Below are 56,024 nucleotides of genomic sequence, written 5' to 3'. Positions count from 1 at the left end.
TCGAAGGACACCCGCATCGGCAGCGCCGCGTGGTGGAGCAGTGCCTCATCCATGGTGGTCCAGACCCGGTATCAGGGCGTACGTGGACGACCAGGTGACGAGGCTGGTGCGGACGTCGGTGTAGTAGAGGTAGTGCTGGTGCGTGGGGAGCTTGATGATGCCGCCGCGCCCGTTGGTCATCTCGATGAACGTCTTGTGGGCGTCGTCGAGGTCGACGATCGGGTCGGTGAGCCCGGAGACGTAGCTGACCGGCACGTCGGGGAGCTCGCGCCGCGGCTCCAGGTAGAGCTTCTCCAGCTCCAGGAGGGTGGCCCGCGAGCGCCGGGTCAGCGCTCTCACGGCCAGGTCGTCGTTGTCGATGTAGTGCTGATACTTGACGTTGTCGGTGAAGTCCGCGGACTCCAGGCCCGCGTCCCACAGCTCGGTGCCGTCCTCCGCGGCCAGGGCCGCGCGCTGCTCCTCGGAGAGGGTGGCGTGCAGCTTGCCGAGCCAGGACGAGCAGAAGACCGCCGAGTCGTAGGGGACGTCGAAGTCCGGGTGGTGCATCAGCGCGGCGAGGAACGAGCCGCCGAGGCAGTGCCCGAACAGCTGCAGGGGTGTGTCCTCGCCGATGATGCGGCGCACGGTGGCGAGGGCCGCCGCGTAGTCGCCGATGACGGTGGCGGCGTCGGGGAGGTCCTGGCGCTCGCCGTCGCTGATGCCGCTGCCGCGGCGGTCGAGGACGAAGAACGCGATGTCGTTGTCGGCGTACTGCGGGCCGACCTCCCACAGCCAGCCGGCGTGGCTCTGCAGGCCGTGGAAATAGAAGATCGCGCCCTTGAGGTTCTTGGGGCGCCACAGGTGCAGCGCGAGGTCCGCGCCGTCGCGCCGTACGTACGTGATCTCCTTGCGAGTGTTCTGCGGGGGGCGCTTGAGCTCCAGCATGGCGGTGCCTTCCGGGTCAGTCGCCGACGATGTCGGCCACGAAGTCGATGTCCTGCTGAAAGGGCTTGTACTTGTACTGGGTCGCGTTGCCGGCGGCGCGGCGTCCCTCGACGTACGCGTTGATCGCGTCGTGCGGCACGGTGACGACCTCGATGGGCCGCAGCCGTCCGCTGTCGCGCTTGGACGCGTACTCGATGTTGATGGTCTTGAGGGCCTCGTCGATGCGCCCGGACAGCTCGGCGTCGATGGCCCGGTCGCTGCCGTGGCTCTCGACCAGGGCGACGTAGTGCGGCGGCTCGCCCCACTTGGGACCGCACATGTAGAGGCCCATGTCGAGCCCTTGTTCCGCGACGCCCTGCTCGATGGCCTGCGTCACCTGGGCCTCGGTGATCTTCTCTCCGGTGAAGGAGTGGAAGACGCCGTCGCGCCGCACGAAGTGGATCCACGGCACGCCGCCCGTGCCGCCCTCGATGCGGTCGACGTGGTAGATGTCGCCGGTCCACAGCCGGTAGAGGCCGTTGCCCTGCGACATGATCAGGTGGTAGTCCCGGCCGGCCTCGACCTCGTCGAACAGCAGCGTCTCGACGTGCTCACCGCGCTCCACGAGCTCGCCCAGCGGCACCTCGGCCGGGACGAACTCGTAGAACGCCTGGCTGATCGCCAGCGGCTGGCTGTGCGGGGTGTCGTCCACCGGGATGGTGGTGACGCCCTCGGTGCCGCAGCTCATGAACGGCAGCTTGGCGACGCCGGGGAAGACCGCGTCGAGCTTGCTCTGGTAGAGCCCGGCGGAGGCCGACAGCCAGCAGCTGTAGAGCGTGAGCGAGGGCCAGACGTCCTTCAGGCTGAAGCCCGGCTTCCGGAGCACCGCCGCCAGGTGGTCCGCGGCGGCCGGATCGGGCTCGCCCCACGGCTCGCCCTCGACCGTGCCCTCGCGCAGGTCTCGCACCAGGCTCTTGCCGTGCGCCTCGATGAGGTCGCGCAGCGAGATGAGCGTGCTGGGGTTGATCGACGAGATGTAGTGCAGGTTCTTGCCCAGGAGGTGGCGGATGCGGTGGTACATCCGGCCCTCGTGGGAGGTCGGCGTGGCCGGGCCGAACCACGGGGCCTCGTACCACGGCGGGTTCCAGTCCCGGGTGTTGATCTGCGGGTGCCGGTTGCTGATGGCCTGGTGCTCGACGCCGTGCACGAAGTCGCTGACGTCCTCGCGGACGGTCTGGGTGTCGAGCGTCGCGTAAGGGTGGGCGAGCAGCTCGGGGTGGTGCTCCAGGTAGGTGCCCCACATCGCCATCATCGCCGGGATGCGGTAGGTCAGCAGCCAGTGCAGCGTGTACGGGACGCGCTTGGGGGTTCCGGTCGTGCCGCTGGTCTTGAGCCAGCGCAGCACGGGGCTGCACGTGAGGGTGCCGCCCTTGGTGCGCGTCTCCCGCTCGATGACCTCGGCGAAGTCGTCGTACCGCATGATCGGCAGGACCTTGCGGAACGACGCCTTGTCCGAGGCGAGGACGTCGTAGTTGCGCTCCTTCCAGTGCAGGGAGGCCGCGCTGACGCCGATGATGTCGGCGAGGACGCGGTCCTGCGCGGTCGTGGGGCACTTCAGGTCGGCCATGAGGCGCTCGTGGGCCTGGCGGCACTCCTCGATGAAGCGGCCCCGGCGCGCCTTCCAGTGCTTCTGCCATTCCGTCGTGGAGTCCGTCTTGGAATCCGTCTTGGGCATGTCTGCTTCTCTCCGCATGGGTCGGCTGGGTGAGGGAGTGAGGGAGTGAGAGAGGTGGAGCGGGATGGAGCACGTGCGTACGGGGAGGCGGGGAAACGGCGAGCACCGGCGGAGGGGGAGTCCGCCGGTGCTCGGGTCGGGGGTTCGCCGCCGGGGCCGTCCGGGGGGGAGTGACGGCCGGGGCGGTGTCGTCGATCGCTGTCAGCGGTCGATGAAGGCCATCATCTTCTCGTTGTAGCGGGGGCCGGCGACCTGCGCGGAGGCGACGGTGTCCGCGATCTCGGCGAGCAGTTCGGCGCCGAGCGTCACGTCGGCCGCGGCCAGGTTCTGCTCCAGGTAGGTGCGGCGCTTGGTGCCGGGGATGGGCACGATGTCGTCGCCCTGGTGCAGCACCCAGGCGATGGCGAGCTGGGCGGGGGTGAGGCCCTCGCGGCCCGCGATGTCCTTGATCTTCGCGGCGATCGCCATGTTGTGGTCGTAGTTCTCGCCCTGGAGGCGGGGGTCGTGGCTGCGGAAGTCGTCCTCGGGGTAGTTCTCGGCGCGGTCGACGGCGCCGGTGAGGAAGCCGCGCCCGAGGGGGCAGAAGCCGACGAGGCCGATGCCCAGCTCGCGGAGGGCGGGCAGCACGCCGTCCTCCAGGTTGCGCTCCCACACCGAGTACTCGCTCTGCACGACGGACAGGGGGTGCACGGCGTGGGCGCGGCGGATGGTGTTCTCGCCGGCCTCGCACAGGCCCAGGTAGCGGACCTTGCCCTGCTCCACCAGCTCGGCCATGGTGCCGACGACGTCCTCGATCGGCACGTCGGGGTCGACGCGGTGCTGGTAGAGCACGTCGATGTGGTCCGTGCGCAGCCGGCTGAGCGAGGCCTCCACGACCTCCCGGATGTGCGCGGGGCGGCTGTTGACCTTGGCGGTCGAGCCGTCCTTCAGCTTCATCGGGAAGCCGAACTTGGTGGCGATGACCACCTGGTCGCGCTTGCCCCGGAGCGCCTTGCCGAGCAGCTCCTCGTTGTCGTACGGGCCGTACGCCTCGGCGGTGTCGAGCATGGTGACGCCGAGCTCCAGGGCCCGGTGGATCGTGGCCACCGACTCGGTGTCGTCGGTGGCGCCGTACCACTGGCTCATGCCCATGCAGCCGAGGCCGATCCCGGCGACCTCGAGGCCCTGACGACCGAGCTTGCGGTGTTCCAGCACGTGCTTCTCCGTTCCGGATTAAGGATCTTGGTGAGGGGTGCGTGATGAAGGGAGGTGGGTGCCGCCGGTGAAATACGGGCGGGGGGTGGTGAGTTAAAGGGGACTCGGGGCCCCGGTGCCGACGGGGGTGCGGCGCCGGGGCCCCGGCCGCGGGGTCCGGCCGGGGGTCAGCCGGACCGGTCGGAGTGGCGCGATCCCTGGACCACCGCGGCGAGTTCGTCGAGGTCGTAGGAGGCGCGCCGGGCGGTCCCGTAGCGGGTGATGCGACCGCGGTGGGCCCACTGGCGGATGGTGCCCTCGGTGACGCCGAAGGCGAGGGCGGCGACGTTGGTGGGGACGCGGCGTGCGCGCTGGGCGGGGGTCATGCCGCCGCCACCTCCTTCTTGAACCGGGGGTCCGCGAGGCGGAGCCACATGCTGGGGGGAAGCGAGTGGCCCGCGTCGCAGACCAGTCCGCGCAGCGCCGCTGCGCTGCCGATGGAGGAGATGGAGACCGTGCCGTGGCAGCCGGGCTCGGGGCAGTCGCCGACCGGGGTCGGCTCCACGGGGTCGGGGTCGATCACACGGCGCAGGCTGCCGGTGAGCTGCATGATCTCGTCGGCGGCAGCGCCGGCGGCCGGGTGCCCGGCCAGCCAGCCGAGGTGCGCGCCGAGGAACGATGCGAGCGCCGGGACGGTGCGCGGGGGGAGCGCGGTCAGCCGCCGCTCGTCGGCGACGAGGCCGGCCCACTCCGCGAGCGTGCCGAGGGCGCTCTCGCGGACGTCCGCGGTGCGGGGGTCGATCGGCAGGCGGCGCTTGCGGCTTCCGGAGACGCGCGGTGACATCCAGGTCCGGCCCTCGCCGGCCAGCTCGTGCTCGCTCTCGGCGAAGAGGCCGGGGATCTCGGCGAGTTGGCCGGCCAGCCGCTCCGTGCAGGGACGGCAGAGTCCGGCGCCAGCCCCGGCGGGCCGGGAGTGCGGGCGGGAGTCGCGGCGGGCGGGGGCCGCTTCGCTGCGACGGCACCGGGGCGAAGCGCAGAGGGGGTCGGCCTGTATCGGGGTGGTCACCAGTCCCATCTCCTGTTCATCCACTGTTAAATACCCTCCCGAAGGAATGTTTTTTGCTTGTGGAGATCCCATAGGGAGAGTCGAGGAAATTGAGCGAAGGACGCAATCGGCGTCGGGGTCCAGAAGACACAGTGGCTCGCGAAGAAGCGTGACACAGGTGCCGCGGCGAGCGCAACCCCTGATTTCCGGAGCCTGCCGAAAGCGCCGCTGACGAGACGTCATGCCTAGTCAGCGAGCGTCCGGCCGTACGGACAGGGCGGGTTGGGGGTGCGGGCTGAGCAGGTCGAGGAGCATCGCCCAGTCCTCCTCCAGGGCCGTCAGGCGGTCGTCGAGGGGCGGTGCGCCGGGTGCGAAGGGCGCTCCCCAGGCGACCGCGAGCAGCAGCCGGACGATGCGGTCGGGGGTGTATGAGGGGAGGAGCGTGCCCTCCTCCTGGCCGCGGTGCGCGAGGGCGGCCAGGCAGTCCCGTATCTCCGTGAGGGCCCGCGCCCCCCGGTCCGTGGTCAGGCCGGCGTCGGCGAACAGCCGCAGCGCCGCCCGCATGCGCACGTCCGACTCCAGCCGGCGGGCCAGCCCCAGGGCGGCGGCGAGCAGGCCGGCGGGCGCCGGATCCGCCATGTCGCCCCAAGTGGCCCGCAGTTCGTCCCAGACGTCGGCGAAGTGCTGGAGCAGGGCGTTCGCCAGGTGTTCCTTGGACGGGAAGTGTGCGTAGAGGGCGCCCTTCGTCATCCCGATGCGGGTCGCCACGGTCTGCAGGGCGGTGTTGGCGTACCCGCGCAGGGTGAACTCCTCGGCGGCGGCATTGAGCACCTGCTCCCTGGTGCGTCGGGCGCGTTCCTGGATCACCGGTTCCTCCGTAGTGTTGGTGTGCGGTCCCCCGGCGGTGTGGGGGAAACATACCCCCTGGGAGGAATGTTTTAGCCTGCTCCGGCGTCGAAGGGCAGGCAGGCCGGCATCGGGGGAAACCCGGCCGGCATCGGGCGAAGCCCGGCCGACGCCGAAGGGGGAGCCCACCAAAATGGTCGACTCCCCTCGTGTGCCGCGCTGTTGTGCCCCGCGGGTCACGCCCGCAGGGAGTAGAACAGCAGCTTCCGGGTCTCTTCCCAGCGCTCCGCGATGTCCTTGCGGTGCGAGAGCACGTCGGAGATGTGCTGCACGCCGAAGAACGACGACACCAGCGTCCGCGCCGCCGCCTCCGGGTCGACGCCCTCCCGCAGCTCCCCGCTGTACTTAGCCGTCACCAGGAGCGACTGCAGCAGCTGCGTCCAGTCCACGTACGGGGTCGGCAACTCAGCGTCGATGTGCGGGCGTTCGAGCTGGAGCCGGGCGCCCGCCTGCATCACGGGGTCGTCGCGGAACGCCACCGCGGCGCGCTTGAGGATCTCCTCCGCGGACTCCACGGGGCTCAGTCCCTCCGCCTGCACCTCCTTCACCACCTTGGGCCAGCGCCCGTAGTGCTCCTCGACGATGGCGACGGCGAGGGTCTCCTTCGTGGGGAAGTGGAAGTAGACCGCGCCCTTGGTCATGCCCAGCCGGTCGGCGATGTGCTGCATGGACGTGGCGCGGAAGCCCTGCTGGGCGAAGAGCTGGGCCGCCACGTGCAGGGTCTGTGCCCGCGTGCGGACGGCCCGGTCCTGCTTGAGTTCGGCCGTGGCGCGGACGGATGCCTTGCGCTGCTTGGTCGTCACACTTCTTCTCCTTCGGTGAGGCTGCGGAGCGGGAGGGTCCGGGGTGGGGAAAGCATCAAGCCCCGAGCCTCTTCCTTGCAATATACCTTCCCGCAGGTATATTTTTCGTTCATCAAGCACTGATCGAGCACTGAGCGTCTGTACTTCTGTACACCTGGAATGCCGTGGCCGCCTCACTCGCGCCGGGCGCTCCGTTCAAGGGGGAGTTCAATCGTGCACGTCAAAGCCGTTCCCGTTCCTGATTCCACCGCCGCGCCGCGTCCGGCGGGCGTCGCCGCTGCCACCGCTGCCAGGGCAACCGCCGGCACCGCAGCCGCCGCCACCGTGACCGCCGGCATCGTCGAATTGGCTCTCGGCGCCACCCGCCGCCTGAGCTTCGCACCCACCGTCCCGCGCCGTCTGGTGCACAAGGCCGCGGACAGCCAGGTCCTGCTCACCGACGCGCAGCGGGTGGGCCGTGACCGCTTCCTCGTGGCGGGGGCCTGGGCCCCCGACCACCTGCTGTACTACCCGGGCCCGTCCGGGGCGGGCGACCCCACGCTGCTGGTCGAGTCGATGCGCCAGGCGGCGATCTACCTCTCGCACCGGTTCTACCGGGTGCCCACGGAGGACGTGCACTTCGTGCTGAGCCGGCTGAGCGCCGATTTCGCGCCCGGCGGCCTGCCGTACGACCCGGACGCCGAGCTGCCCGTGGTCATGGACATCACTTGCGCGCGGGCCACCGCCAAGCCGGGGCGCTTCGCGATGCAGCTGTCCGTCTCCCTTTACATACACGGGCGTTGGTGCGGCCGCGCCGACTTCCGCTGGGCGGTGCTCCCGCAGGAGAAGTACGACGTGCTGCGGCGGCGCAACAGCCCGGCGGCGGACGGGACGGCCGGCCCGTCGGCCGGCCCGGTGGGCGATCCGCTGGATGACTCGATGGGCGACTCCTTCGTTCTCCGTCCGGCGGCCGTGGGCCGCCGCCACGACCGGGACGTCCTCCTGGCCGCCGACCCGAGGCTCCCCGCGAACACGTGGCGGCTGCGCCTGGACCGCAGTCACCCGGTCCACTTCGACCACGAGTCCGACCACGTGCCGGGCATGGTGCTGCTGGAGGCCCTGCAGCAGGCCGCATACGCCGGGTACGTACGGGAGTTCGGCCCGCTGGCCCGGCTGGCGCCGTGCGTGCTCTCCTCGCTCGAAACCGGGTTCCACTGCTTCGGCGAGCTCGACCGCCCCGTCGACATCGTGGTCGGCCCGATGCGGGACGCGGGGCGGGCCCGCGCCGGCTTCGAGGTCTCCGCCGTGCAGGGCGGCCGCACCCTGGCCGACGCCCGCTTCGTCAGCGCCGCGCCGTCCTGGTCGCTCTTCTCCGACCGGGAGGCCGTCTCGTGCTGAGCTCCTCGGCTCCGGCCTCCTCGGTTCCGGCCTCCTCGGTTCCGGCCCCCTCGGCTACGGCCTCTTCGGTTCCGGCCTCCTCGTCCTCCCTCGTCCCCGATGTCGTCCTGACGGCCGCCGGTCTCGGTGCCCAACTCTCCGAAGAGCACTGCCGCCTGCCGGGCGAGACGGCCGACGCCGTACGCGACGCGGGCTTCGCCCGGCACTTCGTCCCGCGGTGCTACGGCGGCAGCGAGGGCACGTTCGGCGAGTTCCTCACGGCGACCGCCACGGTCGCCGCGGTCTGCGCCTCCACCGCGTGGTGCGCGGCACTGTTCGCGGCGCACGGACGCCTCGCCTCGTACCTCCCCGAGCGGGCCCGGCAGGAGCTGTGGGGCGCGGGTCCCGACGTGCGGATCGCCGCGTCCGTCATCCCGCCGCAGGGCCGGGCCACCCTTGGTGAGGGCGGCTGGCTGCTCGACGGCCGGTGGTCGTACGCCAGCGGGATCGACCACGCCGAGTGGGTGCTGCTCGCGGGCTTCACCGAGGGTGCCGCCGGCCGGGAGCACCGGATCTTCGCCGTGCCGCGGGCCGAGGTGACGGTGCTCGACACGTGGCGGCCGCTCGGGCTGCGCGGCACGGGCAGCAACTCGGTACGCGTGGAAGACGTCTTCGTGCCGGAGTACCGGACCTTCACCCTGGACCGGCTGCTGCGCCCGCTGCCGGGCGGCGGGCGCTGTCACGGCGTGCCGTTCCCCATGGTGGCGGCGCTGCAGTTCGCCGCGCCGCTGCTCGGCGCGGCGGAGGCCGCGCAGACCCTGTGGACCGCCGCCACGGCGGGCCGCAGGCGGGCCGACGGCCGCGCCGCGGCCCTGACGCCCGCCGCCCGGCACCTGGCGGCGGAGTCCTCGGCGAAGATCAAGGCGGCGCGGCTGCTGCTGGCCGAGGTGGCGCACCGGGCGGACACGGCCGAGGCCACGCCCGCGGTGGTCGCGGAGTGCCGCCGGGACGCCGCCATGGCCGCCGCGCTGTGCGCGGAGGCGGTGGACCGGCTGTTCCACGCGGCGGGCGCGGGCGCCCTCGCCGAGGGCAACCCCCTGCAGCAGAAGTGGCGCGACGTCACGGCCGCCGCCGCACACGCGACGCTGTCGTTCGACACGGCCGCCGCGGCCTACGCCGACGCGGTCTTCCCCGATCCCGACGGGCCTGATTTTGACGGGCCTGATTCCGTACGGGCCTGATCTCGATGGGCCTGGTCCCGTACGGGCTGATCTCGATGGGCCTGGTCCCGACGGGCCTGGTCCCGTACGGAGCTTGGTCCCGACGGCCCTGACCCCAACGGGCCTGATTCCGTACGGTGCTTGGTCCTGACGGGCCCGATTCCGTACGGAGCCCGGTCCCGACGGGCCTGGTCCCGTACGAGCCCGATCCCGACGGGCCCGATTCCGAACGAGCCCAATCCCGAACGAGCCTGATTCCGACGAGCCAGAAAAGGGGGCCGACGGTTCATGACCACGAGGCCGGTGGCGTTCTTCGACGTCGACGAGACGCTGATCAGCGGCAAGAGCATGCTGCTCTTCCGGGACTGGTGGGACGCCCTCCACCCGCGGGGCGAGCGGCCCTGCGCCCTGGAGGGCAAGGACCGGAGCGAGCTGAACCGGGCCTACTACCGGCGCTTCGCGGGCGTTCCCGCGGCGGAGCTCCAGAGCGCGGGCCGCGAGTGGTACGGCGCGTACCGCTCGGACCCGCAGGCCTTCGTCCTCCCCGCCGTCACGGCGCTGCGCCGCCACCGGGCCCTGGGCCACCTGACCGTCCTGGTCTCCGGCTCCCTCTGGGCGGTCCTCGCCCCGCTCGCCGCCGACCTCGGCGCGGACCGGATCCTCTGCGCGTCCCAGCGCGTCGGCGACGACGGCCGCCTCACGGGCGAGATCGTCCGTCCGGTGATCGGCCCGGTGAAGGCGGAGGCCGCGGCGGTCCTCATGGCCTCGGCCGGCGCGTCCCCGGAGGACTGCTTCGCCTACGGCGACCACGAAAGTGACCTGCCGCTGCTGCGGTCGGTCGGCACGCCGGCGGTCGTCGGCGACGACCCGGTGCTGACGCAACACGCGCTACGGGAGGGCTGGTTGCGGCTTCCGACGGAGACGGGGGCGCTGCCGCTGGCGGCGGTGGGATAGAGGCATGCGGCGCCGGGTCTGCCCGGGCGGCAGGGGCTTCCGGGGCGCCGGTCCCTTGTGTCCGCCGCGGCGGTGATCAGCCCCCACGGCGGTGTCCGGCGGTGCCGGAGCGGCTTGAAGGGGTGCCGGCACCGCCGGACCGGTGGTGTGTGGTTGCCCGCCGCCGCGGCGGGAGAGGACGGCGGGCCCTCGGGCGGGGCCGGAGCAGCCCCGCCACGCGCCCCGGCCTCAGTCGTCCACCACCAGCCTGTACCCCCGCTTCGGCACCGTCCGGATCAGGCCCGCGTACGCGCCGAGCGCGCCGCGCAGCCGTCCCACCGCCGCCTCCACGGCGTGCTCGTCCGCCCGGGCCGCCCCCGCCCACACCCGCTGGAGCAGGTCGTTCCGGCTGAGGACCCAGCCCGGGCGGGCGGCCAGGGCGCGCAGGACCGCGGCCGGGACCGGGGGCAGCCAGATGGCTTCCTCGCCGGCGAGGAGGGCGCTTCCCTGGAGGACGAGGGGACGGTCGCCGGCGCGCAGGACCCGGCGGTCGCGGTCCGGGAGGGTGTCCGTGAGGGTGCGGACGAGGGCGCCGAGGCGGCCGCGCTCCGGCCAGGTCGTCGTGACGCCGACGTCCTCCAGGGGGCGGGCGCACAGCGGGCCGACGCAGACCGGCAGGACATCGCCCCGCAGCGCGGCGAGGACCTCCTCGTACAGGCCGGCCGCCTGCGCGGACTCCAGGAAGAAGACGATGGCCGGGGCGCTGGTGAAGGTGAGGGCGTGGACCTCGCGCCGTACGGTCTGCTCGACGAGGCGGCGCACCGCGTCGGTGTCCTCCGGCGGCGTCCACCGGTAGACCGGCACGTCGATGACTTCGGCGCCGCGCTCGCGCAGCGCGTCGGAGAATCCGTCGAGGGGCACGCCGTGCTCCTGCACGGCGATGCGGCGGCCGGTGAGGTCGCGGGCGAGGAGCCAGGTCAGGAGCTCGCCGGTAGCTTCGGAGCCGGGCGAGTACGCCTCCTCCAGGCCGCTGGCCCGCACCGCGCCCGTAGCTTTGGGCCCGCGGCTGAGGACCGCTGCGCCCCGGCAGGCCCCGGCGAGCCCCGCCCCGTGCCCCCAGCCTTCCGCGGCGCTCATCCAGCCCCGCCAGCCGACGCCGGTCGTGGCGACGACGTAGTCGAGCGGGGCGGCGAGGCAGCGCTCGGTGGCGCGGCGCAGCGCCACGTCGTCGTCGAGCGGGAGGATCCGCATGGTGGGCGCCTCGATGACCCGGGCGCCTCTGCGCCGGAGCAGCGCCGTGAGCTCGTCGCGCCGCCGGTCCGCGGTCACCCCGACGACGAAGCCGGTGAGCGGTCCTGTGCCAGCGCTGGTCGTTCCCATGCGCGCATGGTCCGTCGGCGGGGTTTCGGCGCCGTTGCGCCCCCGTCACACAAGCGTTAGGGAAAGCTTCCGGCACGTTACGGCAGATGTCGCAGTGCCTGCATGGCCCGTCCGGCCGTGTGAACGGCTTGTACCGGACAGGCAACATCGCCGACGTCGGGGCGTAACGACCCGGAGTGAACCTCGGTGGCATGACGACCTCCGGCTCCGGCACCGCCACGGACACCCACTGCCCCTACTGCGCCCTGCAGTGCGGCATGCGGCTGCGGCCGGGCGCCGGGCCGGAGCCCGTCGAGGTCCTGGAGCGCCCTGACTTCCCCGTCAACCGGGGCGCCCTGTGCGGCAAGGGGCGTACCGCCGCCGCGGTGCTGCGCCCCGGTGTGCGGCTCACCGAGCCCCTCGTCCGCGACGACCGGGGCGCCCCCCTGCGCCCGGCCTCCTGGGACGAGGCCCTCGACCGCGTGGCCGCAGGCCTCACGACGGCGCAGCGCCGCTACGGACACGACGCCGTCGGCGTCTTCGGCGGCGGCGGGCTCACGAACGAGAAGGCGTACCTGCTGGGGAAGTTCGCGCGCGTCGCGCTCCGCACGCCGCACATCGACTACAACGGCCGCTTCTGCATGTCGTCCGCGGCGGCCGCGCACCGCCGCGCGTTCGGCATCGACCGCGGCCTGCCCTTCCCGCTCGCGGACATCGCCGGTACGGACTGCGTGATCCTCGTCGGCGCGAACCCGGCCGAGACGATGCCCCCAGCGCTGCGCTACTTCCGCGAACTGCGCGAGAACGGCGGCCGGCTGATCGTCGTCGATCCGCGCCGCACGCGCACCGCCGAGCAGGCCGACCTGCACCTGCAGCCCCTTCCCGGTGCCGACCTCGCCCTCGCGCTCGGGCTGCTGCACCTGCTGATCGCCGACGGGCGGGCCGACAAGGACTTCATCGCCCGCCGCACGACGGGCTTCGCGCAGGCGCGGGCCGCGGCGATGGCGCACTGGCCGCAGCGCGTGGAGCGGCTGACGGGCGTGCCGGTGGCGCAACTGGCCGCGGCGGCCGAGATGTTCGGGGAGGCGCCGCGCGGCATGGTGCTGACCGCGCGCGGTCCCGAGCAGCAGAGCAAGGGCACGGACACCGTGAGCGCGTGGATCAACCTGTGCCTGGCGGCCGGCAAGGCGGGCCGCCCCGGCTCCGGGTACGGCTGCCTGACCGGCCAGGGCAACGGCCAGGGCGGCCGCGAGCACGGCCAGAAGGCCGACCAGCTCCCCGGCTACCGCTCGATCACCGACCCCGCCGCCCGCCGCCACGTCGCCGCCGTCTGGGGCGTCGACCCCGACGGCCTGCCCGGGCCGGGCCGCAGCGCCTACGAACTGCTCGACTCGCTCGGCACCGACGGCGGCGTCCGCGCGCTCCTGCTCATGGGCTCCAACCCGGTCGTCTCCGCCCCCCGCGCCGCCCACGTCACCGAGCGGATCCGCGCGCTGGACTTCCTCGCCGTCGGCGACGTCGTCCTCTCCGAGACGGCCAGGCTCGCCGACGTGGTCCTGCCGGTCACCCAGTGGGCGGAGGAGACCGGCACGACCACGAACCTCGAAGGCCGCGTCATCCTGCGCAGCAAGGCCGTCGACGCCCCCGAGCGCGTGCGCAGCGACCTCGCCGTCCTGCACGGGCTCGCCGCCCGGCTGGGCGTGCCCGAAGGCTTCCCCGAGGACCCCGAGGAGGTCTTCGAGGAGCTGCGGCGCGCCTCGGCCGGCGGCCAGGCGGACTACGCGGGCATCAGCTACGGCCGCATCCGCGCCGAGGATGGCGTCTTCTGGCCCTGCCCGGCCCCGGACCACCCCGGCACGCCCCGCCTCTTCCTGGACCGCTTCGCCACCCCCGACGGCCGGGCGCGGTTCGCGGCCGTGACGCACCGGCCCGCCGCGGAGGAGCCCGACGGCCCCGACGGCGACTATCCGCTGTACCTGACGACGGGCCGCGTCGTCGGCCAGTACCAGAGCGGCGCCCAGACGCGGCGCGTCGACGAGCTCAACCGCTCCGCGCCCGGCCCGTTCGTGGAGGTCCACCCCGTCCTCGCCCGCCGCCTCGGCGTCGCGGAGGGCGAGCTGCTGGCGGTCACCAGCCGGCGCGGCCGGGCGGTCGCCCCGGCCCGCGTCACCGACACCATCCGGCCGGACACCGTCTTCATGCCCTTCCACTGGGGCGGGGAAGGCCGCGCCAACACCCTCACGAACCCGGCCCTGGACCCGGTCTCGCGGATGCCCGAGTTCAAGGTGTGCGCGGTGCGGGTGGGGCCTGCGGCCGGCGAGCGGGAGAAGCGGGGTGCTGTCACGGAAGCCGCGGAGCCTGCGCGGCGCACGGAGCCTGCGCGGCGCCCAGAGCGCACAGGGCCCACGCGGCGCACGGAGCCCACGCATCGCACGGAGCCCATGCAGCGCACAGAGCGCACGGAGCCCATGCAGCGCACAGAGCGCACGGAGCCCGTGCAGATCACGGAGCCCGTGCAGATCACGGAGCCCGCGCAGCGCATGGAGCCCGCGCAGATCACGGAATCCGCGGCACGATCCGCTCCCGGGGAGCGCACCGGGCGCCGGGCCGTCGCCGGGCGCACGGCGTCCGGTCCCGCCGTGCCGGGGCGGGCGTCATGACCCGCCGTATCGCCGTCGTCGGCGCCGGGATGGCCGCGGCCCGCTTCGCCGAGCGCTTCCAGGCCCTCGGCGGGGACGCGGAGGTCACGCTGTACGGCGCCGAACCGCGCGCCCCGTACAACCGGGTGCTCCTCGCCGACGTCCTCACCGGGCGGTACGCCGCGGACGACCTCACGCTGCCGTCCGGTGACGCGCGGCTGCGGACGGGCTGCGAGGTGACGGGGCTCGACACCGTCGCCCACACCCTGCGGCTGGCGGACGGCGAGCACGTCCCGTACGACGAACTGGTCCTGGCGACGGGCGCGGAGCCGGTCGCCTGCGGCGGGCTCCGGCGGGGGCTGCGCGGGGTGCACGTGGTGCGGTCCGTTGCCGACTGCGACGAGCTGGCCGGTACGGCGGTCGGCGCCCGGCGGGCGCTGGTGATCGGGGGCGGCGTCCTGGGGGTGAGCGTGGCCCGTGCGCTGGCCGTGCGGACGGCGCTCGGTGCGGTGTCCGCACACTCGTCCGGCGACCGCCGGGAGGCGCCCCCACGGGCTGAAATCCCGCCGGGCGCGGATGCCGGCGACCGCCAGGGACACGAAGCCGCCCCGCTGCCCGTCACGATCGTCCACCAGGCAGCCCACCTGATTGAACGTCACCTGGACGGCCAGGCCGGCACACTGCTGCAGCACCGCCTGGCCGCACTCGGCGTCGAGGTCCGTACCAGCACCCGGGTCCGCAACCTGCACGGAACGGACCGCGTCGCCGCCGCAACGCTCTCCGACGGCCACGTCCTCGACGCCGATCTCGTCGTCGTCGCCTGCGGCGTCACGCCCCGCACCGCCCTCGCCCGCGCCGCCGGCCTCCCCGTCCGCACCGGCGTCGTGGTCGACGACCGCCTCTCCTGCGCCCCGGACGTGTACGCGATCGGCGACTGCGCCGAGCACCGAGGCCGTACGCACGGCACGGCCGGCGCCGCCTGGGAGCAGGCCGACGTACTGGCCGCCCGGCTCTCCGGCGCCGCCCCGGACGCCGCCTACGCGGGCTCGCGCCCGTACGCCCGGCTGTCGGCCGGGCCCCTGGAGTACGCGGCGTTCGGCGATCCGGCCGCCGACGAGAGCGGTCTCGACGTGCTCCGCATCGCCGACGCGACCCGCGGCTCGTACAAGAAGCTCGTCCTGCGCGGCGACCGGATCGCCGGGGCCATCCTCCTCGGCGACCTGGCGACGGTCGGCGCCCTCGCCCGCGCCTACGAACGGGACGAAGCCGTACCCGCCGACCCCTTCCACCTGCTGACCTCTTCCACCTGCTGACCTCCCAAGGAGCCTCCTGATGACGGCTGCACGACGCCTGGTTCTCGTCGGCCACGGCATGGTCGGACAACGCTTCCTGGAAGCCCTGTTCGAGCAGGCCCCGGCCGGGCCCGCCCCGCGGTGGCAGGTCACCGTCCTCGCCGAGGAGCCCCGCCCCGCCTACGACCGCGTCCACCTCAGCTCCTGGTTCACCGGCACCTCCGCCGAGGAGCTCTCCCTCTGCCCGGACGGCTTCCTGGAGAAGTACGGCATCGAGCTGCACCTCGGCGACCGCGCCACCGCCGTCGACCGCGCCGCCCGCACCGTCACCACCGCCTCGGGCCGCGAACTCCCCTACGACGCGCTCGTCCTGGCCACCGGCTCCTACCCCTTCGTGCCGCCCGTCCCCGGCCACGACGCCCCCGGCTGCCACGTCTACCGCACCATCGAGGACCTGGAGGGCATCCGCGACGCCGCCGCCACGGCCGGCGCGGGCGCGGTCATCGGCGGCGGGCTCCTCGGCCTGGAGGCCGCCGGTGCGCTCAAGGCCATGGGACTCCCCACCCACGTCGTGGAGTTCGCGCCCCGCCTCATGGCGCTCCAGGTGGATGACGGCGGCGGCGCCGTCCTGCGCCGCAGGATCGAGGACCTGGGCGTCACCGTCCACACCGGCGCCGGAGCCCAGCGCATCGAGACCGGCGCGGACGGCACGGCGCAGGCCCTCACCCTCTCCGACGGCACACGGCTCCCCACCGACCTGGTGATCTTCGCGGCCGGCGTGCGCCCGCGCGACGACCTGGCCCGCGCCTGCGGCCTCCCCGTGGGCGAGCGCGGCGGCATCGTCGTCGACGAGCACTGCCGCACCGCCGACCCCGCCGTCCTCGCCATCGGCGAGTGCGCGCTCGCCGCCGACGGCCGCGTCTACGGGCTCGTCGCGCCCGGCTACGCCATGGCCGAGGCCGCCGCGCAGGCCCTCTCGGAGGCCGGCGGATCCTTCACCGGCGCGGACACCTCCACCAAGCTCAAGCTCCTCGGCGTCGACGTCGCGAGCTTCGGCGACGCGCACGGCGCCGCCGAGGGCGCCCTCGACGTCACGTACTCCAACAGCCGCGACGGCGTCTACAAGAAGCTGGTGATCGGCGCGGACGGCGCGCTCCTCGGCGGCGTCCTCGTCGGCGACACCGAGGCGTACGGCATCCTGCGCCCCCTCGCCCTCAGCGGCACGCCGCTGACCGCCCCGCCCGAACAGCTGGTGCTGCCCGCCTCCGCCGGAGCCCCGGCCGGGCCCGTGACCCTGCCCGACGACGCCGTCGTGTGCTCGTGCCACCACGTCACCAAGGGCGCGGTCAGGGCGGCGGTGAACGACAAGGGCTGCACGTCCGTCCCCGAGATCAAGCAGTGCACCAGGGCCGGCACGGGCTGCGGCAGCTGCGTGAAGCTGCTCGGCACGCTCGTCACCGACGAGCTCGCCGCCGCCGGCGTCGAGACCGCCCGCGGCCTGTGCGCGCACTTCGAGCACACCCGCGCCGAGCTCTACGAGATCATCCGCGTCAAGGGCATCGACACTTTCGCCCGCCTCATCGACGAGCACGGGACGGCCGGTACGGGCGCGGAGGGCTGCGACGTCTGCAAGCCCGCCGTCGGCTCCATCCTCTCGAGCCTCGGCAACGGCCACATCCTCGACGGCGAGCAGGCCGCCCTCCAGGACACCAACGACCACTTCCTCGCCAACCTCCAGCGCAACGGCTCGTACTCCGTCGTCCCGCGCGTCCCCGGCGGCGAGATCACCCCCGCCGGGCTCATCACCATCGGCGAGATCGCCCGCGACTACGGCCTCTACACGAAGATCACCGGCGGGCAGCGCATCGACCTCTTCGGCGCCACCGTCGATGCGCTCCCGGACATCTGGCGGCGGCTCGTCGACGCCGGCTTCGAGTCCGGCCACGCCTACGGCAAGGCCCTGCGCACCGTGAAGTCGTGCGTGGGCGAGACCTGGTGCCGCTACGGCGTGCAGGACTCCGTCGGCCTCGCCATCGAACTGGAGCTGCGCTACCGCGGGCTGCGCGCCCCGCACAAGCTCAAGTCCGCCGTCTCCGGCTGCGCCCGCGAGTGCGCCGAGGCGCAGAGCAAGGACTTCGGCGTCATCGCCACCTCCACCGGCTGGAACCTCTACGTCGGCGGCAACGGCGGCATGACCCCGCGCCACGCCGACCTGCTCGCCGCGGACCTCGACCGCCCCGCGCTCATCCGCACCATCGACCGGTTCCTGATGTTCTACATCCGCACCGCCGACCGCCTGGAGCGCACCGCCCCCTGGCTCGAACGCCTCGACGGCGGCCTCGACCACCTGCGGGCCGTCGTCATGGACGACTCCCTCGGCATCTGCGCCGACCTGGACGCGCTCATGGCCCGCCACACCGCGACCTACGAGGACGAGTGGGCCGCCACCCTCGCCGACCCCGTCCGGCTGCGCCGCTTCGCCTCCTTCGCGAACGCCCCCGGCACCCCCGACCCGACCGTCCGCTTCGTCCCCGAACGGGGCCAGATCCGCCCTGCCCTGCCGCACGAGGACGGGCAGGTCCTCACCGCGCCGCTGATCGCCGGCGCCCAGCTGGAGGTGCGTGCAGGATGACCGTGGAGATCCACGACGGAACGGGCTGGCAGCCCGTGTGCGAATGGGACGGGCTCGTCCCCGGGCGCGGGGTCGCCGTGCTGGTCGGCGACGAGCAGGTGGCGGTCTTCCGCGACCGGGCCGGAGAGGTCTACGCCGTCGGCAACCGCGACCCGTTCAGCGGCGCGCACGTCCTCTCGCGCGGCATCCTCGGCAGCCGCGACGGCGCGCCGGTGGTGGCCTCGCCCATGTACAAGCAGGCGTTCTGCCTGCGGACGGGCGCCTGCCTGGACGAGCCGCTGGCCCCGGACGGCAGCGACGCGGCGGTACGGGTGTGGCCGGTGCGGCGGGCGGACGGCCCGCGGGCGGCTGTCACCGCGGCCCCGGTCGCTGCAGCCCCGGTCACCGCGGCCCCGGCCACCGCGGAGGGCCCCGCTCCGCCGCCTCCCCGGGCCCGCCGCCACGACATCGGCGACTGGCGCCCCGAGGACCCCGACTTCTGGCGGGAGACCGGTGCCCGGACCGCCCGCCGCAACCTCTTCTTCTCCGTCCTCTCCGAGCACATCGGCTTCTCCGTCTGGAGCCTGTGGTCCGTCCTCGTCCTCTTCCTCGGACCCGAGTACGGCATCGACCCGGCCGGGAAGTTCCTGCTCACCGCCCTGCCGACGGCCCTCGGCGCGGTGCTGCGGCTGCCGTACACCGTCGCCGTCGCGACCTTCGGCGGCCGCAACTGGACGGTGATCAGCGCCCTCCTGCTGCTCGTCCCGACCGTGCTGGCCGGCGTCGTCCTCGAACCGGGCGTCTCCTACGGGACCCTGCTCGCCGTCGCGTGCGTCGCCGGGGTCGGCGGCGGCAACTTCGCCTCCTCCATGGCCAACATCAACGCCTTCTACCCGCAGCGGCTCAAGGGGTGGGCCCTCGGCGTCAACGCCGGCGGCGGCAACCTCGGCGTCCCCGCCGTCCAGCTCCTCGGCCTGCTGGTCCTCGCCACCGCGGGCAGCGGCCACCCGCGCCTGCTGCCGCTGATCTACATCCCCCTCATCGCCCTCGCGGCCCTCGGCTCCGCGCTGCGCATGGACAACCTGACCGCCCTGCGCAACGACAAGCGCGCCTTGCGCGAGATCTGCCGCGAGCCGCACACCTGGGTGATGTCGGTGCTCTACATCGGCACCTTCGGCTCCTTCATCGGCTTCGGCTTCGCCTTCGGGCAGGTGCTGCAGGTGCAGTTCCACGCTGACTTCGACACCCCGGTCAAGGCCGCCGGACTCACCTTCCTCGGCCCGCTCCTCGGCTCGCTCGTGCGCCCCGTCGGCGGGATGATGGCCGACCGCTGGGGCGGGGCCCGGGTGACGCTGGCGACCTACGGGGCGATGGCGGCGGGCGCGATGGCCGTCCTGGCCGCGTCCCGGGAGGGCTCGCTGCCACTGTTCGTCACCGGGTTCGTGGCCCTGTTCGTCTTCAGCGGCATCGGCAACGGCTCCACGTACAAGATGATCCCGGCGATCTTCCGCGCCCGGGCCCGGACCGCGGTGGAGGTCCACGGCGCCGACCCGGCCGAGGCCGAGCGGGCCTCCCGGCGCCGCACCTCGGCCCTGATCGGCGTCGCCGGCGCGGTGGGCGCCTTCGGCGGCGTCCTGGTCAACCTCGCCTTCCGGCAGTCGTTCCTCGGCTCGCACAACGGCGACGCGGCCTACCTGGCCTTTCTGGCCACGTACGCCCTGTGCGCGGCCCTGACGTGGGCGGTGTACCTGCGGCCCCGCCCGGGCCGGCCGGCGGGGGTGTAGGCGATGGCGGCGATGACGATGGTGACGGCGCGAGCGACGGCGAGGGCGACAGTGAGGGTGACGACGGAGGTGCGGCGCGCGCCCGCTCTGGTCCTGGTCGCCCACGGCACCCGGAACCCGGCCGGGACCGCGGTGACCGAGGCGCTGGCCGGGCGCGTCCGCGCACTGCGGCCGGACCTCGCCGTACGGGTCGGCTACCTCGGCCTGGTGGCGCCCTCCCTGGACGAGGTCCTGGCCGGGCTGCGGGGCGAGGCGGTGCTCGTGCCGCTGCTCCTCGGGACCGGCCACCACATACGGTTCGACATTCCGGCGGCGGTGGCGTCCGCGGGACCCCGGCTGCGCTGCCGCACCGCCCCCGCGCTGGGGCCGCACCCGCTCCTCGCCGAGGCCCTCGCGGACCGGCTGGCGGAGGCGGGGAGGGATGCCTGCTCGCCGGCCCCCGTCGTCCTCGCCGCCGCGGGGTCCTCGGACCCCGCGGCCCGGGGGGACACCGAGCGCATGGCACGGCTGCTGGCCCTGCGGAGGGGAGTGAGGGTTGTGCCGTCGTACGTGTCGGGCGACGGGCCGCGCCCCGCGGACGCCGTGGCTGAGCTGCGGGCCGAAGGGCACGAGGGCGTGTCCGTGGCCACGTACCTGACGGCGCCGGGGCACTTCAGCGAGTCTGTGCGGGAGTCCGTGCGGGAGTCTGTGGGGGAGCCCGTTCGCGAGTCCGTGCGGGAGTCCGTACGGAGGGGAGTGAGCGATGTGCTCGTGTCCCGCCCGCTGGGCCCGCACGACGCCGTCGCCCGGCTGGTCGTCCGCCGGTATCAGCAGGCCGGAGCGGGCGGGTGCGGGCACCCGGGGACCAGCCGGACGCCCGTCACGAGCGTCGGCCGGATCCGTACCGCGTAGTCCATCCGCGCGTCCCACCAGGGCGTCAGGAGCGCTGCGTAGCGGGCGAGTTCGTCCGGGTCCGTGACCGGCATGCAGTAGCCGGTGACGACGACGCTCCAGCCGAGGTGCGTGACGGGGTCGATGGCGTCGGCCTCGTACGCGACGACGACGCGACGGACGGCCGCGCCGGGCTGCCGCGCCGGCGGCACGGGCTGTTGTGCGGTCGCCGCGAGCCCGGCCAGGGCGGCGCCCTCGTGGGTGCGGATGACGATGTGGCCGCCGTCCACGACGTGGTTGACCGGGCGGATGGCCGGCAGCGCGCGCCGGGTGAAGACGACCCGGCCCAGGGAGACGGTGCGCAGGAGCCGGAGGGACTCGGCGCGGGTCAGCTCGATGCGGCGGCGGGGCGGTGCGGTGGTGTCGCTCACCCCTCCAGTACAGGCGGCCGGTTCACAGGACACCAGGGCCGAACGGCCCCGGGCCGCCGCAGGGTTACTCCTGCCCGTAGGACAGGTGCCGCTCCACCTGTTCGGGCGGCATCGGGGCGCTGATGCGGTAGACGTCGCCCGGCCGCAGGTTCCCCGGCGTCAGGTACTCCTCGTGCTCGGCGACGACGCTGACGGACACCTGCGACTCCGGCTGCCAGTACAGGCGGTAGTTCGGCGCGTTCCAGGGGTCCGGGATCTCCAGCAGCGTCGTGCCGCGCCGCTCCAGCAGCCGCTGCAGCTTCTCGAAGCGCAGCCTCCGGGCGAACCGGCCGTACCGGGTCCGTAGGGCGTCGTTGACGACCTTCCCGCCGTGGGCGAGCCGGTGGACCTGCAAGGAGAAGTGGTGGCCCTGCCACGGGTGCCCGGCTGATTCGCGGGTCCAGAAGAACTCCGCCAGGCCGTAGTCGCGCCACATGTTCGTGTCGTCGGGGGAGTTCTCGGCGAAGTCCGGCCCCAGGACCGTGGCGACCCGGTCGGGGGTGTCCGCCGGCCGCGCGCCGAGCACCGTGCCGGTGGTGACGACGCTCATGTAGAACGCGAGGGAATGGGGAGTCACCGTGCCATTCTCTGCTCGCGGCGGGCCCGCGAGGCGTCCGGGTCCGCCCCGGACTCCGGCCGCCCGCGGTGCCGGAACCACTCCGGCGCGACGATCGACATCACCTCGGCGTCGACCCGCTCGCCCTCCCACAGCAGCGCTCCCCGGAGCACGCCCTCCGGTACGAAGCCGGCCTTCTCGTAGGCGCGGCGGGCGCGCGGGTTGAAGGCGTACACCTCCAGCCAGATGCGGTGCAGGCCGAGCGTCTCGAAGCCGTAGCCGACGATCAGCCGGGTCGCCTCGGTCCCCAGCCCGCGCCCGGGGGCGCCGGGCACGGAGCAGATGCGGAAGGCGCAGCTCTCGTTGCCCGGGTCCCAGTCGAGGAGGACAGCTTCCCCGACGACGTTCCCGGTCGCCCTCTCCACGATCGCGAGGTCCAGCCGGTCGTCCTGGTCGCCGCGCGAGGCGTACCAGGCCCGTAGCCCGGCCTCGTCGTGCGCGGCGTGGTCACCGGTCAGCCGCGCCGTCTCCGCGTCCTGGAACATGGGGAGCAGCGCGGGCACGTCGTCCACCGTGAGCGGTCGCAGCCGGGTCAGTTCGCCGGTGAGCGTGGGCTTGAACTTGAAGGAGAAACCGGGGGCGGCCGGAACGCCTTCGGCGTGATCGTTCATGGGCGCAGTGTGCCGGGGCCGGAGCGCCGCTGTCGTCCGGATATCCGCTGTAGCCCGCCGGGCCTCACGTCCGGTCCGGCAGTGGGTCGTGCCGGATGCGCCCGGCCGGCACGCCCTCCGCGGTCAGCCGTGCCACGAGCGGTCCGGCCATGGCGGGCGGGCCGCTCACGAAGGCGAGCCGCCGGGACCAGTCGCCGTGCCCCGCGACGACGTCGGCCAGCGCGCCGTGCTCGCCCGGGCCGGGGCCCTCGCCGATCACCTGGGTGACCTTCAGCCACGGGTAGCGGCGGCGCAGCTCCGCCGGCGACTCCGTGTCGTACAGCGCGGAGGGGTGCCGCACCCCGAGGAAGAGGTGCACTCCGCGCCGGGCGCCCCGGTGCGCGGCCAGCTCCTGCAGCAGCGCCTTGACCGCGGCCCAGCCGGTGTCGCCCGCGATGAGCAGCAGGTCGTCCGCGGGATCGCCGTCGTCCAGCGTCATCGTGCCGCCCGGGGGGCCGAGCCGCAGGACGTCGCCGACGCGGGTGCGCGCCACGAGGGCCTCGCTGACGCCTCCGCGACCGGTCAGTTTCACGTGGAACTCCAGCTCGCCGTCCGGGCGGGGCGCGCAGGCGACGGAGTACTGCCGCCACGCCTGGGGCAGGAGCGGCGAGGCCACCGAGGCGTACTGCCCGGCCCGGTACGGGTACGGCTCGTGCGGCCGTACGCGCAGGACGGCGAGGTCCGCACGCCGTAAGTCGTGGTCCGTGACCGTGGCCTGCCAGGCCGCGGGCTCGCCCAGGGCGGCCTCCGCGCCCTCGACCATGGCGGCCACCGCGAACCGCAGCATGCGCACCCACGCCCCCTCCATGCCCTCGCTCCAGCGGGGGCCCGCCGTGCGGCGCAGCGCCTCGCACAGCGACGCCTCGAACGCCCGGTAGTGGGCGGGCCGTACGCCCAGCTTGCGGTGGTCGCGCCCGAGGCGGGTGAAGGTCGCCGCGACGGCGTCGGGGTCGTGGAGGTTCTCGATCAGGTACCAGAAGATCGCTTCGAGGTGCTTGCGCTGGAACTCCATCGACTCCGGGAAGAGGCGCCGCAGGAACGGCCGGTGCGCGAACATCGCGTCGTAGAGATGGGCTATCAAGTCCTCGAAGGGCGTGACGAGTTCGAGGTGGTCGGTGATGAGGCGCTGGTCGGCTGCGCCGTCGTACGGCTGCTGCGGTGCCGCCGCCGTGGCCGCCGTTCCGGCACCCTCCGCCGCCTGCCGCCCGGTGCCCGCGGGGGAGAGCAGCCGCTTGCGGAGCCGCATCGCGTCGTGCCGGGCGAGCAGGGAGTGGTACGTGTCGTTGACGGTGTTCACGGGTGGGCAGCTCCTCGACGGCGCCTCGCACACGGGCTGGGGCGGGCCAGTATGGCAACCGCCCCCGGGGACCGCCCGGCCCTGGTCAGCAGGGCCGTTCGGCCCTATCGGCGGGGTGCGGGCCCGGTGTGAGCTGGGTCCGCGGTCCGTTGCGCCCGGCCCCGGCAGCGGTGCCCGCACCCTGGTGCGCGGTGCCCCTGCCGGGCCCGGACATACTGCCTCGTATGGACCGAACCGATACGGAAACAACGGAAACAGCTGAACAGACCGTGCCGTTGCGCGTGTTCATCCTCGACGACCACGAGGTGGTCCGCCGCGGCGTCCGTGACCTCCTCGAAGCGGAGCCGGACATCGAGGTCGTGGGGGAGGCGGCCACGGGCCGGGAGGCCCTCGCGCGCGTCCCGGCGTCCCGCCCGCACGTGGCCGTCCTCGACGTGCGCCTCGGGGAGAGCGGCACGGAGGGCGGCGACCACGGCGGCATCGAGGTGTGCCGCGAACTCCGCGCCCGCATGCCGGACCTCGCCTGCCTGATGCTGACGTCCTTCGACGACGACGAGGCCCTCTTCGACGCCATCATGGCGGGCGCCGCGGGTTACGTCCTCAAGCAGATCAACGGCTCGGAGCTGGTGTCGGCGGTGCGGACGGTGGCCACGGGGAGGTCGACGCTGGACCCGCGCACGGCGTCCCGGGTGATGGACCGGCTGCGGGCGCCGCGGGAGCCGGAGGCCCCCGAGACGTCGGAGCTCGACAGCCTCTCGCCCCGCGAGCGGGAGATCCTCGACCTCATCGGGGAAGGGCTGACGAACCGCCAGATCGCCGACCGGCTCTTCCTCGCCGAGAAGACGGTCAAGAACCGGATCTCGTCCATCCTGGCGAAGCTGGGGGTGGGGCGGCGGGTGCAGGCGGCGGTGATAGCGGGCCGGACGAAGAAGGGGTAGCCGGAGCCGGAGCCGGAGCCGGAGCCGTAGCCGTAGCCGTAGACAGAGCCGCAGCCGCAGCCGTAGCCGCAGACGTAGACGGAGCCGTAGGCCGTGTGCCCGAGGCGTTCAGTAACGCGGTGCGCAGTTCGTCGCGGCGCGGCGGTTCACTCCGGCAGCGGCACGCTCCACACGATCCGCGTCCCGCCGCCCTCGGGCGTCTCCACGGCCAGCTGCCCGTCGTGGAGCTCCGCCCGGGAGCGCATGTTGGCCAGCCCGCCGCGCCGCGGGGCGGAGCCGACGCCGACGCCGTCGTCCGTCACTGTCAGCGTCGCCCGCTCGGCCACCGTCAGCATGACCTCGACGCGGCGTGCCGCGGCGTGCCGGGCCGCATTGCTGAGCGCCTCCGCCGCCACGGCCAGGATCTGCTCGGCCAGCTCGGCGGGAACGTCGGTGTCGGCCGGCCCCTCGATCCGCAGCGCGGGTGCGAAGCCCAGCGTCCGCGTGGCCGCCTGCACCGCCTCGGCCATGCCGCGCCGCAGGCTCGGCCCGCCGCCGCGGCCGTCCCCGGCGGTCCGCAGGCCGAAGATGGTCGACCGGATGATCTGGATGGTCGTGTCCAGGTCGTCGACCGCCCGGCCGACGCGCTCGACGGCCTCCGGCCGGTCGATCAGGCGCGTCGCGCTCTGCAGCGTCATGCCGGTGGCGAAGAGCCGCTGGATGGCCAGGTCGTGCAGGTCGCGGGCGATGCGGTCACGGTCGTGGAGGACGGTGAGCTCCTCCGACTCGGCCCGGTGCTGGGCGAGTTCGAGGGCGATGGCGGCCTGGTCGGCGAAGCCGGATATCAGCTTCACCTCGCTCTCGTCGAACGGCGGCCGCCCGGCGCGGCGCCGCAGCCGCAGCGCGCCGCGGGCGCCGTCGGCGGTCTGGAGGGGGACGGAGAGGGTGGGGCCGTGATGGCCGCCGTCCTGGTTGTCCCGCTCCACGACGACGGCGCTGTCCGCGTCCGCGACCTCCATCGCCCGCTCGGCGATGAGCTTCAGGGCCGCGTCCGCGTCCGTGCCCGACAGCAGGCTGCGCGTGATCTCGCCGAGCGCCTGCAGCCAGCGCTCCCGGCGGCGGCTCTCGTGGTACATCCGGGCGTTGTCGATGGCGACGCCCGCGGCGATGGACAGGGTGGTCAGGACGGCCTCGTCGTCCGCGTCGAACGCGGCGCCGCCCCGCTTCTCGGTGAGGTAGAGGTTGCCGAAGACCTCGTTGCGGACGCGGACCGGCACGCCCAGGAACGTGCGCATGGGCGGGTGGTGTTCGGGGAAGCCGTAGCTGCGCGGGTGGCGGGTGAGGTCGGTGAGCCGCAGCGGGGCGGGGTTGTGGATGAGCTCGCCGAGGATGCCACGCCCGCAGGGAGTACGGCCGATGCGCGCCGTGAGCTCCTCGGACATGCCGACCGGCAGGAACTCCGACAGCGTCTGCCCGTCGCCGACGATGCCGAGGGCGCCGTACTCGGCATCGGTGAGGGTGACGGCCGCCTCCACGATGCCGTGGAGCACTTGGGGGAGTTCGAGGCCGTGGCCGATGCTCATGACGGCGTCGAGGAGACCGCGCATGCGGTCGGCGGACGGTAAGTGCGCGGACTGGTGCTGAGCGCTTTGCTGATCAGCGGCTTGATCTGCGGTTTCCGTCATGACTGCTCCCCGGGCCGAGTCCCTGCCCAGCAGCGTACGACACCTGTGCGACAGGGCCTGACGGGCTGTGGAAAAGGGACCGTACGGCCCTGGGCGCGGGGGTTCCGCGCCGGTGATGCTGATGTCCGGCCGGGAGGAGCCGCATGGCCCGCCCCCGTGTTCTGAGGCTCCTCCCGCGCCGGCCCTGCCTCTCGCGCCGGCCCTGCCTCCCGCGCCGGTCCTGCCGGAGCTCACGCACCGGCGGTGAAGTCGTCCACCAGCTTCCGGAACTCCTCCGGCTGCTCGAAGAAGGCGACGTGCCCGGTGTCGAGCTCGGCGTAGGTGCTGCCGTGGATCGCGGCGTGCAGGGCGCGGCTCTGCTCGACCGGCACGGTGGCGTCCTGCAGGCAGCCGATGACGAGCGTCTCGGCCTGGACGCGGGGCAGCAGGTCGCGGATGTCGACGCGGGCGTCGAGGTCGGCGTGGCGGAGGGTGCCGGGGGTGGCCGGCATGTTGGCGGACATGGCGTCGACCTGCTCCCGGCCGAGAGCATTGAGGAAGCCGGGGCTGAAGCCCGTCATCGTGACGAACCGGCCGAAGGCCTCATGGTCGGTCGTGCCGAGCCGGGTCCACAGGGCGAAGGTGTTGCGGAGGAACTCGTCGCCCTCGGTGTGCGCCCAGCCGGCGACCAGGATCAGCCGCCGTACGAGGTCGGGCCGCAGCGCGGCGACGGCCGCGACGACGGGGGAGCCCAGGGAGAAGCCCAGCAGGTCGACGGGGCCTCTGCCCGCGTCTTCGATGACGGCGATGACCTGGGCGGCGAGGCCCTCGACGGTGAGAGGGCCACCGCCGTCGGTGGTGCGGTCGGTGCCGGAGAGGTCGGGAGTGATGACCGTACGGTCCTCGGCGAACCGCGGGGCGATCTGTCCCCAGGTCAGGGCGGCGCCGGTGGACCCGGTGCCGTGGACGAGGACGAGGGGGGTGCGGGTGGAGTCGGAGGGGCCGAGGCGGTCGTAGTGGACGAGGGCGTCGGCGACGGTGACGGTGGCGGTGGTGATGGCGGTGCTGGTCGTGCTCATGGGAGGACTCCTGGCGCGGATGACGTGCTGATGGGAACCCCGACCGGTCGGGGGAGGCCCCCGGCCTGCGGGGGTCGCCCCCGACCGGTGGGGACGACCCCCACACTTCCGTCGTCCGCGATCCCGCGGGAGAGCCCTGCCGACCCTGGGACTGCCGGTCCCTGGTTCGCGGTGGACGCGTCGGCGAGGATGATCAACATGACGACCGCCTGCCCCCGCCCGGACCGCCCGGAGCTCGCCGACTTCCTCCGCCGCTCCCGCGACCGGATCCGCCCCCAGGACGCGGGGCTGCCCGCAGGCCCGCGGCGCCGCACGCCCGGCCTGCGCCGCGAGGAGGTCGCTCAGCTCGCGGGGATGTCGGTCGACTACTACATCCGCCTGGAACAGGCCCGCGGCCCGCAGCCCTCCCCGCAGATGCTCGCCTCCCTCGCCCGCGCCCTGCGCCTGGACACCGACGAACGCGACCACTTGTACCTGCTGGCGGGCCACCGCCCGCCCGCGGGCCGCACCGCGGGCGACCACGTGGCCCCCGGCCTGCTCCACCTCCTCGACCAGCTGCCCGCGACACCGGCCCAGGTCGTCAGCGACCTGGGCGACGTCCTGGCCCAGAACGCCATGGCCCAGGCGCTCCTCGGCGGTGTCTGCACCGTCTCCGAGCACGGCCGCAACGTCGTCTGGCGCTGGTTCACCGACCCGGCCGTCCGCGCCGCGTACCCGCCCGAGGAGCACGAGCACTACGGCCGCCTGCACGCCGCGGACCTGCGCGCCGCCGTGGCCCGCCGTGCGGGGGATCCGGCGGCGACCCGCCTGGTCGACCGCCTCCGCGGGGCCAGCGACGAGTTCCGCACCCTCTGGGAACGCCACGAGGTGGCCGTCCGCCGCCGCACCCGCATGCGCGTCCTGCACGCCGTGGTGGGCCCCGTCGACCTGGACTGCCAGGTCCTCCTCTCTCCGGACTGCGACCAGCGCCTGATCCTCCTCACTCCGCCCCCGGGCACGGACACCCCTGACCGTCTGGCCCTCCTGGGAGCGGTGGGAACACCGCAGTTCGCCGAACCGGCGGCGAGGTAGCCGCGGGCCCGAGGCGGCCGCCCGACCGAGGCAGCTCTCCGGCCCGAGGCCCGGGCCGGAGAGCTGCCGCCGGGCGACCCGTCCGGGCGAGTGTGTCCCTGGCCTGCGCGGGAACACGGAGCGGAAGGGGTGGGAGCAGCCGCGAGAGGAGGCTGACACCGATGAAGGCCGTGATCTGCGGCGCCGGAATCGCCGGACTGGGCCTCGCCCGGTGCCTCGGCGACGCCGGCTGGGACGTGGTGGTCCTGGAGAAGGCCCGCGCCCTCCGCACCCAGGGCTACATGATCGATTTCTTCGGTCCGGGCTACGCGTCCGCCGAGGAGATGGGCCTGCTGCCCCGGCTGCGGGAGCTCGGCTACGCGGTGCACGAACTCCGCTACGTGGACGAGGCCGGGCGCAGACGGGCGGGGATGACGTACGACACGCTGAGCCGCGCCGTCGGCGGCAGGCTGATCAGCATCATGCGGCCGGACCTCGAACGCGCGCTGTACGAGAGCCTGCCCGCGGGCGTCGACGTACGCTTCGGGACCACGCCCAAGGCAGTCGAAGGCCGCACGGACGGCGCGACCGTCACGCTGGACGACGGCACGCGCCTCGACGCCGACGTCGTCGTCGGTGCGGACGGCGTTCACTCGGCCGTGCGGCGCCTCGCCTTCTGCGAAGCGGAAGGAGACGACGAGCGCCACGTCCGCCATCTCGGCTTCCACACCGCGGCGTTCGTCTTCGAGGACCCTGAGGTCCACGCCGCCTGCCGGGACAGCTTCGTCCTCACCGACACGACCGACCGGCAGATGGGCTTCTACAGCCTGCGCGACGGCCGCGTGGCGGCGTTCGCCGTCCACCGGGCGGCCGATCCCGGACTGCCCGGCGACCCGCGGGAGGCGCTGCGCAAGGAGTACGGCGGGCTCGGCTGGGTCGTGCCGCGGGCGCTGCGCGCGTGCCCGCCCGGCGACGAGGTGTACTACGACCAGGTCGCCCAGACCGAGCTGCCGTGCTGGAGCCGGGGACGGGTGACCCTCGTCGGTGACGCCTGCCACGCGGTCTCGCTCCTCGCCGGCCAGGGCGCCTCCCTCGGCCTCGCCGGCGCCCGCCTCCTCGCCGGGCAGCTGGCCGGGGCGCCGTCGGCCGCGACGGCGCTGCGGCGGTACGAGGAGCAGTGGCGGCCGGTGGTCACGGAGAAGCAGCGTGCGGCGCGCAAGGGCGTGCGCTGGTTCCTGCCCCACTCGCAGGGCCAGCTGCGCGCGCGCCGCCTCGCCCTGCGCGCCGCCCGGCTGCCGGGGGCGGGCCGGTACCTGGCCTCGGCGCTGACGGGGAAGTCGCGGGGGATCCTCGGCGGGGACTGAGGGACTGAGGGACCATCTGACCCGCGCCTTCCAGGGGCGGGGGCGGGACGGGAGTCGGGGCTCAAGCTGTCGGGACGGGACGGCTCGGCGGGCGCGGGCGAGGTCACCGTCGGGGCGGTCGCCCGCCACTTGGGCGTGGACCCGTCCGTGGCCAACTGCATGGTCTCCGACTGCATCTCGGCCGGCTACCTGATCCGGGCGGCCTCGCAGCAGGACGGCCGCCGCACGGTCCTCCACCTCAGCCCCGAAGGCCGCGAACTGATGGCCCGCTTCAGCCGCCACCAGCGCTCGGCCTTCGAGTACATCACCGCCGACTGGCCCGAGCGCGAACGCCTGGAGTTCGCCCGCCTCATGCTCAAGCACGTCGCCTCCCAGGACGCCCTCCGCAACCGCCCTCCAGGCACGTAACGGCGGCTCCGGCGGCTCCGTCGGGTTCAGGCGGCGGTGGCCGAAGTCCTTCAAACCGGCTGAGGCCGGGTCCAGCAATCGCCGGACCCGGCCCCAGCCGGTTTGAGGAGACGTATGCCGTTGAAGAGACGTACGTCGTATCGCTCGCTCGCTCAGCGGAAGCGGCGGAGCCGGAGGCTGTTGGTGACGACGAAGACCGAGGAGAAGGCCATGGCCGCCCCGGCGATCATCGGGTTGAGCATGCCGGCGGCCGCGAGGGGGAGGGCGGCGATGTTGTAGCCGAAGGCCCAGAAGAGGTTGCCCTTGATGGTGCCGAGGGTGCGGCGGGAGAGCCGGATCGCGTCGGCGGCCACCAGCAAGTCGCCCCGTACGAGCGTGAGGTCGCCGGCCTCGATGGCCGCGTCGGTGCCGGTGCCCATGGCCAGGCCCAGGTCGGCGGTGGCCAGGGCGGCCGCGTCGTTGACGCCGTCGCCGACCATGGCGACCGAACGGCCCTTAGCCTGCAGGCGCTTGACGACGTCGACCTTGTCCTGGGGGAGGACCTCGGCGATGACCTCGTCGATGCCGACCTCGCGGGCCACGGCCTCGGCGACGGCCTTGTTGTCACCGGTCAGGAGGACGGGCGTGAGGCCGAGGCGGCGCAGCTCGGCCACGGCCCGTGCGCTGGTGTCCTTGACGGCGTCGGCGACGGTGAGGACGCCGCGGGCCTTGCCGTCCCAGGCGACGGCGACGGCGGTACGGCCCTCGGCCTCGGCGGTCGCCTTGGCCGCGGCCAGCTCGGCGGGCAGCTCGATCACCCACTCCGAGAGCAGCTTCTCCCGCCCGACGAGGACCGCGTGGCCCTCTACGACGCCCTGCACGCCCAGCCCGGCGATGTTCTCGAAGCTCTCCGGCACGGGCAGGCTGCCGGTGCGCCCGGCGGCGCCGTCGGCGATGGCGCGGGCGATGGGGTGCTCGGAGGCGTGCTCCAGGGCGCCGGCCAGGCGCAGCAGGTCGTGCTCGGAGACGCCGGGGGCGGTGATGATCCCGTGCAGGGCCATGCGGCCGGTGGTGACGGTGCCGGTCTTGTCCAGGACGACGGTGTCGACGCGGCGCGTGGACTCCAGGACCTCGGGGCCCTTGATGAGGATGCCGAGCTGGGCGCCGCGGCCGGTGCCGACCATGAGGGCGGTCGGGGTGGCGAGGCCCAGGGCGCAGGGGCAGGCGATGATGAGCACGGCGACGGCGGCGGTGAAGGCGGCGGTGGCGTCGCCGGTCACGAACAGCCAGGTCAGCAGCGTGCCGAGGGCGATCAGCAGGACGACGGGGACGAAGATCCCGGAGATGCGGTCGGCCAGGCGCTGGACGGCGGCCTTGCCGTTCTGGGCGTCCTCCACGAGCTTGGCCATGCGGGACAGCTGGGTGTCGGCGCCGACGCGGGTGGCCCGGACGACCAGGCGGCCGGAGACGTTGACGGTGGCGCCGGTGACGGAATCGCCCGCGGTGACGTCCACGGGCACGGATTCGCCGGTCAGCATGGAGGCGTCGACGGCCGAACCGCCCTCGGTGACCGTGCCGTCGGTGGCGATCTTCTCCCCGGGGCGTACGACGAACAGGTCGCCGACCGCCAGTTCCGCTACGGGAACGCGGACTTCGCGCCCGTCGCGCAGGACGGCCACGTCCTTGGCGCCCAGCTCCAGCAGCGCCCGCAGGGCTGCGCCGGCCTTGCGCTTGGACTTCGCCTCCAGATAGCGCCCGGCCAGGATGAAGGCGGTGACACCGGCCGCGGCCTCCAGGTAGATGGAGGACGAGCCGTCCGCCCGCGAGACCGAGAAGTCGAAGCCGTGCCGCATGCCCGGCATGCCGGCGTGGCCGAAGAACAGCGCCCACAGCGACCAGCCGAGCGCGGCGAGCGTGCCGATCGAGACGAGGGTGTCCATGGTGGCGGCCCCGTGCCGGGCGTTGGTCCACGCCGCCTTGTGGAAGGGCAGCGCGCCCCACACCACCACCGGAGCGGCCAGGGTCAGGGACAGCCACTGCCAGTTGTCGAACTGCAGGGCGGGGACCATGGCCATCAGCACGACCGGCACCGCGAGGACGAGCGAGACCAGCAGCCGCTGCCGCAGGGCGCCGACCTCTCCGCCGCTGTGGCCGGCCTCCTGCTCCTGCGGCGTCTGCGCTTCCGCACGGGCCGTCGGCTCGGGCGGCTCCTGGGCGGTGTAGCCGGTCTTCTCGACGGTGGCGATCAGATCGGCGACCGCCACGCCCGGCCCGTAGGCGACCTTGGCCTTCTCGGTGGCGAAGTTGACCGCCGCCGTGACGCCTTCCATGCGGTTGAGCTTCTTCTCGATGCGCGCCGCGCAGGACGCGCAGGTCATGCCGCCGATGGAGAGTTCGACTTCGGAGGCGGCCGCGGCGGGTGCCGGGGCCTTCTCGAGAGCGGTGCTGGTCATACGGAGTCTCCTGGAGGAGGGCCGGGTCTGCGGGCGTCCATATCAGTGGAGCGGCACGATCCGGCGGTACCGGGAACTGTGTACGGAGCGAACTGTGTACGGAGCGAACTGTGTACGGAGCGAACTGCGTACGGGGTGGGGGTATCCGGGGTATCCCGGGGGTATCCGGTTATCCGGGTACCTCAGGCGCGGCCGGCGAGCTCGTAGCCCGCCTCGTCCACGGCGGCGCGGACGGCCTCGTCGTCCAGCGGGCCGGTGGAGGTGACGGTCACCAGCCCGGTGGCGGCCACGGCCTTGACGGAGGTCACGCCGGCCAGGGCGGAGACCTCCTGCGAGACCGAGCCCTCGCAGTGGCCGCAGGTCATGCCGGTCACCTTGTAGACGGTGGTGATGCCGACCTGGACGCCGGCGGCCGGGGAGGTGCCGCAGGAGCCACCGGGGGTGCAGCAGGAGCCGGAGTTCGTCGGGGAGGTCATGGCGCACTTCCTTCGGGTCGTCGCGTCTTCGTTCAATGGGAACTGTATACCCCCCAGGGGTATTCCGGAAGACCGGAAAAAGCACTGGGGGCGGCACCGTGATGCCGCCCCCAGTGCTTTCTCCGGACGCGCGTCAGCCGCCGCCCGTCACCGCTGGCTGTTGCGGAAGCCGATGATCACCGCGCCCCACCAGCACGCCTGGGAGACCAGGGCCGTAGCGGCGCCCCAGGCCAGGAAGCGGCGCGGCGGCCGCGCGCCGGGCCGGCGCGCGGCCGCCATGCGCCGGTTCAGCAGGCCGGCCTGCAGTCCGTTGAGGGACAGTGCCAGCACCATCGCCAGCTTGACGCGGGTGAGCGTCGAGGAGGTGTCCGGGTGCAGCAATATGCCGCTGCCCACCAGGCCTGTCAGGCCCGCCCAGACCGGCGTGTGCAGCCGGCCCGCGCCGTCGAGGGCGTCCCTCAGCGACATCCGGCCGGTCAGCCACAGCAGGCCGTAGTAGTCGGCGACGAGCACGGCGCCGAAGCCCAGCGCGAGGGTCGCCAGGTGCACGAAGAGCGCCACGGTGTGCAGCGACGCGTCCACCCGCAGATGCCCGGAGACCCACACGGCGGCGCCCCACGCCGCACAGACGACCAGCGCGGCCCCCGCGACCGTCCACCACGAGTCGTACAGCCCCACGGGCCGGGCGTGCCGGGCGCTCCTCGCCCAGCCCGGCGCCGGTCGCGCGCCGGGGAGGAAGGACACCGACGGGTCGCGGGGCAGGGCCGACGGGTCATGGGGCAGGGCGGCGGACACAGTTCTCCGATCAGGTAAGGCGAGGCTTACCTCACCAGCAGTGGGAGGTCACTATGACTGGTTGAATGCTTGATCACCACATGCGATGGCTTGTCGTGACCGCCTCGTTGCCGACCCGAGATCACCGAGGGGAAGGCGCCCCCTTCTTCACGCAGCCTCTCCGGCCTTGTGTTGGCCCACGAGCGGACGGCCCACGAACGGACGGCCCGCGAGCGCTATGACGTGCTCACGGGCGGCGCGGCTGCGGCCGACGAAGCGCTGCGATACGAGGATGCGGTGGCCGCCGCCGACCCCGAGGGCGCCCTTGTCGAAGCATTGCCCAGGCGCGCAAGGAGATACAACAAGAGGCCGATGCCGCCAAGAACCAATCGGAGGAGGCGCCTTCCGAAGACGTGCCGGAAGGCGACGTCGGCTAGTGGGCCGACGAGGATGTGCTGGGTTGGTCGTCCGGCTGTAGGCCGGGCGGAGGGCGAGGTGCGGGCCGGGCGGAGGCGAGGTGCGGGCCGGGCAGGTCGCCGGTCGTGGCGACGCCGCGGCCCGCACCCGCTGACGATTCAGGTCTCTGCCACGGTGGCCAGCCCGGGCCAGTAGTCGGCGATGCGCCCCTGCCACATGACCTTGTCCGTCTTCGCCTGGTACACCAGGGCCTGGTCGGCCTTGAAGAACCAGACGTCGGGGTCGCTACGGCCCTGCGCGGCGTCGATGCCGGAGGCGAAGACGGTGCCGGCCAGCCCCGGCCAGTGATCGGTGATCCTGCCCTGTGCCCGGACCGTGTCCTTGTCCGGGTTGTACTGCAGGCAGTGGCTGCCCTTGAAGAACCACACGTTGTCGTTCGCGCGGACTACGCAGGCCTCGAAACCGGAGGCGTAGGCGGTGCCCCTGAGCCCCGGCCAGAGGTCGGCGATCCTTCCTTGCCTGAGCACCTTGTCCTTGTCCGGGTCGTACTGCAGGCAGCGGTCGTCCTTGAAGAACCAGGCGTTCTGGTTCCAGCGCTGGAGGCAGGCGTCGAAGCCGGCGGCGTAGACGGTGCCCTCGAGAGCCGGCCATTTGCCGGTGATCGGCCCGTGGTAGGAGACGACGTCGTTCTCCGGGTTGTAGCGCACGCAGCGGCCTTCTTTGAAGAACCAGACCAGGCTGCCCCAGCGCTTGAGGCCGGCGCCGATTCCGTACGTCCAGGCGCCCTGGAACCCGCTCCACGTGACGTCGTCGTATTCGGTGGTTTCGCTCATCTTGGCGGGGGCTCCGTCGAGGGTGTGGAGCGTGTAGCCGATGAGGCCGTATTCCTCGAGTTTGGGTGCGTTGCCCGCGAAGTACTTGTCGAGCCGGCCGGAGTTGATGAGCTCGTAGACGTTCTGGCTGTTGCCGCCCCTGCTGAGGACGTGGATTTCCGCGGAACTGGCGATCTGCTTGTACTTGGCCCCTGCGGTGGTGCTGACGTCGAATCCCCCGCTGTATCCCGCCTGCAGTGTCGCTTTGATGTCCGTCTCGCTGGCGGCAGCGGTGAAGCTGAACATCAGGATGCGCCCGTAGACGGTGCTGGAGACGATGAGCGGCGGGTTGTCGGGGCCCATGTAGCGCTCGGTGACGAGCGTGGCGAGCTTCTTCTCGGTGAACTTGTCGTTGAAGAAGCTGTCAGGGTTGTCCATTTCGCAGTAGGCGGTGAAGGCCCGCTCGCGCAGATAGGCCACCACCGTGTTCCTCCTCTCGCTCAGGCTGGCGGAGAGGTTGAACTGCCCGCTGAAGCCGCCGTACTTGGCGGAGAGACCGAGCTCCAGACAGACTTCGGTGCTGGTGTTGGCCTGGGTCTTGCTGAACGCAATGTCGCGCGGGCCGGCCTCCTTGTCCTTGACCATCTCCTTGATGGCGTCCACCACGGCACCGGCCGCGGGCTTCGGGACCGACGTGCTGGCTCCCGCGGTGAGGTTGTCCACGACGATGGTCAGTGGGGCACGGTCCTGCGTGTCGGTCTGGGCCGGGACCAGGTGCCCGTGCCTGATCGCGTGTTTGGCCTGCACGATGCAGCCCGGCCACATCATGTTGAGGTTGGGGTTGAACGTGACGATCTCTTCCGGAGTCCTGGTCACCCTCCGCTTCTGCTGAGTCCGCTCGTGCCCGTTGACTGTCATCCTGCTCGGGGAGCCGATGGCGATGTCGAGGTTCTCGTCCCGGGGTGCGATCTCCTCCCATTGCTTCCAATTACTGATGTGCTTCGACAGCGCCGCCTTGCCGCTCTGCTTGCCGTCGCCGATGGCGGACTCGCCCAGATACGACGTCCCCTTCAAGGCGACCACGCGGTAGTGCCCCGGGCCGGCCTGAGTCGTCACCGGCAGCTTCAGCTCCGAGGGCTTCCCGGCCTCCTCGATCGTCACCGGCTCCGCGTCGGCCGGATGCCATTCCAGGTGGTACTGGTCGGCCCCGTCGACTTCCCAGTCGACTCCCTGAACGCCGCCCTGGTGCTCGACGGCCCACGCGACCCGCAGTTCCGCGGCCCCCGGATTCGGCGAACCCGACGCGCCCGCTGAACCCGCCGTACCAGTCGATCCATCACCCATGTTCCGCTCACCCCTCCGGTGCTTTGTGGTCCGGTGGATTGGCTTGCATGAATTTCACAGCGACTGACGCCCTTCAAGGTCTACGCCCGCGCCGTGGGACAGGCAATGACGCCTTCCTCTCCTGCCCGGTCGTCCATGCCGAACCGGACATGCCTCCCCCGCGCATGGGCCGTACCTCTCCAACAGGTTCCGTGCGCCGCCAGCACTGCCGTACCACCGGCACATCGTCCGGACGGCCCATTGATGCGATATGAGCTGCATGAGCACAGGAAAACGGAACACATTGCCAGGTTTCGAATGGGTGGGCGGGCTCGCGGAAAAGCCAGATTGCCTGAAACCGGCTGACGCCGGATGGCCCGCCGGTCGATCCGCCGGTCGATCCGCCGGTCGATCCGCCGGCCGATCCGCCGGTCGATCCGTCGGACACTAGCCTCGATCTTGCGTGGGGGCCCGTCAGCTTGTCGTCAGACCCTGCTGGGCAGTGGACGCCCCACCATCAGGGGCTGTCACGGACGCGGGCTCCAGCACGAAGACGGGGATCACACGGTCGGTCTTCTCCTGGTATTCGGCGTACGGCGGATACGCGGCGACCGCGCGCTCCCACCACTCGGCCTTCTCGTCCCCCGTGACCTCACGGGCCGTCATGTCCTGCCGTACAGACCCGTCCTGGAGCTCCACGTGCGGGTCGGACTTGACGTTGAAGTACCAGACCGGGTGACGCGGGAAGCCGCCCTTCGAGGCCACGGCCGCGTACCGCCCTTCGTGCTCCACGCGCATCAGCGGGATCTTGCGGATCTTGCCGCTCTTCGTGCCGCGCGTCGTGAGAATGACAACGGGCAGGCCCGTGTCCCAGAGCGTCGCCCCTTGCGTGCCGCCCGAACGCTCATACAACTCGACCTGTTCGCGCACCCACTGCGCCGGACTCGGCTCGTACTCGCCCTCAAGAGGCATCGCGTTCACCCATCGTCGCGTACGGGTTACGTTGCGCAGTTCACCACAAGCACCGCGCGGATTCACCCTCGCCATACTGCCGGGCAAGTGTCTTCCCCGGCTTGCCCAGCAGGTAAGGGGGCCGGATTCCTGGCCTGTGTTTTCGTGAGGGTCCGGCGGCTTGCGGACGGACCCTCCCCGGTTTCGGGTGGGCGCCGGGTTCCACAGCTCCGGAGCTCCGGGTGGATGGATCACGGTCGTCAGGCCGGTGGCGCGGGCGGCGCGGATGCGATCCCCGGCCCGGGCCCGCCGGCGGAATAGGCCGACCCGGGCCCGCTGGACCCACGAGGGCCGGTCGGACAGTGTGGCGGCGATCACGTGAGATGAGGCTTGCTGGGGGCGGCGGCAGCACGGCGCGGCGGGCGCCGGCTGCACTTGCCGGCAGGGGCCGCCGGGTCGGCCGAGACCAAAACTGCCACCACGGAACGCCGAAGGCCCCGGCCGGTTTCCCGGTCGGGGCCTTCGGTTCGTGCCCGGTGAGGCACTGGCGGAGGATACGAGATTCGAACTCGTGAGGGGTTGCCCCCAACACGCTTTCCAAGTCTGTTGGCGCAGGTCAGGTGCCTGCTCGCTGTGGTTCACCTGCGTTCATGGTGGTTCAGGGGAGGTGCCTGCCCGGCGGTCCGTACGCCTCTGAACGGCGACGGACGGGGGCGAATGAGACGGAAACTGAGACGGTCGGGTGCGTGCGGATACCTGCCGTGCAGCTTGAGTGTCACGCACCCCTTGGATGTGGCGAGTCATCCGCCGTCACCTTCAGCTCGTCGGACGGCAGCTCCCATAGCCTCTGCTCGGCGGGCCTGACCGGGACCTCTGCAGGGCCCATGCCGTGCATCGCTTGCAGGCCTTCGGACATTCGCCGCACGAGTGCTGTCGCAGCCGCGGTCTTTGCCCTCTCGGTTACTTCTTCTACTTCTTCGAGGCGCCGCTGTCGGGTGGAGAGGATTGCTCCGCCCCATGCAATGGCGGCACCTGCGACTGTCGCCAGCGCCGGGATTGCCGGATTCATGATCTCACCTACTTGCTGCGCGGTAGACGGCAGCCGCACCGCCCAGGGAGGCAGCGGTGAAAGCGCTGATAGCCCAAATATAATCCCATGTTCCTCGGATGACTGGACTCCCTTCCTTGCCTACAAAGCTTGCGGACAGGACCGCACTGGCACATGCGGCGATGATGCAGCCAATCAGCAGCATCAGAACGCGGAAGGTGATCTTGCCGTGGAATATCCAGCTCACGAGGTCTCCGATGCCTGCCAACGCGATGAGGCAGCCAGCAAGCACAAATTCACTGCTGATGAATACTTCTTCGGCGCTCTTGTGTTCTAGTCGGATAGGGAGCGCAACTGCACCGACCGCGCATAGGACGACGACAAGCAGCCAGAGTGCGCATCGCTGTCTTGGTGGCAAAGGCTCGTTGGCGGTCGCCATCGGCACCCCTCCTTAGTGCACACTTTCCGCGATATTCATTCACGGTATGTGTACCCCGGGGGTCCTGCATCTGCAGGGTGACGTTGAGGCTAGGGGGCGGTCCAGGGAAGGTGCTGACCGGGTTTGGGCGGCACCTCCCATCGGTTACATCCTTGGGGGCGGCTATGCCTCTTCGAGCCAGTGGCGGCCGTCGTGGGCTCGCACGTGAGGTGCGGAGGTGTCGAGCGCATCCAGGACCCGCACCGCGTAGACCTCTGACATCCACTTCTCGACCTCCTCGGGAGTCAGCCACTCCACGGCGGTCGACTCCGCGGAGGTGCGCTCCTCGCCGTCGATCGGTCGGCAGCGGAAGACCAGAGCCACGACACCCCGGCTCATGTTCTTGTACACGCCCGTGAGCCGCTCCACGGAGACTCTGATCCCGGTCTCTTCGAAGACCTCGCGGACGGCGCCGGCCTCCGGCTGTTCGTCCAGCTCCAGGACGCCGCCCGGAGGCTCCCACGTGCCGTTGTCGGCCCGGCGGATCGCGAGGACGCGGCCGTCCTCGCGCACGACGATGCCGGCGACGGAGACCGAGTGCAGCGCCACTGTTGAGTCCTTCCCGGTAGCGTTACTCATGTAGAGGAGTTTAGGTCTAGAGGTCTTTAGGAGGCCCGGGGGCGTGAGTGCAGTGTCGAGAGACTCCGGCAAGCCGCGGTATTTGCAGATCGCTGACGACCTCGCCCAGCAGATCAGGGCCAAGGTTCTGGCGCCAGGTGAGCAGGTACCCAGTGAAGCCGACCTCATGGATCGGTACGCGGTATCGCAGGGGACCGTGCGTAAGGCCATGACCGAGTTGAGGGCGACTGGGCTGATCGAGACGCACCACGGCAAGGGCTCCTACGTGAAGAACCGCCCTCCAGTGCGTCGGAAGTCGTCAGATCGCTTCCGGCGGTCGCACCGACTGGCGGGCAAGGCTGCCTACCTGGCGGAGGCTGAGCAGGCAGGCAGCACGGCAAGTGTCCGAGTGCTCTACGTCGGGCCTGTAGATGCGCCGGAGGAGATCGCGGAGAGGCTGGCGGTCCCCGCGGGAGCAAAGGTGCTTGCACGCCGACGGCTCTACTTCAGCGACGGCATCCCCACCGAAGAAGCCATCTCTTACCTGCCGTGGGATGTAGCGAAGGACATCCCGGAACTCTTCGAGGAGAACCCGGGGGGCGGCGGCATCTACGCCCGACTGGAGGAGCATGGTCACCAGTTGAAGGAGCTCGCGGAGACTGTCCGCGTGCGCCTCGCGACGAAGCAGGAGACGGTTGCCCTGAGCCTCAGCCCCGGGTCCCCAATCATCCATCTGACCCGGAACGCTGAGTCGGAGGCGGGCCGCGTGGTTGAGGTCTGCGACACGATCATGGCGGCTGACCAGTTCGTTCTCGACTACCGCATCCCTGCAGGGGATTAGGCGCCTCCAGCACGTCCTCAACCCGTCGCCGCCAACTTCGCGCGACGGGTTGACTCATGTGTAGGAGTGCGCCACTCTCTTACACGTCACTCCTGCACAGGAGTGAAGGAGTTCACCCTGAACCGGTTCGGGATAGCTCGCGGTGTGCTGCGGGCCCTGCGCTGGCTGTTCTTTGACAACTGCATGGGGATCACGCCGCCTCTCCTCGGCCAAGTAGGCGGCCACGTTGGGTCAATCCCGGCGTGATGAGCAGTGCAACCCATCCTTCGCAGCGCTCAGCGCTGCGGCCGGTTGCCTCCTCCGCCCGTCTCGTACGGGCGGGGTTGAGGGGAGCCGGAGATCCGGTTTCACCCAAGGTGCGGTCCCGGCGTTGCCCCGCCGGGACCGCGAGGGCCGTTCCTGCTGAAGGGAGCACGACCCCGTGAACCACATCATTCCTGATCCCGCCCGCGCGGTGGGATTGGTCTTACCGGAGTCGGAGCTGGAGCCGACTCGCGCTGAGCTGGACGCGATCGAGCAGGAGATGCCGCTGATCGAGGCGGAAATCGCCCTGCTCGATGTCGAGGTTGCTTTGCTTGACCGGCCGTTGACGGGCGTGGAGGTGAAGCGTCTGCGTCGGGCTGAGCGGCGGGTGCTGGACGAGATCCTCCGGTGGCTGACGAACCGCGCGGCCGCGGGCTCGGAGGCGGCCTGATGGATGCCGTCGATGTGCTGTCGGCCGGTGTGGTTGCTGCTCCGCTGCTGGCTGGCTGGTCGGTGCACACGCTGTGGATGCGCCGGCGGCTGGCGCGGGAGCGACTGGACGCGCTGACCGGTGTTCCGGCCCGGGACCTTTTCACGTTCTTCGCCCGCCGTGACCTGCGCCGTCTGGAGCGCGTCACGGTGCTGGTGGTGGATCTGGACGGGTTCAAGGCCGTCAATGACACCTATGGCCACGCGGCCGGTGACGCGGTGCTGGTCGCGGTCGCGTCGCGGCTGCGACGGTGGGCTGCGGCGCTGAACGGCAGCGTTGGCAGGCTGGGCGGCGACGAATTCGCCGCTACTGCCTACGTCGAAGCGGCCGCCTGTCTGCCGCGTCACCTGCGCGTTCTGGAGGCCGCGCTGCGCGAGCCGGTCCCTTTCCGCGAGATGACCCTGCGGGTGGGGGTGTCCATCGGGGCGTTCACGCACACCGGTCTGCCGCGTGTGGATCTCAGCCGTGCCCTGCGCAGGGCGGATGAGGCCATGTACGAGGCCAAGCGGGAGGGCGGCGGGTGGCGGATCGCCGACGGCCCGGTCCCGGAGATGACGACGACCAACGGCCGGCGGACCGGCCGCCCGGGCACGACCCCTCTTCCCGGAGGTGCACGATGACCGCCCTGCGTCACCGCCTCTACCGCTGTTTGCACCCGCGCCGCTACCGGTCCGGGCAGCTAGCGGAGCAGCGTCACCAGTTCGGGGACGTCGACCCCCACCTTGTCCGGGACGACTACACCCGGCCGGCTGTCATCGACACCGCCGCGCTCGGAGCAGTTCAGGCCCTGGCCGGCCGTCGCGCAGCGGGGGAGGGGGCGTGATGGCGACGCTGTTCAGGGCACAGATGTCCAACTGCTCCGGCCGGTGGCGCCTCTTCGTTGTGCTGCTGGGGGTGCCGGTGTCGTGGTGGCCGGAGGCCGATTGGGGACGCTCGGATCCGGTGCCCGCGCCGGTCGAGCGAGACCGGGCTCTGGCGGAGCTGGGCTACAAGACGGCTCCGGGGTGCTGCTGGGAGTGGTTCGAGGACAGCGACGATCCCGATGACCCGTCGAGGCCGGTGCGGCTGATCGCCACCGTCGACGTCCTTCCCGTACAGGACGGGGGCACCGCGTGATCCCCGGCGCCGCCATGCTGGCCGGTCTTCCCTGGCCGGTGCTGGCGGGCGCGGCGGCGGGCGTGCTGGCGCTGCTGGTGTGGGTGCTGGGCAGGCTGCGGAAGTCGGTGTGGCTGGCGGGGATCGGCCCTCAGGCCGTGGTGGCGCTGGGCGGTGTCGCTGTCAGTGTCCACGGGCTGTGGGGGTTCGCCACCCTCACCGGCCTGTTGCCGACCCCGTTGGCGGTGGCGTTCATCGCGGTGTTCGATGCGGCGGAGCTGACGCTGCTGGTGCAGATGTACCGGTCGGCCAATCCTGCTGTGGGGTGGACGCGTGAGCTGCGCCTGATGCACCGCACGGCCTGGACTCTGGTCGGCTTCTCCGCCGCCATGAACGCCGTCCACGCCCCCACCTGGTGGTCACGCCCCGTGCTGGCCGCGGTCCCGGGACTGGCGGCGTGGCTGATCGAACTGCAGCTCCGCAGCAAGCTCCACCACCGGCGCCCGGACGAGGACGAGGACGCGCGGCCGGGCCCGGCCCGGCTGGTGGCCCTGCTATGGCAGCACGCCTGGTCCGGTCTCTTCGCGCTGCTCGGGCTGGACGCCCGCTCCTCCTCGTCGGCGATCGCTCGCGCCGCGTTGGCACAGCGCGCGGCTCTGCGCGTCTACCGCCTGCGCCTCGCGCTGGAGACTCCGGCTACCGGGCTGCAGCCGCGGGCCCAGCGGCGCGCACAGCGACGCACGGAGAAGCTGCGCGGCAAGGCCCAAAAGGCCCTGGATCGCGCGGACGTGGCCACCGACCCCGGGCAGGCACTCGCCTTGGTGCGGCGGCTGGCGGCGATCACCCGCGCGGAAGAGGTCGCGCGCCTCGACTACCGCGACGCACCGGCGGTGCTCGCGCTGATTGAGGATCTCGCCGTGACCCCGGCCGCGCGCCGCATCGAGTCATCGGCTCTGGCGGACCGCGCGGAAGAAGCGCGGCAGCGCGCGGAGACCGCGCGGCAGGAAGCAGAAGCCGCGCGACAGGCAGCCCAAGAGGAGCTGACCGCAGCACGGAAGGAGCTGGAACGCACCCGCCGGGAGCACGAGGAGATCCTCTCCCGGTGGGAGGGCACCAGCACTGAGGCGGAGCAAGCGCAGCAGCGCGCGGACGGCGCGCGGCAGGAGGAGCGGGCCGCGCGGCAGCGCGCGGAACAGCTCCTGACCCATGCGCGGGCTGAGGCTGACGGCCTCCGCAGCAAGGCCCTGGCTGACGCGGACGAGGTCCGCAAGGCCGCTGCCGCGCAGCAGAACCAGCTCAAGGAACTCACCGACGCGCGGGAAGAACTACAGACCCGCTGCCAGAGCGAGCACCAGGTGTTGCGGCAGGTCACGCGGGAAGTCCACGAAGCGCAATTGCTGCGTGACAGGCTCCTCGGAGACCTGACGGACCTGCGCCCGCACGCTCCCGAGGCGGCGCTGAGCGGTGACGGGCCGGTGTGGAAGTCGGCCGCCAAGCAGCAGGGCTGGATGTACTACCTGCACTGCCTGACCACCACGGACGAGCCGGTCGAACCAGCCGCCGCGGACCTCTCGGCGCGCTTCGGTATCGACCCCGGCAACGCCCGCAACTGGGTGCGCGACTTCCGTGCCGCGCGCGCCGCGCAACTCGCCGCGCAGCCGCGCGCATCCCACGCGGCCTGACGCTCGCCGCCATCACTCCCTCTTCTTGGAAGGAACCCGATGTCGTTCTTCTCGCAGGCCGCCCCGAACGAGCCGGGCGACCTCCTCATCCGCCTGCACAACCTCGTCGGCGCCGCGGTCGACGTCACCGGCAGGCAGCACGGCACGTCCTCCCGCTGGGTCTGCCACGGCTGCGGCGCCACCTCGGACCTGCCCGAGCAGGACTACCTCCCCTTCACTCGCCACAAGGCCAACGGCCACGCCAACGAGTGCCGGGCCGCCTACCACCGCCTCGGCTGATGTCCGCTGCGTTCGGCGAGTGCTATGACCCGTCCGGGGCTAGGTACGGGATACCCACGTACCCGTGGCGCATGGCCCCGGAGGGTCTGGCCACCCGCCGGCAGCTCCGCGCCCGTGGCCTGCGTCCGGGCGGGCAGCCCATCGCCGCGCAGGTGATGTTCCGCTCCCGCCGCCGCAGGTTCGGGGTGCAGGTCGGCTACCTCTACCGCATCGACCGTGCCCTGCCCGTGCGTCCCATGACGCCGGGCCGCACCGCGGCGCTGGCGGCGGCGATGCTCGCCCGCCGCACCTGCCCCACCTGCCGTCAGGATGCCGGCTACTGCATCCCCGTCTCGCTCGGGGAGTGCGTGACCTGCGCCTTTCCCGAAGAGCAGCGCGCCGCCTGAACATCCCTCTTCGCCCAAGGAGACTTGCTGTGTCTCGCCGTACCCGCGCCTCGACCCCGTCTGCGAGGGTCACCACGGTGCATATCCCGCAACAACGGGGACGGCGCCAGGACGCGCCGTTCGTCGTGGTGGTGCCCGAGCGCCCCTCACTGTTGGCCCGTGCGGCCGCGGCGGTGGGGTGGTGGTTGTGGAGGACCCGCCGCTCGTGGGTCCCCACCGGCGCCGCGGTCCTTCTCCTGCCCTTTACCGGCGTCGTCCACCTGATGGCGCCGCATGCGGGGAGCGTGCTGGCCGTGGTGGCCGCGCTGCCGGTGCTCTGGCTGGCTGCGGCATCGCGGAAGCGGCCGGCCCCCGGCAAGTCGGTCCTGCGCTGGCGGGTCACCATCACCGCCGTCATCACGGCCCTGACGGGTTGGACGGCCCTGGCGGTGTTCTACGGCCCCTTCGCGGGCCCGCTGCCGTGGCTGTGGCTGCTCGTCGCTGGCGCGGCTCAGGGCGCCTGGTCTCTGCTCCGCCGTCCCTCTTCCCGTCCTGCGACTTCTGAGGAGGCTCACTGATGGCCACCGGATCGCGCTACGGCGCCGATTCCTTGAACGGGGCGGCCGGCGCGCACGCCAAGTTCAACACCAACAAGGTCAACTCTAAGAAGTTCGGGGCGACGTTCGCCCCGGGCTTCACCGTCAACGTCAACGCCGGCAACCGGGGCGGCGGCCGCGGAGGCGGCCGTGACAGCGCTCCGGCCCGGCGCGGCGGCGGGCACGCCGAAGCGCTGCTGCCCCCGCCGGAGTTCACCTCCCCGGCGCAGGTCCGCAACTACTGCAACAGCCTGCGCGCGGCGGCTGTCGCGTTGTCCATCGAGGTGGCCATGGGCGCGGAGATCCTCAAGGGCGTGCTCGGGTCGGTTCCGGACCCGGAGGGGCGTCTGGGGGGTTCGCGGATTCGGGCGGCGAAGGTGGCGCGCAAGCTGCAGAAGTCCGCCGACGCGCTGCGGGATGCGGCGAAGACGGCCGCGGCTACTTACGCCACGTTCCAGCAGCAGTACGAGGAAGAGATCAACCGTGTCCGTCACCGTGCCCGGCGCCCCCAGGCCCCGCGCATGGACTGGGCCCAGCAGTAAGGAGACGTGGTGATGGTCGAGCGGAACGTGGCGGAGCAGCAGCACGAGGAACAGCTCCGCGGCGCCTCGGACGCCTCCGGTCTGGGCAAGTACCTGGTGCACCGGGCGAAGCCGCATTTCCCGCCGTGGCTCGGTGTCGGGGGCGTCGGTCTGGCCGGGGCGCTGGGCAGCCTGAAGTGGGCCGACAGCGCTGCCGCGGGCGTCGGCCTCACGCTCGCCTCGGTGGCCCTGACCGGGGCCACGTGGTGGGCGGGCCGGGCAACCAGCCAGCAGCGCCGCCTGCACTCGGCCATCACCGTGGCGACGGGGTCGGCGTGGCTGACGGCCGCATGTCTGGCCGGACCGACCGCCGGGCCCCTGCCGGACCTGTACCTGATGGGCGGGCCCGTGGTGGCGCTGTCCTGGAACGTGCGCATGATCATGCGCCGTAACCCTGACGCGACGGGGGAGGGGGAGGGGGCCGATAAGGGTCTGCTGGCGAAGGTCGGGCTCGCTCGGGCGCAGATCGGCGCGACGACGGTCGAACCGAACCGCGTGACCGCGAAGGTGGCGCTGGCGGCGGGTGAACAGACCTCCGACGACGTCGGCAAGAGCCTGCCGCACATCGCCTCCGCCCTCGACCTGCCGCGCACGGCCGTGCGCTTCCTTCCCGACCCCGACTCGGAGCGGCGCGGGGAACTGGTCATCGTCCCGGAGGACATGCTGTCGGAGGTGGCCGAGTGGGAAGGGCCGTCGAACCTGGGCGGATCAATCGCCGAACCCCTGGTCATCGGCCGCTATGACGACGGCGCGCCGCTCCTGCTCTGGCTCCCTGGCGACCCGGAGGCCAAACGGAATGCCACGCACCTGCTGATCGCGGGCGGGACGGGCTCCGGCAAGGGCGATACGGCCCTGAACCTGCTGTCGGAGATCCTCTCCCGCCGGGACGTTATCGTCTGGTTCTCCGACCCCAAGATGTTCCAGGACTTCGCGCCCTTGCGGCCCGGCCTGGACTGGGGCGTGGAGGGCGGCACGGACACCGAGGTCATGGTGGAGGCGGTCAAGGCCATCATCCCGGCGCGTACACGCTGGCTCGGTGCCCACGGCTACCGCCAATGGGTGCCTGAAGCCGCTGGGCAGCAGAAGGACCCGGGGCACACGTGCCGGCCGGATGGGCGGGCGTGCGGCTGCGCGGGTATGCCGTTCCTGGTCTCCTGGTTCGAGGAGGCCGCCAACACCCTGCGGAATCTGGGCGATGACGCGTTCACCGGCATCGCGCAGGAAGCACGGTCCGCGGGCGTTGCGCTGGTCGTCTCCCTCCAGCGGCCTTCCTACGACCAGATGTCCACCAGCACCCGCGCGTCCCTGCCGTCGGTGATCGCGCTGGGCTGCGACCCGCGCGACGAAGGGTTCTCCCTCCCCGACGCGGTCATCGACGCCGGCGCGCATCCGGGTGCGTGGGGGAACCGGCGGCCCGGTTACTGCTACGTCGTCTCGCCCGGCATCCCCGAGGACCGCTACCCCTCCCCGGGCCGCACTCTGGCTTTCACCGCCCGGGCCGTCTCCACCCTGGAAGTCCTGGCCGCGTGGGCGCAGCGCAACGGCGCGAGGGCCGATCCCATCACCGCTGGCGCGGCCTCCGGCGTCGCCGGCCGCGCCTACACCGGCCGCCCCGCCCCCGGTGCCACCCCGCAGCAGTCGGGTTTGCGGGCGGCCGGGGAGGAAGACGACATGGACCACGGTGGTCTGCACGTCGACCCGGAAGACGCGGACATCGACCCCGAGGAGGACCTTCCCGAACTGGACGAGGGCGACGACGCCCCGATCTTCGACCAGGAGACGGGACACAAGCCCTCGCCGGAGGAAGCGCGCCGACTGTTCGCCCATGCCATCGCGGAGTTCGAGGCGACGGGGCAGATGATCGTGGGCCCGAAGGACTTCATGGACTGGTGCGACCGGCACCAGCTCTCCCGCCCGTGGGTGTCCGCACGGCTGAAGGACGCGGCCCTCGACGGCCGCTTGGAACCCACCGGCCAGACCGGCCGGTGGCGCATCGTGCCCGCCCTGACGGCCGCCTGACACCTGACACCGTCACGGCCCCCTGACACCCAAACCCCTAGGCACACGCACCGTCACGCGGCCCTGACAGCAGCCCGTGACACCCGTGACGAGCGCCTCTGACACCCGACCACGCGGGCCCGCGCCACCCCGGCGCGGGCCCGCCCCCTTCCCGGAGGAGCACGACCATGCACCTTCCCGAACCCCACCCGGACCCCCGCGTCCACCACCCCGTACCGATCACCACGCCCCAGGAGGCGGTGGCCCCGGTCCCGTTCCAGCCGGGCCCGGTGCCCGCCGTTCAGACGGTCCGTCTGCCCGACGGGCGGGTCGTCACCGGCTACGCCCTCACCCCCGCGCCCGTCCCGGCGCCGGTCGACCCGCAACCGGCCCTCTCGCGGACGGCGGTGAACATCGCGCTCGGAGGAATCGGGTTCGGCGCGATGTGCGGCGGACTGATTCTGCTCACCTCATTCATCGCCGCCTTGGCCGCGCTGATCACCCAGCTCATCATCCTGGCCGCAGTCGTCTTCGGCGGCTTCATCGCCATCCAGATCTTCGGCGCCACCGGCCACCGCGACGGCGGAACCACGGTCAACATCCGCAAGGCCGTCATCAAGCGCAATCACTTCCACAGCTAAGAAAGGAACCCGCATGTCCGACGACTACTGCGACGAGTGCGCCGACTACGGCTGCCCCGGTCACGAGATGTGTGACGAGTGCGGCGGCGACATCTGCGACGAGTGCGACGGCTGCGACTGCCCCGAGAACACCTGCCCCGGCTACGTCGCCCACTCCACCGGCACCAACTGACCCCAAGGGAGAGATCAGCATGTCGTTCGGAGAGACCCCGATCACCATCATCGGCAACCTGACCGCCGACCCGGAGATCAAATTCACCACCTCCGGAGCCGCCCTCGCCCGCTTCACCGTCGCCTCCACCCCGCGCACCTTCGACAAGGACAGCGGACAGTGGCGCGACGGAACCTCCACCTTCTTCCGCTGTGCCGCGTGGCGCTCCCTGGCCGAACACGTCGGCGACAGCCTGACCAAGGGATGCCGCGTCGTGGTCTCCGGGCGGATCCGTCAGCACGACTGGCAGACCCCGGAAGGGGAGAACCGCTCGATGCTCGCCGTCGAGGTCGACGAAATCGGCGCGAGCCTGCGCTTCACCACCGTCACGATCAACGGCAAGCGCCCCACCGCCACCGCCGGTAGGCCGGATGACGCGTGGGTCACGGTGGGCGCCCCGGCGGCCCAGAAGCCGACTGAAGAACCCCCGTTCTAAATACGCCCGGGGCGACCGCTGCGTCTCGTCAAAAACTCCGCGGTCGCCCCGGCCCCTCACAGTCCATCTGAGAACGGAACTGGAGGACTCCAGGATGACTCATCCGTCCTTGATCCGGCGACCCGCCTTGCGGGTGCTGGATCTGTTCTGCTGCGCCGGCGGCGCGGGCACGGGCTACGCCCGCGCCGGGTTCGTCGTCGACGGCGTGGACGTCACCGACCGGCCGAACTACCCCTTCACCTTCCATCGCGGTGACGCCCTCGAACACCTAGACCGCCTGATCACAACGGGGGAGATCGAGCGGTACACGCTGGTGCACGCCTCTCCGCCGTGCCAGCACGGCTGCGCGCTGACCGTGGGCACCAACCGGTCCCAGGGCTGGGGCCGGCAGCACGTGGACCTCGTGGCCCCGACGCGGGAGCTGCTGGACGCCACGGGCCTGCCGTGGGTGATCGAGCAGCCCAACGGCCGGGCGAAGATCCGTAAAGACCTCTCGCTGTGCGGGGAGATGTTCGGTCTCGGGGTGATCCGGCACCGCAACTTCGAACTCGGCCGCTGGACGACCGCACAGCCGGCGCACGTCGCGCACCGTGGCCGGGTGCGCGGCTACCGGCATGGACGCCTCTACGACGGCCCGTACGTCGCCGCCTACGGTTCGGGCGGCGGAAAGCCGAGTGTGGCGGAGCTGCAGGACGCCATGGGCATCGACTGGACCGATGTCCGCGAAGAGCTCACGGAGGCCATCCCCCCGGCCTACACCCAATGGATCGGCAACGCCTTCCTCACCACCGCCGGGGCGGTGGCGGCATGACCGCGATCGTGACGGCAGGATTCCCCCACCTGCGTCTGCTCGCCTTCGCTCTAGACGCCGCCCGGCGCGGCCAGCACGTCTTCCCCCTGCGCCCCGGCGACAAGCGCCCCGCACTCCACGGAGAAGCGTCCTGCCCCCGCACCGGCACGTGCAGGGACGGGCACGTGAAGTGGGAGGCGCGGGCAACCGCCGATCCTGATCGCATCACCTCTGCGTGGACGGCGGGTGCGTACAACATCGGCATCGCTACCGGTCCCTCCGGGCTGCTGGTTGTCGACCTCGACGTGTCCAAGGACAAGAGCGAGAACGACGCCCCTTGCGGGGCGGCGTCCTTTATGGCGCTCTGCGAGCGCGCCGGAGAGCCAGTACCGAGTACCTACCGGGTGCGGACCGCAAGCGGCGGCGAGCACCTGTACTTCCAGGCACCCGAGGGCATCCGGCTCGGCAACACCGCGGGCAAGATCGCCGGGCGCATCGACACCCGGGGATGGGGAGGATACGTCGTCGCCCCCTGCAGCACCACACCCGCCGGCGCCTACACCGTCACCGACGACCGCACCCCCGCCCCGCTCCCCGCATGGCTGCTAGACGCCCTCACGCCCAAGCCGAAACCCGCGTCGGCGGTGGCGATGCCGGGCACGGCCGCGAAGGCTCCTGGGTATGCCGCTGCGGCGCTGCGCAACGAGGTCCACAACGTCACCACGGCCGCCGATGGCACCCGCAATGCCACGCTGCTGCGGGCCGCACGAGCCCTGGGGCGGCTGGTCGCATCCGGCGACCTCAACCGCACCCAGGTCGAACAGGCTCTTAGTGGGGCGGCGAAGGGCGGAGAGTCGCAGCGCTACTACGACGACGTCATCACCCGCGCCCTGAACTGGTCGATTGCCCACAACGCGCGCGGGAAGGCGACGTGACCCGCCCCGCCCCCCCAACTAAGAGCCCTCCGGCCGGTGCTGGCAGGGCTGCTCCCGCCGCCGCATCGCCGGGCCCCGGAGCCGGCGGCGGCGAAAGGGATGACGGCCGTCAGACCGTCCTTTCAGCCCTTCACCCCGAACCGTCCCTGGACGCCCCGCCCTGCGGTGACGGGCGCGTTCCCGTGGCATGGCTGCACATCCGCGCACCCCAAGGCGCCGTCCCGAGCGCCCGGTCGACATGCGTATGCGGCCGCGACCGTCACGCCCTCGGCCACGGCAAGGTGCTCGCCCTGATCGAAGACCACACGGCACACCGCGAGGCCTGCACGTTCCGCCGTGGCGAAAGGAAGAAGGCCGGATGACCAAACCCACTCCCGAGACGTCGGCCGGGGACGGCGCCGCGCTGCTCGATGACGTCGAGCGTTTCCACCGGCGCTTCAACATCTTCCCCGCCGAGGCCGCATACGTCGCTGTGACGCTGTGGGACGCTCACGCCCACCTGCTCGACTGCTTCGACTCCACCCCGAGGATCGCGTTCCTCTCCCCGGAACCGGGGTCGGGCAAGTCCCGGGCCCTGGAAGTCGTGGAAACCCTGGTGCCGCGGCCCATGCTCGCGGTCAACGCCCGTGCCGCCGCCCTCTTCCGGTCCGTCTCCGACCCCGCAGGAAGACCCACGATCCTCTACGACGAGATCGACACTGTGTTCGGCCCCAAAGCCGGAGACAACGAAGAACTCCGCGGATTCCTCAACGCCGGGCACCGCCGCTCCGGCGTCACCTACCGGTGCATCGGCGACGGTGGCAACCAGACCGTGCAGGAGTTCCCCTCCTACAGCGCCGTCGCGGTTGCTGGACTCGGCTCTCTGCCCGACACGATCCTGACCCGCTCCGTCATCATCCGCATGCGCCGTCGGGCTCGGAACGAGAAGGTGGAGCCCTTCCGCGCCCGTGTCCACGAGCAGCAGGGCAACGCCCTGCGCGAGCGGCTCGCCGCATGGGCCGAGAGCATTCAGGACCGTGTGACGGGAGCGTGGCCGGAGATGCCGGACGGTGTCACCGACCGGCCCGCCGATGTGTGGGAACCCCTGCTCGCCGTTGCCGATGCCGTCGGCGGCGACTGGCCCCGGCGGGCCCGCGAAGCGTGCGTGACCCTGGTCAAGGCCGCACAGGTCAACGACAAGGGCAGCCTGGGCGTTCGCCTCCTGACGGACCTGCGCGACCACGTCATGGCGGGCATCGACCGCTTGCCCACCGTCGCCATTCTCGACAGGCTCAACGCGCTGGACGACGCCCCATGGGCGGACCTGAACGGCCGCCCTCTCGACGCCCGCCGGCTCTCGCGGATGCTAGGGGAGTACGTCACCGCCGACGGTCAACCGATCGCGTCCCGCAACATCAAGACCGGCGGGAGCGTCCTGAAGGGCTTCTACGCCGAAGATCTCTGGGATGCCTGGGCTCGGTACTGCCCGCCCCCTCCGGCAAGTCCGCTACTGCCGCTACCTGACAGCGCAGACACGGACTGACCAGGGCTGATCGGGTAGCGGGTCACGACCGTCCGACCCGCTACCCGATCGCGCCCATCCGCTACCGCTACCCCTATCCGCTACCCGAAACAGGCCTCTGGCCTGCGCTGAAGCGGAGGTAGCGGTAGTAGCGGACTTCAGAGGAGGGGCCAAGAGCCCCGGACACTCAGCGAGGAAGGTCGCCCCGATGAGTACCACCGCCATACCGCCCACAGCCGATGACTTGACGCTGGTTCTCCTCACCGTCGAAGAGGCCGCACGCCGGCTCCGCATCGGCCGGACCACGTGCTACGCGCTCATCCGCTCCGGGGAGCTGGAGTCCATACCCGTCGGCCGTCTCCGCCGTGTCCCCGCCGACGCGCCGGCCGCGTACGTCGCCCGTCGGCGCATCGCCCAACAAGCCGCTTGACGCCGCCCGGGGCGGCGGCGTTCCCAGACAGGACAGCACGCCGCCCGGGCTTCATTTCGAACGCCATGAACAGGGGTCTGCCTGTGGCAGAGAAAGAGAAGCGCTCTCGACGGCCGAACGGCGCGTCGTCCATCTACTTAGGCAAAGACGGCAAGTGGCACGGACGGGTGACCGTCGGTGTACGCGACGACGGCAAGCCGGACCGACGCCACGTCGAGCGAAAGACCGAGCCGGAAGTCATCAAGGCCGTGCGCGACCTGGAGAACCAGCGCGATAACGGCAGGGTTCGCAAGCCCGGCAAGGCCTGGACGGTCAAGACGTGGCTTGAGTACTGGGTCGAGGAGATCGCCAAGCCGTACGTCAGTGAGAACACGTACGACGGTTACGAGGTGGACGTGAGGGTGCATCTCGCCCCCGGGCTTGGCGCCCACCGGCTCGATCGCCTCGCCCCGGAGCACCTTGAGCGCTTCTACCGGAAGATGCAGAAGAACGGCAGCGCGGCCGGCACGGCTCATCACGTGCACCGGACCGTCCGCGTCGCTCTCTCCGAGGCGGTCCGTCGAGGTCACGTCACGACCAACGTCGCCGAGATCGCCAAGGCGCCCCGGCTCGAAGAGGAGGACATCGAGCCGTACTCGATCGAAGAGATACAGAGCCTCCTCCTGGAAGCGTCGAAGCTCCGCAACAGCGCCCGGTGGGTGATCGCGTTGGCCCTCGGACTGAGACAGGGAGAGGCCCTCGGACTGAAATGGGAGGACGTCTACCTCGATGCTGGGTACCTCCGTACACGGAAGAACCGCTTACGGCCGAAGTACGAGCACGGCTGCGGGGACACCTGCGGGCGGAAGGCCGGGTACTGCCCTGAGCGGCAGCAGATCCGGCGCGAGTTCAAGAACACCAAGTCGCGCGCCGGCCGCCGGACCATCGGCCTGCCTGATCCGCTGATCAAGCTGCTCCGCAAGCACCAGGAGGAGCAGGAGAGGGAGCGGGCGGAGGCAGGGGAGCTGTGGGAAGACAAGGGATACGTGTTCGCGTCCCCCGTCGGCGGTCCGTTGATCCCGAACACTGACTACCACCACTGGAAGAAGCTGCTTCAGGACGCCGGAGTTCGTGACGGCCGGCTCCATGACGCACGTCACACGGCCGCGACCATCCTCCTGCTGCTCGGGGTCCCCGATGTGGTGGTCGACGCGATCATGGGCTGGGAGCCCGGCGGAGCCGCCCGGATGCGCGCCCGGTACATGCACGTGACCGGCCCCATGCTCCGGAACGTGGCCCAACAGGTCGGGCGCGCCCTCTGGGGCCCTCCGGCGGCCGGAGGGGGCAAGGAGGCCGCCCCTGCGGCGGCCGGCCCCGCAGAACCCAACTGAGACGGAAACTGAGACGGACAACGTCGAAGGGCCCCACCGCGAACGGTGGGGCCCTTCGAGTCGTGCCCGGTGAGGCACTGGCGGAGGATACGAGATTCGAACTCGTGAGGGGTTGCCCCCAACACGCTTTCCAAGCGTGCGCCCTAGGCCTCTAGGCGAATCCTCCGCCGCAAACAATACAAGACGCGGAGGGGTGCTCGCGAACACGTGGTCGCGGGGGGCGTCCCGAGGGTGCCGGGGTGGCTGAGCACCCCGGGCGATCCGCTAGGCTTGGGGGCAAGCCCCTCACGTGGCGCTATCTGACTGAACTCCCCCAGGGCCGGAAGGCAGCAAGGGTAGGTCGGCTCTGGCGGGTGCGTGGGGGGCCCTTGTGTTTCCCGGGGCGTTTCCCAGCGCGTTCCCCGGTGTGTTTCCGGACTCGAGCGGGGACGCGAGCAGAGTCGCGACCGGGGTCGCGGGGGGCCTGTGGATGTGAGCGAGGCCACTTGTCACTGGGGCCCGATATCGTCGTAGGTGTGTCGTCCCTCGCGCTCTACCGCCGCTACCGCCCCGAGTCCTTCGCAGAGGTCATCGGGCAGGAGCATGTCACCACCCCGTTGCAGCAGGCGCTGCGCAACAACAGGGTCAATCACGCGTATCTGTTCAGCGGACCCCGCGGCTGCGGCAAGACGACGAGCGCGCGCATCCTCGCCCGCTGTCTGAACTGCGAGCAGGGGCCGACGCCCACCCCGTGCGGGGAGTGCCAGTCGTGTCAGGACCTCGCGCGCAACGGGCGCGGTTCGATCGACGTCATCGAGATCGACGCCGCCTCCCACGGTGGCGTGGACGACGCCCGTGAGCTGCGGGAGAAGGCCTTCTTCGGGCCCGCCTCCAGCCGCTACAAGATCTACATCATCGACGAGGCCCACATGGTCACCTCGGCGGGCTTCAACGCCCTGCTGAAGGTGGTCGAGGAGCCGCCGGAGCACCTCAAGTTCATCTTCGCGACCACGGAGCCCGAGAAGGTCATCGGGACCATCCGGTCGCGCACGCACCACTACCCCTTCCGCCTCGTCCCCCCGGGCACGCTGCGTGAGTATCTGGGCGAGGTGTGCGAGCGCGAGGCCATCCCCGTGGAGGACGGGGTGCTGCCGCTGGTCGTGCGGGCGGGCGCCGGTTCCGTGCGTGACTCGATGTCCGTCATGGACCAGCTCCTCGCCGGCGCCACCGAAGACGGTGTGACATACGCCATGGCGACGTCCCTCCTCGGCTATACGGACGGCTCGCTGCTCGACGCCGTCGTGGACGCCTTCGCGGCGAACGACGGCGCCGCGGCCTTCGAGGTCGTCGACCGCGTCATCGAGGGCGGCAACGACCCCCGCCGCTTCGTCGCCGACCTCCTGGAGCGCCTGCGCGACCTCGTGATCCTCGCCGCCGTGCCCGACGCGGCCGAGAAGGGCCTCATCGATGCGCCCGCCGATCTCGTGGAGCGCATGCAGGCCCAGGCCGGCGTCTTCGGCCCGGGCGAGCTCAGCCGCGCCGCCGACCTGGTCAACGAAGGCCTGACGGAGATGCGCGGCGCGACCTCGCCGCGCCTGCAGCTGGAGCTGATCTGCGCGCGCGTCCTGCTCCCCGCCGCCTACGACGACGAGCGGTCCGTACGGGCCCGGCTCGAGAAGCTGGAGCGGGGCGCGGCCGCGCTCGTCACCGCTCCCATGGTTCCCGCCACGGGTTACGTGCCCGGGCCCGGTGCGCACGCCCCTGAGCAGGCCTACGCGCCGCCCGCGGCCGCCTCCGGGCTGTCCGGTCCCGCCGCGGCCCGCGCGGCGGTCTCCGGGCCTCCTGCGCAGGCTGCTGCCGCTCCCGTCCCGGCCGCCGCCCAGGCCGCCCAGGCCGCCCAGGCCTCACCAGTCGCCCCGGCGGCTCCGGCACCCGCCGCACCGGCCGCCCCTGTCGCACCGCAGACGCCCCCCGCACCGCAGACGCCCCCCGCGCCCCCCGCCCCGGCTCCCGAAGCCCCCGCGGCCCGCCCCGCGGGCTCCTGGCCGACGGCCGCCGCGCCCGGTCAGGGTGGCGGCGGAGCCTCCCGCCCCGGCGCCTGGCCCTCCGCCGTGCCCCCCGGCCAGGGCGGCCGCCCCGCCCCGGCCC

54 protein-coding genes, 1 tRNA gene, 1 other RNA gene and 2 pseudogenes (1 of these 58 running past the window's edge) are annotated in these 56,024 nt (G+C 72.1%); 34 read left to right on the top strand and 24 right to left on the bottom strand.

Annotated features, from left to right (window positions below):
• The 8 genes from IF61_RS0124970 to IF61_RS0124935 form a co-directional block, all read right to left on the bottom strand.
• Positions 1–53, bottom strand: partial view of a mandelate racemase/muconate lactonizing enzyme family protein gene (locus tag IF61_RS0124970; RefSeq protein ID WP_078660476.1) — the 5' end (the start) only. The gene continues 1,141 nt to the left of window position 1, outside the view; 53 of the gene's 1,194 nt are visible here — the first part of the coding sequence; the start codon lies at positions 51–53; its stop codon lies off the left edge, out of view.
• Positions 46–924, bottom strand: a complete 879-nt coding sequence (locus IF61_RS0124965) for an alpha/beta hydrolase (protein WP_030368773.1) — start codon at positions 922–924, stop codon at positions 46–48. Before IF61_RS0124965 ends, IF61_RS0124970 begins: the two co-directional genes overlap by 8 nt.
• A gap of 16 nt (positions 925–940) precedes the next feature.
• Positions 941–2,638, bottom strand: coding sequence for a GH3 family acyl-acid amido synthetase (locus tag IF61_RS0124960; protein ID WP_030368772.1), 1,698 nt, complete (start codon positions 2,636–2,638; stop codon positions 941–943).
• A 201-nt stretch (positions 2,639–2,839) separates the two neighbouring features.
• Positions 2,840–3,832 carry an aldo/keto reductase gene (locus tag IF61_RS0124955; RefSeq protein ID WP_281178046.1) on the bottom strand — a complete coding sequence of 331 codons (993 nt, stop codon included), beginning with the start codon at positions 3,830–3,832 and terminating at the stop codon, positions 2,840–2,842.
• Positions 3,833–3,999: 167 nt separating this feature from the next.
• Entirely contained in the window at positions 4,000–4,197 is a 198-nt protein-coding gene (locus IF61_RS0124950; RefSeq protein ID WP_030368770.1) for a hypothetical protein, read from the bottom strand.
• Positions 4,194–4,877, bottom strand: a complete 684-nt coding sequence (locus IF61_RS33530; RefSeq protein ID WP_157848658.1) for an OvmZ protein — start codon at positions 4,875–4,877, stop codon at positions 4,194–4,196. The genes IF61_RS0124950 and IF61_RS33530 overlap by 4 nt, the downstream gene beginning before the upstream one ends.
• A 228-nt stretch (positions 4,878–5,105) precedes the next feature.
• Entirely contained in the window at positions 5,106–5,723 is a 618-nt protein-coding gene (locus IF61_RS33525) for a TetR/AcrR family transcriptional regulator (protein WP_052393004.1), read from the bottom strand.
• A gap of 215 nt (positions 5,724–5,938) precedes the next feature.
• The gene (locus IF61_RS0124935; protein WP_030368767.1) at positions 5,939–6,565 is read right to left on the bottom strand and encodes a ScbR family autoregulator-binding transcription factor; all 627 of its coding nucleotides are present in this window, start codon (positions 6,563–6,565) and stop codon (positions 5,939–5,941) included.
• A 213-nt stretch (positions 6,566–6,778) separates the two neighbouring features.
• On the opposite strand from IF61_RS0124935, the gene IF61_RS0124930 reads away from it, so the two are divergent.
• From IF61_RS0124930 to IF61_RS0124920, 3 genes are all read left to right on the top strand, one after another.
• Positions 6,779–7,942 (top strand): ScbA/BarX family gamma-butyrolactone biosynthesis protein, encoded by a 1,164-nt coding sequence (locus IF61_RS0124930; protein ID WP_030368766.1) that lies wholly within the window; start codon positions 6,779–6,781, stop codon positions 7,940–7,942.
• Positions 7,936–9,162: an acyl-CoA dehydrogenase family protein gene (locus IF61_RS36620; RefSeq protein WP_107043123.1), complete on the top strand. Its 1,227-nt coding sequence runs from the start codon at positions 7,936–7,938 to the stop codon at positions 9,160–9,162. The genes IF61_RS0124930 and IF61_RS36620 overlap by 7 nt, the downstream gene beginning before the upstream one ends.
• Positions 9,163–9,429: 267 nt before the next feature.
• Positions 9,430–10,095, top strand: coding sequence for an HAD family hydrolase (locus tag IF61_RS0124920; protein ID WP_030368764.1), 666 nt, complete (start codon positions 9,430–9,432; stop codon positions 10,093–10,095).
• A 228-nt stretch (positions 10,096–10,323) separates the two neighbouring features.
• On the opposite strand, the gene IF61_RS0124915 is transcribed toward IF61_RS0124920, so the two are convergent.
• Positions 10,324–11,454 carry a uroporphyrinogen-III synthase gene (locus IF61_RS0124915; RefSeq protein ID WP_030368763.1) on the bottom strand — a complete coding sequence of 377 codons (1,131 nt, stop codon included), beginning with the start codon at positions 11,452–11,454 and terminating at the stop codon, positions 10,324–10,326.
• Positions 11,455–11,645: 191 nt separating this feature from the next.
• Between IF61_RS0124915 and IF61_RS0124910 the strand changes: the two genes are divergently transcribed.
• The 6 genes and pseudogenes from IF61_RS0124910 (at position 11,646) to IF61_RS0124885 (ending at position 20,650) form a co-directional block, all read left to right on the top strand.
• The gene (locus IF61_RS0124910) at positions 11,646–14,093 is read left to right on the top strand and encodes a molybdopterin oxidoreductase family protein (protein WP_245684601.1); all 2,448 of its coding nucleotides are present in this window, start codon (positions 11,646–11,648) and stop codon (positions 14,091–14,093) included.
• On the top strand, positions 14,090–15,385 hold the full coding sequence (locus IF61_RS32645) for an NAD(P)/FAD-dependent oxidoreductase (RefSeq protein ID WP_043190589.1): 1,296 nt from the start codon (positions 14,090–14,092) through the stop codon (positions 15,383–15,385). The genes IF61_RS0124910 and IF61_RS32645 overlap by 4 nt, the downstream gene beginning before the upstream one ends.
• A gap of 19 nt (positions 15,386–15,404) precedes the next feature.
• Positions 15,405–17,996, top strand: a complete 2,592-nt coding sequence (gene nirB, locus IF61_RS0124895) for a nitrite reductase large subunit NirB (RefSeq protein ID WP_030368761.1) — start codon at positions 15,405–15,407, stop codon at positions 17,994–17,996.
• Positions 17,993–18,322: pseudogene (gene nirD, locus IF61_RS37120) on the top strand (nitrite reductase small subunit NirD); the annotation flags it as partial. The gene nirB and the pseudogene nirD, both read left to right, overlap by 4 nt.
• Before the next feature lie 120 nt (positions 18,323–18,442).
• Positions 18,443–19,759 (top strand): nitrate/nitrite transporter, encoded by a 1,317-nt coding sequence (locus IF61_RS0124890; RefSeq protein ID WP_245684605.1) that lies wholly within the window; start codon positions 18,443–18,445, stop codon positions 19,757–19,759.
• Between the two features lie 57 nt (positions 19,760–19,816).
• Positions 19,817–20,650: a sirohydrochlorin chelatase gene (locus tag IF61_RS0124885; RefSeq protein ID WP_245684600.1), complete on the top strand. Its 834-nt coding sequence runs from the start codon at positions 19,817–19,819 to the stop codon at positions 20,648–20,650.
• Here IF61_RS0124885 and IF61_RS0124880 read toward each other — a convergent pair.
• The 4 genes from IF61_RS0124880 to IF61_RS0124865 form a co-directional block, all read right to left on the bottom strand.
• The gene (locus IF61_RS0124880) at positions 20,566–21,060 is read right to left on the bottom strand and encodes a pyridoxamine 5'-phosphate oxidase family protein (protein WP_043190585.1); all 495 of its coding nucleotides are present in this window, start codon (positions 21,058–21,060) and stop codon (positions 20,566–20,568) included. The genes IF61_RS0124885 and IF61_RS0124880 overlap by 85 nt on opposite strands.
• Before the next feature lie 64 nt (positions 21,061–21,124).
• Positions 21,125–21,676, bottom strand: coding sequence for a hypothetical protein (locus IF61_RS0124875; protein ID WP_030368757.1), 552 nt, complete (start codon positions 21,674–21,676; stop codon positions 21,125–21,127).
• Positions 21,673–22,326 (bottom strand): GNAT family N-acetyltransferase, encoded by a 654-nt coding sequence (locus tag IF61_RS0124870; RefSeq protein ID WP_052393001.1) that lies wholly within the window; start codon positions 22,324–22,326, stop codon positions 21,673–21,675. Before IF61_RS0124870 ends, IF61_RS0124875 begins: the two co-directional genes overlap by 4 nt.
• A 64-nt stretch (positions 22,327–22,390) precedes the next feature.
• Positions 22,391–23,662, bottom strand: a complete 1,272-nt coding sequence (locus IF61_RS0124865) for a globin domain-containing protein (protein WP_043190584.1) — start codon at positions 23,660–23,662, stop codon at positions 22,391–22,393.
• A gap of 224 nt (positions 23,663–23,886) precedes the next feature.
• Here IF61_RS0124865 and IF61_RS0124860 point away from each other — a divergent pair, with 224 nt between their 5' ends.
• On the top strand, positions 23,887–24,600 hold the full coding sequence (locus tag IF61_RS0124860; RefSeq protein ID WP_030368754.1) for a response regulator: 714 nt from the start codon (positions 23,887–23,889) through the stop codon (positions 24,598–24,600).
• 146 nt (positions 24,601–24,746) lie between these two features.
• On the opposite strand, the gene IF61_RS0124855 is transcribed toward IF61_RS0124860, so the two are convergent.
• The gene (locus IF61_RS0124855; protein WP_078660471.1) at positions 24,747–26,186 is read right to left on the bottom strand and encodes a GAF domain-containing sensor histidine kinase; all 1,440 of its coding nucleotides are present in this window, start codon (positions 26,184–26,186) and stop codon (positions 24,747–24,749) included.
• 308 nt (positions 26,187–26,494) lie between these two features.
• A complete protein-coding gene (locus tag IF61_RS0124850) occupies positions 26,495–27,322 on the bottom strand; it encodes an alpha/beta fold hydrolase (protein ID WP_030368752.1) in 828 nt (275 codons plus the stop codon).
• Positions 27,323–27,511: 189 nt separating this feature from the next.
• On the opposite strand from IF61_RS0124850, the gene IF61_RS0124845 reads away from it, so the two are divergent.
• The 3 genes from IF61_RS0124845 to IF61_RS0124835 all read left to right on the top strand — a co-directional run bounded on the left by IF61_RS0124845 (position 27,512) and on the right by IF61_RS0124835 (position 30,144).
• Positions 27,512–28,393, top strand: coding sequence for a helix-turn-helix transcriptional regulator (locus tag IF61_RS0124845; RefSeq protein ID WP_030368751.1), 882 nt, complete (start codon positions 27,512–27,514; stop codon positions 28,391–28,393).
• Positions 28,394–28,554: 161 nt separating this feature from the next.
• Complete coding sequence (locus IF61_RS0124840; protein ID WP_030368750.1) at positions 28,555–29,736, top strand: FAD-dependent oxidoreductase; 1,182 nt, start codon at positions 28,555–28,557, stop codon at positions 29,734–29,736.
• 147 nt (positions 29,737–29,883) lie between these two features.
• Positions 29,884–30,144, top strand: coding sequence for a MarR family winged helix-turn-helix transcriptional regulator (locus IF61_RS0124835; protein ID WP_483855229.1), 261 nt, complete (start codon positions 29,884–29,886; stop codon positions 30,142–30,144).
• A 152-nt stretch (positions 30,145–30,296) separates the two neighbouring features.
• Here the strand turns inward: IF61_RS0124835 and IF61_RS0124830 are convergent, their stop codons facing one another.
• The 8 genes and pseudogenes from IF61_RS0124830 to IF61_RS0124805 form a co-directional block, all read right to left on the bottom strand.
• Positions 30,297–32,576, bottom strand: coding sequence for a heavy metal translocating P-type ATPase (locus IF61_RS0124830; RefSeq protein ID WP_030368748.1), 2,280 nt, complete (start codon positions 32,574–32,576; stop codon positions 30,297–30,299).
• A gap of 182 nt (positions 32,577–32,758) precedes the next feature.
• On the bottom strand, positions 32,759–33,052 hold the full coding sequence (locus IF61_RS0124825; protein WP_030368747.1) for a heavy-metal-associated domain-containing protein: 294 nt from the start codon (positions 33,050–33,052) through the stop codon (positions 32,759–32,761).
• Between the two features lie 147 nt (positions 33,053–33,199).
• On the bottom strand, positions 33,200–33,847 hold the full coding sequence (locus IF61_RS0124820; protein WP_030368746.1) for a hypothetical protein: 648 nt from the start codon (positions 33,845–33,847) through the stop codon (positions 33,200–33,202).
• Positions 33,848–33,994: 147 nt separating this feature from the next.
• Positions 33,995–34,159: pseudogene (locus IF61_RS37115) on the bottom strand (phosphorothioated DNA-binding restriction endonuclease); the annotation flags it as partial.
• Positions 34,160–34,401: 242 nt separating this feature from the next.
• Positions 34,402–36,399, bottom strand: a complete 1,998-nt coding sequence (locus IF61_RS33520; protein WP_030368745.1) for a thiol-activated cytolysin family protein — start codon at positions 36,397–36,399, stop codon at positions 34,402–34,404.
• Positions 36,400–36,852: 453 nt separating this feature from the next.
• Complete coding sequence (locus IF61_RS0124810; RefSeq protein ID WP_052393000.1) at positions 36,853–37,350, bottom strand: nitroreductase family deazaflavin-dependent oxidoreductase; 498 nt, start codon at positions 37,348–37,350, stop codon at positions 36,853–36,855.
• A 1,052-nt stretch (positions 37,351–38,402) separates the two neighbouring features.
• The gene (locus IF61_RS35985; RefSeq protein ID WP_157848657.1) at positions 38,403–38,816 is read right to left on the bottom strand and encodes a hypothetical protein; all 414 of its coding nucleotides are present in this window, start codon (positions 38,814–38,816) and stop codon (positions 38,403–38,405) included.
• A 162-nt stretch (positions 38,817–38,978) separates the two neighbouring features.
• Positions 38,979–39,434 carry an NUDIX hydrolase gene (locus IF61_RS0124805; protein WP_030368743.1) on the bottom strand — a complete coding sequence of 152 codons (456 nt, stop codon included), beginning with the start codon at positions 39,432–39,434 and terminating at the stop codon, positions 38,979–38,981.
• An 82-nt stretch (positions 39,435–39,516) separates the two neighbouring features.
• Here IF61_RS0124805 and IF61_RS0124800 point away from each other — a divergent pair, with 82 nt between their 5' ends.
• The 19 genes from IF61_RS0124800 (at position 39,517) to IF61_RS0124710 (ending at position 53,897) form a co-directional block, all read left to right on the top strand.
• Positions 39,517–40,254, top strand: a complete 738-nt coding sequence (locus IF61_RS0124800) for a GntR family transcriptional regulator (RefSeq protein ID WP_211264934.1) — start codon at positions 39,517–39,519, stop codon at positions 40,252–40,254.
• 421 nt (positions 40,255–40,675) lie between these two features.
• Complete coding sequence (locus IF61_RS0124795; protein WP_342668022.1) at positions 40,676–40,948, top strand: DUF6284 family protein; 273 nt, start codon at positions 40,676–40,678, stop codon at positions 40,946–40,948.
• A complete protein-coding gene (locus tag IF61_RS0124790) occupies positions 40,948–41,607 on the top strand; it encodes a GGDEF domain-containing protein (protein ID WP_245684599.1) in 660 nt (219 codons plus the stop codon). The genes IF61_RS0124795 and IF61_RS0124790 overlap by 1 nt, the downstream gene beginning before the upstream one ends.
• Positions 41,604–41,810, top strand: a complete 207-nt coding sequence (locus IF61_RS0124785) for a hypothetical protein (protein WP_030368739.1) — start codon at positions 41,604–41,606, stop codon at positions 41,808–41,810. Before IF61_RS0124790 ends, IF61_RS0124785 begins: the two co-directional genes overlap by 4 nt.
• Positions 41,810–42,103 carry a DUF6303 family protein gene (locus tag IF61_RS0124780; protein WP_030368738.1) on the top strand — a complete coding sequence of 98 codons (294 nt, stop codon included), beginning with the start codon at positions 41,810–41,812 and terminating at the stop codon, positions 42,101–42,103. The genes IF61_RS0124785 and IF61_RS0124780 overlap by 1 nt, the downstream gene beginning before the upstream one ends.
• Positions 42,100–43,764 carry a hypothetical protein gene (locus IF61_RS0124775; protein WP_030368737.1) on the top strand — a complete coding sequence of 555 codons (1,665 nt, stop codon included), beginning with the start codon at positions 42,100–42,102 and terminating at the stop codon, positions 43,762–43,764. Before IF61_RS0124780 ends, IF61_RS0124775 begins: the two co-directional genes overlap by 4 nt.
• 39 nt (positions 43,765–43,803) lie before the next feature.
• Positions 43,804–44,043 carry a hypothetical protein gene (locus IF61_RS0124770; protein WP_030368736.1) on the top strand — a complete coding sequence of 80 codons (240 nt, stop codon included), beginning with the start codon at positions 43,804–43,806 and terminating at the stop codon, positions 44,041–44,043.
• Positions 44,043–44,429: an RRQRL motif-containing zinc-binding protein gene (locus IF61_RS0124765; protein ID WP_030368735.1), complete on the top strand. Its 387-nt coding sequence runs from the start codon at positions 44,043–44,045 to the stop codon at positions 44,427–44,429. Before IF61_RS0124770 ends, IF61_RS0124765 begins: the two co-directional genes overlap by 1 nt.
• Positions 44,430–44,458: 29 nt before the next feature.
• Positions 44,459–44,986, top strand: coding sequence for a hypothetical protein (locus IF61_RS0124760; RefSeq protein ID WP_030368734.1), 528 nt, complete (start codon positions 44,459–44,461; stop codon positions 44,984–44,986).
• Positions 44,986–45,546 (top strand): plasmid transfer protein TraA, encoded by a 561-nt coding sequence (traA, locus tag IF61_RS0124755; protein WP_107043120.1) that lies wholly within the window; start codon positions 44,986–44,988, stop codon positions 45,544–45,546. Before IF61_RS0124760 ends, traA begins: the two co-directional genes overlap by 1 nt.
• Before the next feature lie 12 nt (positions 45,547–45,558).
• Positions 45,559–47,604: a plasmid transfer protein TraB gene (gene traB / locus IF61_RS0124750; protein WP_030368732.1), complete on the top strand. Its 2,046-nt coding sequence runs from the start codon at positions 45,559–45,561 to the stop codon at positions 47,602–47,604.
• 167 nt (positions 47,605–47,771) lie between these two features.
• Positions 47,772–48,224, top strand: a complete 453-nt coding sequence (locus IF61_RS0124745) for a hypothetical protein (RefSeq protein WP_030368731.1) — start codon at positions 47,772–47,774, stop codon at positions 48,222–48,224.
• A 13-nt stretch (positions 48,225–48,237) separates the two neighbouring features.
• The gene (locus IF61_RS36365) at positions 48,238–48,396 is read left to right on the top strand and encodes a hypothetical protein (RefSeq protein ID WP_169748844.1); all 159 of its coding nucleotides are present in this window, start codon (positions 48,238–48,240) and stop codon (positions 48,394–48,396) included.
• Between the two features lie 19 nt (positions 48,397–48,415).
• Positions 48,416–48,871 carry a single-stranded DNA-binding protein gene (gene ssb, locus IF61_RS0124735; protein WP_030368730.1) on the top strand — a complete coding sequence of 152 codons (456 nt, stop codon included), beginning with the start codon at positions 48,416–48,418 and terminating at the stop codon, positions 48,869–48,871.
• 94 nt (positions 48,872–48,965) lie between these two features.
• Complete coding sequence (locus IF61_RS0124730) at positions 48,966–49,682, top strand: DNA cytosine methyltransferase (protein ID WP_030368729.1); 717 nt, start codon at positions 48,966–48,968, stop codon at positions 49,680–49,682.
• A complete protein-coding gene (locus tag IF61_RS0124725; protein ID WP_052392999.1) occupies positions 49,679–50,596 on the top strand; it encodes a bifunctional DNA primase/polymerase in 918 nt (305 codons plus the stop codon). The genes IF61_RS0124730 and IF61_RS0124725 overlap by 4 nt, the downstream gene beginning before the upstream one ends.
• A gap of 358 nt (positions 50,597–50,954) precedes the next feature.
• Complete coding sequence (locus IF61_RS0124720) at positions 50,955–52,118, top strand: DUF3631 domain-containing protein (protein ID WP_030368727.1); 1,164 nt, start codon at positions 50,955–50,957, stop codon at positions 52,116–52,118.
• A gap of 187 nt (positions 52,119–52,305) precedes the next feature.
• Positions 52,306–52,527: a helix-turn-helix domain-containing protein gene (locus IF61_RS0124715; RefSeq protein ID WP_030368726.1), complete on the top strand. Its 222-nt coding sequence runs from the start codon at positions 52,306–52,308 to the stop codon at positions 52,525–52,527.
• 83 nt (positions 52,528–52,610) lie between these two features.
• Positions 52,611–53,897, top strand: a complete 1,287-nt coding sequence (locus IF61_RS0124710; protein WP_052392998.1) for a tyrosine-type recombinase/integrase — start codon at positions 52,611–52,613, stop codon at positions 53,895–53,897.
• Between the two features lie 78 nt (positions 53,898–53,975).
• Here the strand turns inward: IF61_RS0124710 and IF61_RS0124705 are convergent.
• Positions 53,976–54,063, bottom strand: a tRNA-Ser gene (locus IF61_RS0124705).
• A gap of 111 nt (positions 54,064–54,174) precedes the next feature.
• On the opposite strand from IF61_RS0124705, the gene ffs reads away from it, so the two are divergent.
• Positions 54,175–54,269: signal recognition particle sRNA small type (ffs, locus tag IF61_RS34500), an RNA gene on the top strand.
• Between the two features lie 143 nt (positions 54,270–54,412).
• The coding region (locus IF61_RS0124700; protein WP_030368724.1) for a DNA polymerase III subunit gamma and tau at positions 54,413–56,024 on the top strand (1,612 nt) is incomplete at its 3' end.

This window comes from Streptomyces roseoverticillatus (assembly GCF_000719265.1).
GTDB lineage: Bacteria > Actinomycetota > Actinomycetes > Streptomycetales > Streptomycetaceae > Streptomyces > Streptomyces roseoverticillatus.
Note: the sequence above shows the minus strand (reverse complement) of the source record. Positions and strands in the feature narration are given on the sequence as shown.

What these genes read in the sequence shown, in the direction of transcription:
- IF61_RS0124965 (WP_030368773.1), bottom strand. Translation starts at nt 924, where the DNA reads ATGCTGGAGCTCAAGCGCCCCCCGCAGAACACTCGCAAGGAGATCACG.
- IF61_RS0124960 (WP_030368772.1), bottom strand. Translation starts at nt 2,638, where the DNA reads ATGCCCAAGACGGATTCCAAGACGGACTCCACGACGGAATGGCAGAAG.
- IF61_RS0124950 (WP_030368770.1), bottom strand. Translation starts at nt 4,197, where the DNA reads ATGACCCCCGCCCAGCGCGCACGCCGCGTCCCCACCAACGTCGCCGCC.
- IF61_RS0124920 (WP_030368764.1), top strand. Translation starts at nt 9,430, where the DNA reads ATGACCACGAGGCCGGTGGCGTTCTTCGACGTCGACGAGACGCTGATC.
- IF61_RS0124915 (WP_030368763.1), bottom strand. Translation starts at nt 11,454, where the DNA reads ATGGGAACGACCAGCGCTGGCACAGGACCGCTCACCGGCTTCGTCGTC.
- IF61_RS0124910 (WP_245684601.1), top strand. Translation starts at nt 11,646, where the DNA reads ATGACGACCTCCGGCTCCGGCACCGCCACGGACACCCACTGCCCCTAC.
- IF61_RS32645 (WP_043190589.1), top strand. Translation starts at nt 14,090, where the DNA reads ATGACCCGCCGTATCGCCGTCGTCGGCGCCGGGATGGCCGCGGCCCGC.
- nirB (WP_030368761.1), top strand. Translation starts at nt 15,405, where the DNA reads ATGACGGCTGCACGACGCCTGGTTCTCGTCGGCCACGGCATGGTCGGA.
- IF61_RS0124870 (WP_052393001.1), bottom strand. Translation starts at nt 22,326, where the DNA reads ATGAACGATCACGCCGAAGGCGTTCCGGCCGCCCCCGGTTTCTCCTTC.
- IF61_RS0124860 (WP_030368754.1), top strand. Translation starts at nt 23,887, where the DNA reads ATGGACCGAACCGATACGGAAACAACGGAAACAGCTGAACAGACCGTG.
- IF61_RS0124855 (WP_078660471.1), bottom strand. Translation starts at nt 26,186, where the DNA reads ATGCGCGGTCTCCTCGACGCCGTCATGAGCATCGGCCACGGCCTCGAA.
- IF61_RS0124850 (WP_030368752.1), bottom strand. Translation starts at nt 27,322, where the DNA reads ATGAGCACGACCAGCACCGCCATCACCACCGCCACCGTCACCGTCGCC.
- IF61_RS0124845 (WP_030368751.1), top strand. Translation starts at nt 27,512, where the DNA reads ATGATCAACATGACGACCGCCTGCCCCCGCCCGGACCGCCCGGAGCTC.
- IF61_RS0124840 (WP_030368750.1), top strand. Translation starts at nt 28,555, where the DNA reads ATGAAGGCCGTGATCTGCGGCGCCGGAATCGCCGGACTGGGCCTCGCC.
- IF61_RS0124830 (WP_030368748.1), bottom strand. Translation starts at nt 32,576, where the DNA reads ATGACCAGCACCGCTCTCGAGAAGGCCCCGGCACCCGCCGCGGCCGCC.
- IF61_RS0124825 (WP_030368747.1), bottom strand. Translation starts at nt 33,052, where the DNA reads ATGACCTCCCCGACGAACTCCGGCTCCTGCTGCACCCCCGGTGGCTCC.
- IF61_RS33520 (WP_030368745.1), bottom strand. Translation starts at nt 36,399, where the DNA reads ATGGGTGATGGATCGACTGGTACGGCGGGTTCAGCGGGCGCGTCGGGT.
- IF61_RS0124810 (WP_052393000.1), bottom strand. Translation starts at nt 37,350, where the DNA reads ATGCCTCTTGAGGGCGAGTACGAGCCGAGTCCGGCGCAGTGGGTGCGC.
- IF61_RS35985 (WP_157848657.1), bottom strand. Translation starts at nt 38,816, where the DNA reads ATGGCGACCGCCAACGAGCCTTTGCCACCAAGACAGCGATGCGCACTC.
- IF61_RS0124805 (WP_030368743.1), bottom strand. Translation starts at nt 39,434, where the DNA reads ATGAGTAACGCTACCGGGAAGGACTCAACAGTGGCGCTGCACTCGGTC.
- IF61_RS0124790 (WP_245684599.1), top strand. Translation starts at nt 40,948, where the DNA reads ATGGATGCCGTCGATGTGCTGTCGGCCGGTGTGGTTGCTGCTCCGCTG.
- IF61_RS0124785 (WP_030368739.1), top strand. Translation starts at nt 41,604, where the DNA reads ATGACCGCCCTGCGTCACCGCCTCTACCGCTGTTTGCACCCGCGCCGC.
- IF61_RS0124780 (WP_030368738.1), top strand. Translation starts at nt 41,810, where the DNA reads ATGGCGACGCTGTTCAGGGCACAGATGTCCAACTGCTCCGGCCGGTGG.
- IF61_RS0124770 (WP_030368736.1), top strand. Translation starts at nt 43,804, where the DNA reads ATGTCGTTCTTCTCGCAGGCCGCCCCGAACGAGCCGGGCGACCTCCTC.
- IF61_RS0124765 (WP_030368735.1), top strand. Translation starts at nt 44,043, where the DNA reads ATGTCCGCTGCGTTCGGCGAGTGCTATGACCCGTCCGGGGCTAGGTAC.
- traA (WP_107043120.1), top strand. Translation starts at nt 44,986, where the DNA reads ATGGCCACCGGATCGCGCTACGGCGCCGATTCCTTGAACGGGGCGGCC.
- traB (WP_030368732.1), top strand. Translation starts at nt 45,559, where the DNA reads ATGGTCGAGCGGAACGTGGCGGAGCAGCAGCACGAGGAACAGCTCCGC.
- IF61_RS0124745 (WP_030368731.1), top strand. Translation starts at nt 47,772, where the DNA reads ATGCACCTTCCCGAACCCCACCCGGACCCCCGCGTCCACCACCCCGTA.
- IF61_RS36365 (WP_169748844.1), top strand. Translation starts at nt 48,238, where the DNA reads ATGTCCGACGACTACTGCGACGAGTGCGCCGACTACGGCTGCCCCGGT.
- ssb (WP_030368730.1), top strand. Translation starts at nt 48,416, where the DNA reads ATGTCGTTCGGAGAGACCCCGATCACCATCATCGGCAACCTGACCGCC.
- IF61_RS0124730 (WP_030368729.1), top strand. Translation starts at nt 48,966, where the DNA reads ATGACTCATCCGTCCTTGATCCGGCGACCCGCCTTGCGGGTGCTGGAT.
- IF61_RS0124725 (WP_052392999.1), top strand. Translation starts at nt 49,679, where the DNA reads ATGACCGCGATCGTGACGGCAGGATTCCCCCACCTGCGTCTGCTCGCC.
- IF61_RS0124720 (WP_030368727.1), top strand. Translation starts at nt 50,955, where the DNA reads ATGACCAAACCCACTCCCGAGACGTCGGCCGGGGACGGCGCCGCGCTG.
- IF61_RS0124715 (WP_030368726.1), top strand. Translation starts at nt 52,306, where the DNA reads ATGAGTACCACCGCCATACCGCCCACAGCCGATGACTTGACGCTGGTT.